This window comes from Mycobacterium venezuelense (genome assembly GCF_054919535.1).
The window spans coordinates 224,024-281,046 of record NZ_JBONDW010000009.1 but is presented as its reverse complement, the minus strand read 5'-3'; the positions used below and the strand labels follow the sequence as shown (position 1 = coordinate 281,046).

Genomic DNA, 57,023 nt, shown 5'->3' with positions numbered 1-57,023 from the left:
GACCCCCGAGCTCTACCGCCTGGCCACGATGGGCGAGGGCAGGCCGGGCAGCGATGTCGATGTGACACTCAACAGCTCGGCGTTCGTTCACATGCGCACGTCGGTGGAAGCGCTGATCTCCGAAGGCATCTACCCGCCCGGCGACCCCACGTCGCTGGCGCTCGAACTGTGGACGGCGGCACACGGGGTCGCGGCGATGCTGATCGCCAAGCCGTACCTGCCCTGGGGTGACGCCGAGGAATTCACCGACCGAGTGCTGCGGGCGGTATGTACCGGCCACATCGTTTCGGGAATGATCGGAACCGACCTCTCACCCCAGGAGGCCGTCGCCCGGCTGAAGGGATTCGCCCATGAGTAACGCCGACAAGCTGGTGGACAACCCGTTCTTCGCGCGCGTCTGGAAGACCCTGTCCAACTACGAACCCGAATCGGTGCGCCGCCTGCGGATCGAGAATCTCGCAGGCCTGTCGGGCCGCGTGCTCGAGGTCGGTGCGGGCACCGGGACGAACTTCGAGTTCTATCCACCGACGGTCGACGAGGTGGTCGCGATCGAGCCAGAACGCCGGCTCGCCGAGGTGGCCCGCCAAGCCGCCGCCAAGGCGCCCGTGCCGATCACGGTCACCGGTGACACCGCTGAACAGTTCGCCAGCTCGCAACCGTTCGACGCGGTGGTGTGCTCACTGGTGTTGTGCTCCATCGAGGAGCCGAATACCGTTCTGCAGCAGCTCTTTTCGCTACTGCGTCCGGGTGGCGAATTGCGTTACCTCGAGCACGTCGCGGGCACCGGATATCGGGCACGGCTGCAGCGGATCGCCGACGCCACCATCTGGCCGCGGCTGCTCGGCAACTGCCACACTCACCGGGACACCGAACACACCATCGCCGCGACCGGGTTCCAGGTACGCGACAACCGCCGCGAATGGGCCATGCCGGCGTGGGTGCCGATGCCGGTATCGGAGTTCGCCATCGGCCGAGCGGTGCGGCCCGCCTAACCCAGCAGGACCGGCAGGCGTTGCAGCAGGCCCGGCAGCGCCGTCGCGGCGGTCTCGCGCAGCGACACCGTCGCACTGTCCGACAGCGGCGTGCGCTCCGGGTTGACCTCGATGACCGGCTTGCCCGCCGACAGCGCGGCCTCGGGCAGACCGGCGGCCGGATAGACGATCGAACTGGTGCCGACCACGATCACCACATCAGAACCGCTGACCGCCAGTACCGATCGCTGCCATGCCGCATCGGGCAGCGCCTCGCCGAACCAGACCACATTCGGCCGGATCAGCCCGCCGCACGGGCACACCGGCGGCTCGACAGTCTCGACCGGTTCGGGCATGTCCGGCAGATCGCCTTCGAACCGTGATCCACAAGCGTCGCAACGAAACTCGAAAAGGCTGCCGTGCAGGTGGTAGACGTTGGTGCTGCCGGCCCGCTCGTGCAGGTTGTCGACGTTCTGGGTGACGACGTGCACGTCGGCGTAGTCCTGCCAGGCAGCCACCGCGCGGTGACCGTCGTTCGGTTGTACACCGGCCATCATGTAATGGCGCCACAGATACCACGCCCACACCTTCTCCGGGTGACGCTGCCAACCCTCCGTGCTGGAGATCTCGTACGGGTCGACCCTGGCCCACAGGCCCGTCTCGACGTCGCGAAAAGTGGGCACACCGCTCTCCGCCGAGATCCCGGCACCGCTGAGCACAGTCACTTGCACAGCACCAACGTAGCGGCTTTGGGTGATACTGGGCACGTGGCCGAATTGGGGGATTGGGTTCATGTCGATCCGGATGCCGAGAAACCGTTGTTTGACCAACTCCGGGTTCAGATCATCGACGGAATAAGGAACGGGCGATTGTCGCCGGGCACCAGGTTGCCGACGGTCCGCGAATTGGCAGGTCAGATTGGTCTGGCGGTCAACACGGTGGCTCGGTCCTACCGGGAGCTGGAGTCGGCAGGCGTGCTGGAGACCCGCGGCCGGTACGGCACGTTCGTCGCGCGCGCCGACCCGGCCGACGCGGCGATGGCGGCCGCCGCGAACTCGTTCGCCGAAGCGGCGCGCGCGCTGGGGATCGGGAAAACCGACGCCATGCGTTACCTGGACGGCGCGTTCGACTGACCGCGGGTGTCGGACTGACCGTGCCAGCGCAGCACGTCAAGCGCGATGGCCGCGTTGACGCCGCACTCCGCCAGTGGGCGCGGTAGCAGTTCGTCCGCGCGGGCCAGCCGCCGCAGCAGTGTGTTGCGGTGTAGGTAGAGCCGTGCGGCGGCACGCGAGGCGTTGCACTGCTCGTCGACGAATACCCTTACGGTTTCCCGCAATTCAGTGCCGGCCGTCTCGAGATCGCCGAGTGTGTGCTTGACGAACCCGACCGCACGGTCAGGGTCGGCGGTGATCAACGCGACCAGCTCGATCTCGGCGAACCGGGCGATCTGCTGCGGCGAATGCAGTCGAGCCATCATCTGCTGCGTGGTGATCGCGTCGAAGTGGCTGCGCCGGAAGCCGTCCACGCCGTCATCGGCCGGCCCGATGGCTACGCGGATATCGTCGGTCTCTCTGATCGCGTGCGCCAGCACCTCCGCATCGACCGATCCCGGTGCCCATACCCACCGGGTCGCGGTGCTCGCCAGCACGGTCAACGGCCTGGCCCCGCCGCAGGCCTGGCCGAACGCTTCGGCGGCGCGGTCCAGCTGTGACAGATCGCCGTCGGGCCGCTCGCTCCAGATGACCGCGGCGGTGTGGGGCCCGGTGAGGGCGTAGCCGAGTCGCGCCTCGGCGCGCTGACGGGGGATCGGGGCACCGTCGAGGAGCAGCGCCACGGTCTCGCGTCGTTCGGCGTGTGAACCGCGTGTGAGTTCGTCGCGTTCCAGGTCGATCTGGGCGGTGATGCCGGCGAGGGTCGCGTCGATGAACGCGCTGATGGAGCGCGAGCACACGTCCAGCATTTCGTGCAGTTCTGTTGGGTCGGAGGTCAGTTCGAACGCGATCTCCATGAGCCGCCGCCATGCGACGCCCTCACCGACTCGATACGCGTCGAGCGGAAACGCGTTGACCCCGCGGCGCACCAGCTCGCGGGCGATGTTCAGGGGCTCGGGCCCGGTGTTGGGTGGCACCGGCGCGCCCGGGTCCCGCACGTTGGCGGTGCCCCAGAAATACAGATTGGCCCGGTTGCTGCGGCTGACGGCCGCGGCGAGTTCCGGATCTGCCGCGATCATGGGGTTCGCGGCAGCCAGCACCGCGCGGTCAAGTTCGTCGAGCCATTCCGGACGGGCGTTGACCACGATCTGCGCACACTGCCGGATCAACTCCTTCGCCCGGTGCGAAGGTGGGTTCCAGACCATGCGGCCACCGTAGACCGGTGGTGCAAAGTGCACCATCACTGCGCTGCAAATGGGACATTTCGACCTTGGGCCGCGGGATCGTCGCAGCGAGGATCGATACAACAACTTCGCGGCCACCGACAGGAGTCACGGACATGGCTGACACCGAACACGTCGACGTTCTGATCATCGGCGCAGGCATCTCGGGCATCGGCGCTGCCTACTATCTTCAGCGCGAACATCCGGGACGCAGCTACGCCATCCTTGAGGCGCGCGGCGCGACGGGCGGCACCTGGGACCTGTTCCGCTACCCGGGAATTCGTTCGGATTCCGATCTGCACACGTTCGGCTACGAGTTCAAGCCGTGGCGCGACGAGCATGCCATCGCGTCCGCCGACAAGATCCTGGCCTATCTACGGGAAACCGTGTCGGAGAACGGCATCGACGACAACATCCGCTTCCACCACCGCGTGCTCGGCGCGGACTGGGACAGCGCCACGGCCCGTTGGATCGTCGACGTCGAGCGCACGGGCAGCGGCGATGCCGAACTCCTTCAGCTCAGCGCCAACTGGCTGTTCTGCGGCGGCGGTTACTACCGCTACGACGAAGGCTACTCGCCGCGCTTCGAGGGCAGCGAGCGCTTCGCCGGCCGCATCGTGCACCCGCAACACTGGCCCGAGGATCTCGACTACCGCGGTAAGAAGGTCGTCGTGATCGGCAGCGGCGCGACGGCCGTGACGCTCGTGCCCGCGATGGCGCCGACCGCCGGGCACGTCACGATGCTGCAGCGGTCACCGACGTACGTGATGCCGGTCCCCGCCAAGGATTCGTTCGCCAACCTGGCCAAGCGGCTGCTCGGCGACGAACGTGGATACGCATTGACCCGGCGCAAGAACATTCTCAAACAGCGTGCGGTCTATACCTTCTGCCAGAAGTACCCGACCGCCGCGCGCAGGTTGATCCGCCGCATCAACGCGAGCCGGCTACCCGAGGGGTATCCGGTCGACGAGCACTTCAGTCCCCGCTACAACCCATGGGACCAGCGGCTGTGCGCCGTTCCGGACGGCGATCTGTTCGAGGCTCTGAGCGACGGCAGCGCGTCGGTGGTCACCGATCGCATCGCCGCGTTCACCGAGACGGGCATCCAGCTGGAATCGGGGCGCGAGCTTGAGGCCGACATCATCGTCACCGCGACCGGCCTGAACATCCAGCTGTTCGGCGGCATGTCGCTGACGGTCGACGGTGAGGCGGTGAACTTCGCCGAGACCGTGGCTTACAAGGGCATGATGCTGTCGGGCGTGCCGAACTTCGTCTTCGCCTTCGGGTACACGAACTCGTCGTGGACGCTCAAAGTCGGCCTGCTGTGCGAACATTTCTGCCGGTTGCTGGCGCACCTCGAGGAGCACGGGTACGACATGGCCCGCCCCGTGCTCGCCGAGCCCGACATGAAAACCCTTCCGCTACTGGACTTCGCGGCCGGCTATGTTCAGCGGTCGGTCGACGAACTGCCGCGCCAAGGCGTCGACGGACCGTGGGTGATGTCGATGAACTACACCTACGACGCGGCGATGCTGCGCGACGGCCCGGTCGAGGACGCTGACCTCGTGTTCGACAAGGCGCTCAGCCGAACTCGAGCAGCGTCATCACCGGGCGGACCGGATCCAGCAGCGGAAGCCGCTGGGCTGCCCATATCAGCGCATTGAGCACCTTGCCCCGGCCTGCAGGCAACGGCAGGTCACGCGCAACCCGCACCCCGGGAACGGTGTTGACCAGATCTGCCACCTGCTCCGGAGTCAGGCTGAACGGCATCGGCGGCACCCGGTAGCGCCTCGACGTCCGCATGCCCCTGCGGGCCCACGCGGCGAACCAGGCCGGTGGCAGGTCGAAGATCATCTGGCCACCGGGAAAGCGCTGTGCGCATTCACGGATCAGGCCCATGGCCTCATCGGGCTGCAGATACATCAGCAGTCCTTCTGCGGTGATGAACACGCCTTCGCCGGTATCGACCTCATCCATCCAGCTGAAGTCGAGCGCGGACTGGGCGCGCGCCCGCACCCGCTCCGACGGCGGCAGCAGCTTTGCGCGCAGCTCCACCATCGGCGGCAGATCGACGGTCAGCCAACGGAAATCGTGCCCGACCCCGGAGCTGTCGAGCCGGTAGAAGCTCGTCTGAAACCCCTCGGCCAGGGCCACTACGGTGGCCTTGGGGTGGTCGTGCAGGTAATGGCGTGTCGCCCGGTCGAAGATCTTCGCGCGCAGCGCCATGTCCTGGCGGCGGGTGTAACCGAACTTCGCGAAGTCGAAGTCGATCGAATCGACGAGCTGCACCGCCATCGGGTCGTCGATGATACCGTCCGGACGACGCGCCTCGTGTGCGCGGACCTGCAGCGTCAGTAGGGCGGTCTCAGAAACCCCCGACAATGAGACTTTGGTGCGCGGCGCCCCTGGCGGATTCGTCGGCGAGTTCGTCGTCATTGGCCCGAATGTACCGAACACCCGTCAACGCAAGACTTTCTCCAGCGTGCGCAGGTTCCTCGTGGTCGTCGACGATTTATACCGCTTCTTGCCCATGGTCTTGCCGATCGTGCTGCCCAGCGTGGCGCTTCGCGCGATCTGCCAGTAGAGGACGCCGTCACCCCGCTCGATCTTCTCGTCCGGCGCCGCGGGGAGTGCCGCCAGCTCATCGAGGACGTCGGGGTCACTCACGAACGTCACGTACGAGTGGTGGCCCTCGACCTCACGCTCGAACGGATAGCCCGTGGAGATTGCCGCCAGGGTCTTGAGGTCGTAGACGAGAACCCACGCCTCGTACCCGAAGGCCTCGCGCAGCGCCTTCTCCGCGGTGCTGCGAACCTTCTTCGCTGCAGATGTGCTGTCCAGCAGGACATTTCCACTCGCCAGAATCGTGCGGACCTCGGTGAAGCCGGCGTCCTCGAGCGCTTTGGCCACCTCGGCCATCTTGAGGTTGACCCCGCCGACATTGACACCCCGGAGGAATGCGGCGTAGCGCGTCATGACAGATCAGCGTAGTTCCGCTGAACCGGACTCGGCCAGCACTACCCGAATTCCAGGACCGTGATGCTGGGCCGCAGGCGCCGAAGCGTGCCGATCCGGTCCAAGGAGCGGGACGACGCGAGCTTCCAGGCGCCTCGTCCCGGAGGCAACACCACGTCGCGGGCCGCCCGGACGCCGGGTATGCGGTCGGCGAGGGCGAGCGCGTCGTCGGCGGTCAATCCGAACGGCATGGCCGGGGCGATGTAGCGGTCGGACAGCTTCAAACCCTTGATGGTGCGTCGGCTCAACCACGGCGGGATGGAGTCGAACATGAATGCCCCGCCAGGGAAGCGCGCCGCGCAGTCGGCGATCAGGCTGTACACGTCGTCGGGTTCCAAGTACATCAGCAGGCCCTCGGCGGTGATGAACACGCCATCCGACGCGTCGATCCGGTCCATCCAGCTGCGGTCAAGCGCCGACTGCGCGAGTGCGACGATGCGGTCGTCGGCGGGCAGCAGACGTTCGCGCAATGCCATCACCGGTGGTAAATCGATTGAATACCAGGTCGATTCGCTGGCCGCGCCCGATGCCTGCAAGCGCCAGAAGCTGGTCTGCATGCCCTCGGCCAACGCCACGACGGCAGCCTGAGGATGCGCCGACAGGTATGCACGCGTTTCGGTGTCGAAGACGCGGGCCCGCAACGCGTGCGACTGATTCGGTCTGCCGAACTTGCGGTAGTCGTAGTCGATCGCGTCGAACAGCGCGACCGCCCACGGATCGCGGATGACGCCGTCGGAGCGCTTGGCCTCCGTGGCGCGGTTGTGCAGTGTCCACAACGTGGTGGCCGAGACGCCTTCGAGGGTGTTGCCGTCAATCACAGTCATCGAGTCGATGGTAAAGACGTACGCTCGAAATATGGGGCGCCAGGTTTTCGACGACAAGTTATTGGCCTTGATCAGCGGCAACTCGATGGGGGTACTCGCGACGATCAAGCAGGACGGCAGGCCGCAGCTGTCGAACGTGTCGTACTACTTCGATCCACGCGCGGTCACCATCCAGGTGTCGATCACCGAGCCGCGCGCGAAGACCCGCAATCTGCGCCGCGACCCGCGAGCGTCGATCCACGTCAGTTCCGACGACGGCTGGGCTTACGCGGTTGCCGAGGGCGACGCGATCCTGACCCCACCGGCGGCCAACCCGCACGACGACACTGTCGAGGGGTTGATCGCGTTGTACCGCAACATCGCCGGTGAGCATCCGGACTGGGACGACTACCGGCGCGCCATGGTCGACGACCGTCGCGTGTTGCTCACACTTCCGATCTCACATCTGTACGGGATGCCGCCGGGCCTGAGATAAACCCAGTGACGCTGATGCCGGAACCGCGCTACGCTGCGGCTTATGGCTGAGACACCGGAAGACGACAACAAACGTAAGTTCCGGGAGGCGCTGGAGCGCAAGAAGGCGAAATCGGCAGGCGGAGCCGACCACAAGGACGGTGGGCGCGCACAACCACGCGCCCACGGCCCGGTCGAAAACCGTCGGGAGTTCCGCCGCAAGAGCGGCTAGATCGCTGTTAGCTGGCCAACGCCGGGGCCGGCGTCCGCACCGAGGTGCCCGCGGCGCTCCACCGAGCCGTGATCAACGCGGCCACCATTACGGCCACGCAGTACACGCCCTGGTCTTTGAGTCCCCATGTGACCGAGGCCAGCGTCGCCGCACCCGCCACACACAGCAGCAAACCGACTGCGGCACTGCGGGTTCCGTTGGCGGTTACCGCTCCGCCGTCCCACAGCGGCAGCGGTGCGTTCTCCAGCGGACGCAGCGCGACGAACGCGATGCTCACCAAACCGGCCATCAGCGCGAGCTGCAGGATCGACAGGGCAACGAAGCCCGGGGTGGAGGGGTCGTAGCGATCGAGCCCCAGGTAGTCGAACACCAGGTGCATGGCGAGCAGCAGCGGCATGTGCCACAGGTAGAGCGTCATCGCGCCGGAGTTGCCGATCGCGGCCAGCCACCACACGCGCGGGCGCTGTGCCCACCGGGAGATCGCGGGAGCCGCGGCAATCGCGAACGCGCACATCATGATCGCGTGCCCGGCGAGCAGTAGGGACGGCGGTGTCATGTTCTTGAGCTGCTGGGTTTCGATGCCGACCAGGCTGAGCTCGTATGGACCGAAGTACAGCAGTGCCAGGTTCACGCCGAGCATGCCGAGGCCGACCTTGAGCGCGGCCGGGGCGGGCAGCAGGTTGCGCCGGTAGGCGACACCGAACATGCCGGGAATCAGCCACACGACGGTGTTGAGATAGCCGAGGGAAGCGTAGCCGTCGAGGTTGATGCGGACTATGTCGATCATCGCGATGAACACATAGGTGCCCACGACGGCGCCGGCCAGCTGCGCAGTGGTCGTGATGCGTGCCAGCAGCGGCACGGCCGCCAGCACCAGCACATAGGCGCCGAGGAACCACAACAGCTGGATGGAAATGCCCGCGATCGGTTCGTACACGTGCTCGGGGAGCAGGAATCGCAGGACTGCCAGCGCCGCGGTCCAGAACGCCAGGTAATAGAACACCGGGCGGTACAGCCGCGTGCAGCGGCGCAACAGCCAACCGCCCCATGGCGTCCCGGACCGCCACGACTGCACCGACGCCGCGACCCCGGCGAAGAAGAACAGCGGCATGATCTGGAAAACCCAGGTCAGCGCCTGGAACACGGTCGATGCGGTGAGCAGGTTGCTCCAGATGAACACGTCGTCGCGGATCGTGCTCGTGGCCATGATGGTGTGACCGAACACCACCCCCACAAGAGACACGATGCGGATGACGTCGATGGCCCGGTCACGGTCGGCCGGGGTATGCGCCTCGACCTCGGCCGGGCTGGGGAACAACGGTGCTGTCATGGCTGAAACGGTATGGCCGCCGCGCTGCGTAGTCCCTAGGTAGAAGCACTCAAATCCGCGCTCACGGCCCGTTTCTGCCGGGCTTCCCGTACCAGGATCGCGGCCAGGCAGATTGCGGCAAGGGCCGCGACGGCCAGTGCGAAGGTGACTCCCGCGGTTCGCAGGCCCCAGTGCTGGGCGGTGAGTCCCTGGCCGACCACGGGCAGCGAGATCGCGATGTAGGCCACGACGAAATAGGTGGAGCTGACCTCGGCCCGGCGGTCCGGCGGGGTCAGGTCGGAGACGGCGGCCAGGCCGCGGCTGAAACTCATGCCCTGGCCGATGCCGGATACGACGGCGGCCGCGATCAACGCCGTCAGCGACGAAAAGTGCAGTGCCGCAGTGAGAATCAGCATGCCGACGATGAGGATCGCGCAGCCGGCGGCGACCGCCCGGTTCGGCGGGACCCGGTTGACGGCAACCTGGGTGATTGCCGATGCGGCGAAAATCGAACACGCGATTGCGCCGGCGACCGCGTGGTTGTCGATGCCGATCACGCTCGACAGGAACGACGGCGCCACGGCGGTGTACATCCCCGTGACGGTGAAGCCGGCGAACGCCGCGAGCGCCGCGATGACGAAGACCGTGCGCACCTGGGGCGGCACCGACAAGCGCTGCAAGCCGATGCCGCCGCTTTTCTCGGAGGTCTCGGGGACGACGAGCCCCGCCACGCCTGCCAGCACGGCCAACACGATATGCACGACGAACGGCAGATGCAGCGGTTGCGGGGCGTACTGCACCAACAGCCCGGCGAGCAGTGGGCCACCGCCCAGGCCGCCGATGTTGGCGACCGTTGCTACCGCGGCGGCCCGATCACGCCAGGCCGGCGGCGCGGCCTCGATGACGGCAGCGGTCGCGGTGCCGGCGAAGATGCCGGCCGACACACCCGAGAACACGCGGGCCACCAGCAGCACGGGCACCGAATCGGCCACCAGGAAGACGACCGCGCTGGCCAACGCGCTCACCACGCCCGCCAACAACATCGGTCGCCGGCCCACCGCGTCCGACCATCGGCCGAAGACGAGCAGCGCAAAAAGGACGCCACCGGCGTAGGTGGCGTAGACGATTGTCGTGGTCAGAACCGAGAAATGCATGCGTTCGGCGTAGAGCGCATACATGGGCGTCGGCAACGTGGTGCCGACCATGATCGCGGCGAACGCGTAGGCCAGCAGGGCGAATGCGAAGCGCCGAGTGTGGGGCATGTGGCGTTCAACGTCGTGACGACGTGTCCGCAATCCCCACACTCGGCGCCAATTTGTCAGTGCGCGCTGGCCTTCTCGGCGCCGACGCCGGTGAGGGAGCGGACCTCCATCTCCGCGGCGATCTCGGCGTTACCGCGATCCGCCGGTGAGGTCAGCGTGCCGATGATGCCGAGGACGAACGCCAGCGGAATCGACACGATGCCCGGGTTGGCCAACGGGAACCACGCGAAGTCGACGTTCGGCAGCATCGCGCCCTTCGCGCCGGACACGGCGGGGGAGAACACGATCAGCACGATCGTCGAGATCAGGCCGCCGTACATGCTCCACAGCGCCCCGCGGGTGTTGAACCGCGGCCAGTACAGCGAGTAGAGGATGGTCGGCAGGTTGGCCGCGGCGGCGACCGCGAAGGCCAGCGCCACGAGGAACGCGATGTTCTGCTCGGCGGCCAGGATGCCGAGGCCGATCGCGAGGATGCCGAGCACCACCACGGTGATGCGCGAGACCCGCACCTGCTCGTCCTCGGTCACCTTGTGGCTCTTCATCACGCTCGCGTAGATGTCGTGCGCGAATGATGTTGCGGCCGTGATGGTCAGGCCGGCAACGACCGCGAGGATCGTGGCGAATGCGACCGCCGAGATGACGCCGAGCAAGATCACGCCGCCGAGTTCGAACGCCAGCAGCGGCGCGGCGGAGTTCTGCGCGCCGGGTGCGGCCAGGATCGTGTCGGGCCCGACGAGCGCCGCGGCACCGTAACCGAGCGCCAGCGTGAACAGGTAGAAGGCGCCGATCAGCACGATCGCCCAGACCACCGAGCGGCGGGCTTCCTTGGCGGTGGGCACCGTGTAGAAGCGCATCAGCACGTGCGGCAGACCCGCGGTACCCAACACCAGCGCGATCGCCAGCGAGATGAAGTTGATCTGCGACGTCAACGATGCGCCGTACTGAGCACCGGGGGCCAGCACGTCGCGGCTCGCCACTGCCTCGCTTGCCGATCCGGACACCGCGGTCTGGGCCGAGCCGAGAATCTCGGAGAAGTTCAGCCCGAATTTGGCCAGCACCATCACGGTCATCAGTGCGGCGCCGCCGATCAGCAGGACCGCCTTGATGATCTGCACCCAGGTGGTGCCCTTCATCCCACCGATCAGCACGTAAACGATCATCAGCAAGCCGACGACGGCGATGACGATGGCCTGGCCCACATCGCCCGTGATGTTGAGCAGCAGAGCGACGAGCCCGCCAGCGCCTGCCATCTGCGCCAGGAGGTAGAACAGGCAGACGGCGAGCGTGGTGGTGGCGGCCGCCATCCGCACCGGGCGTTGCTTGAGCCGGAAGCTCAGCACGTCGGCCATCGTGAATTTGCCGGTGTTCCTGAGCAATTCGGCTACGAGCAGCAGGGCCACCAGCCAAGCCACGAGGAAGCCGATGGAGTAGAGGAACCCGTCGTAGCCGTAAACCGCGATGGCTCCGGCGATGCCGAGGAAGCTCGCGGCCGACAGGTAGTCACCGGATATCGCGATGCCGTTCTGCGGACCGGTGAACGCGCGGCCGGCCGTGAAGAACTCGGCCGCGCTGGCGTTGCGCTTGCTGGCGCGGATCACGATGAACAACGTGACCGCGACGAACAGCGCGAAGATGCCGATGTTGGCGATGGGGTTACCCACCCCGCCCTCGGCGGCAAGGATGCTCAGCTGGCTGGTCACTTGGCCATACCTTCCAGTTCATGCCGAAACGCTTCGGCGCGCGGGTCGAGCTCGCGGTTGGCGAACCGGACGTAGATGGCGGTGATGGCGAAGGTGGACACGAACTGGCCGAGCCCGATCAGCAGGCCGACGTTGATGTTGCCCCACACCTTGGTGGCCATGAAGTCCGTCGCGAACACGCTCAGCAGCACGTAGGCGAAGTACCAGACGAGAAACAGTGCGCTCATCGGGAACACGAAGCGGCGCAACCTGCTTCGCAGATCTTGAAACTCCGGGCTGGCCTGCACGGCCAGGTATTGCTCGCCGCTCAATTGCGGCATCTCGTGGGGTGGCAGATGGGTCTCGGGCACCGTGTCTCCTGACCTCGAATGTGAACCGGCTCCTACGGGGACCGTAGTTGAGACATGAGTCACATACCCACTGCTCTGGCGGTCGACACGCTGAAGCCCGGGGCGGCTGCGCTGAACGGTCGGTCGGTGACGACGAACGGCGGTCTGTCCTCGGAGAAACTAACCCCGCGGCACGCGTTCGATACCCATGCCGAGCCGCTCCGGCACATGCATGCGCGCGAAGATCTGGGCCACGCCGGGCGTGGGCCGGGTGAATCGGCTGACGAGAATCATCGTCAGAAACGCCAGCGGCACACTGACCGCGGCGGGATAGCCCACCATGACGGCGGGCCAGCCGCCTGCGACGTTCTCGTCCACGCCGCCTGCGATCGCGGCGATCACCGCGCTGCCGCACACCAGGCCGCCGACGACGAGCCCGCACGCGGCCCCGCCGGCGGTCAGCCCTCGCCACCAGATCCCGAGCACCAGCAGCGGGCACAGCGTGGATGCCGCGACGGCGAACGCGAGGCCGACGCTGCGGGAGAGTTCGAGCCCGGATACGACCAGCGACAACGGAATCGGGATCAATCCGCCGACGAGAGCGGCGAGCCGGAAGTCGCGCACGCGCCCACGCATCACGTCGGTGGCAAGCGCGCCGGCGATGCTGACCAGCAAACCGGATGAGGTGGCAAGGAACGCCGCGATAGCGCCCGCCGCCACGAGCGCGGCCAGCAGCTGGCCGAGGGCCCCGCCGATGGCGGCGCCAGGGGCCAGCAGCACTGCGGCGTCGGCGGTTCCGGTGATCAGTAGCTGCGGGACATACAACCGCGAGAACACCCCGAGCAGCGTCGGGAACAGGTAGAACAGCGACAACAGCGCGATCACCGCCAGCGCGGTCCGGCGGGCCGCGCGCCCGTCGGGGTTGGTGTAGAAGCGCACGAGCACGTGCGGCAGGCCCATCGTGCCGAGGAAGGTCGCGACGATGATCGACAGCACCTGATAGAGCGGGTGTCCGCCACCGAGACCGCCACCGGAGTCGATCCATTCCGAGCCCGTGCTCGGGGTGCCGGCCACGACCGGTGTCGCGGCGCCGGCGTCCAGCGTGAGGGTCGTGCCCGCGCCGAGGGTGTGCTCGCCGGGCGCGCCGATTGTCGCGCCCTCGACCTCGCGGCCGTCGAGCAGTCCCGACACGGCGATGCCGCGCGGTTCGGCGACCTGGACGACGACGTCGGTCTCGATCGCGACCGTGGTCTGCTGCTGCACACTCGGCGGCAGCGGGCCGCCGAGTTCGCCGCGGTCACTGATGAACAGCCCGAGCAGCGCCAGGGCCGGGATGGCGATCGCCGTGAGCTTCAACCAGTACTGGAAGGCCTGCACGAACGTGATCGACCGCATGCCACCGGCCACGACATTGGCGATCACGATCGCGCCCACCAACACCGGCCCGATCCAAACCGGAACGCCCAGCAGGGTTTTCAGCGCCAGCCCGGCACCCTGATACTGCGGGGCCAGGTAGAACACGCAAATCACCACGACGACGAGCATCGCCACTTTGCGCAGACGCGCTGAGCCGAGCCGGAATTCGGCGAAGTCGGGAACGGTGTATGCGCCGGACCGCCGCAGCGGCGCCGCCACGAACAACAACAGGCCCAGGTAACCCGCGGTGAATCCGACCGGGTACCACAACGCGTCGGCACCGTATTTCGCGATCAGGCCTGCCACGCCGAGAAACGAGGCAGCCGAGAGGTATTCACCCGAGATCGCGGCGGCGTTCCACCGCGGGCCGACGCTGCGGGACGCGACGAGGAAGTCGGAGGTCGTGCGGGAGAACTTGACCCCGTAGGCCCCGATGGCGACGGTCGCGACGGCGGCGGTCAGGAGCGCCGCGGCGGTCAGCGGTGAACCGGTCATGGCTCGCTGTCGACGACGCGGACGAAGTCGCGCTCACCTTGCTCGGCCAGCCGCACGTAGAGCCGGCCGACTCCGTACAACAAGGGATAGATGAGACCCGCCAGGATCAGCCAGTTGAGCCTGATCCCGAACACGCTGAGCCCGGCGACCTCCGGCAGTGCGGTGGTCAACAGCAGTACCGCCACCACGATCGAGACCACGACCGCAGCCAGCCGCAGCGCCAGGCCGAGCTGGGCCCGGACCAGGCCACGAACCAGCGCGTCGCCCACCTGCGTCTGTTCCTGGACCTCGATGCGCGTGCGCACCATCCGCGCGCCGCGCCGGTGCGCGAGCACGACCCGCTGTCGCGCAGCGGCGGGCCGCGCATTGATCCCCGGTGGCCGTTCCCCGCTAGTCATCGGCGCCTGTCGGTTTGAGGTTGCGCATCGGATCGCGCACCAGCCGGTCACGCAGCTCACGCGCTTGGCGTCGGCTCACCGGAAGTTCGACCGCAGGGGACGCGCCGTTGGCGCGCAGCCGCACGAGCACCGCGCCCTCGGCCGTGCGCAGCCCGGTCACCTGCCGCAACGACACGAGATACGAGCGGTGGATGCGCTGGAAACCATGGTCGCGCCACCGGGTTTCCAACGTACTCAAGGGGATTCGGACCAAATGGGCGCCCGTGGCCGAGTGCAGCCGCGCGTAGTCGCCTTCGGCTTCTACCCAGCCGATGCTGTCGCGCTGTACAAGGTGGGTGATGCCGCCGACCTCGGCGGGTATCACGGCGGAGTCTTGTTCGTCCGGCTCGTCCGGTTGCGCCGGTGTCGCGGGCTCGCCTGCGGTGGCGACGCGGCGCACCGCCTCGTCGAGCCGGTTCTGCCGGATCGGCTTGAGCAGGTAGTCGATGGCGCCGACGTCGAACGCCGCGACGGCCTTGTCGTCGTGCGCGGTCACGAACACGACCGCGGGCCGGTGAGCGAAGTTCGTGAGCACACCGGCGAGTTCGATGCCCGACAACCCGGGCATGTTGATGTCGAGAAAGACCGCGTCGATCGGGTGGCGGTTGAGTTCGCGCAATGCCGAGGTGGCGTCGGCGGCGGTGTGTACCTCCGCGACGTCGGGGTGACGTCCCAGTAGATAGGCCAGCTCGTCGAGCGCGGGGGCCTCGTCGTCGACGGCAAGGACAGTCAACTTCCTGCTCACCCGAACGCACCTCCGCTGGCCCGCACGCCCGAGCGGAACTTCGGCACTCTCATCACGACCTTGGTACCCGCTCCGATCGCCGTCTCGACCACAAGACCGTAGTCGTTGCCGAATGCCGCGCGCAGCCGATGGTCGACATTCGTCAGTCCGACGTGCGCGGACTCGTCGGTGCGGTCGGCCAGCGCGTCGCCGTGGCCGGCCCGCAGTGTCTCGGGATCCATTCCGGCTCCGTCGTCCTCGACGGTGATGACGCAGTCCGCGCCCTCGTCGCGGGCGACGATCTCGACTGAACCGCCGCCCTGCCCGGCCAGGCCGTGGCGCACCGCGTTCTCCACGAGCGGCTGCAGTGCCAGAAACGGCACCACCACATTGAGCACCTCGGGCGCGACCTGCAGCCGAACCTTGAGCGCCGCGCCGAACCGGGCGCGCTCCAGCGTGAGATAGCGGTCGATGTTGCGCAGTTCCTCGGCCAACGTCGTGTATTGCCCGGCCGCCCGGAACGAATACCGCGTGAAATCGGCAAATTCGAGGATCAGTTCGCGGGCGCGGTCGGGATCGGTACGCACGAACGACGCGATGGTGTTGAGCGCGTTATAGATGAAGTGCGGGCTGATCTGGGCCCGCAGCGCCAGCACCTCGGCGCGGTCGAGCCGCGCGCGCGACGCGTCGAGTTCGGCGAGCTCGATCTGGCTCGCGGCATAGCGCGCGACTTCGCCGATGGCGCCGAGCATGCCGGGACCCGGCGTACCTGCCGTCACGACCACGAGCGCGCCGAGTACGTCGCCGCTTTCGGTGAGCAGCGGTTGGGCGACGACGGCGGCGAGCCGCCAATCGGACACCGCGGTGGCCCGAACGCTTTTCAGCACGCGGCGTTGGCCGGCGATGCAATCGCGGGCCGTGGTCGCACACGCGTCGACGACATCGGACTGCCACAGCGGCCCGTCACCCGGGTCCTGTGCGAGCAGTTCCCCGTCGCCGTCGAACAGCGCAAGCCCGTCGGTCACGGTCAGGCCACGCAGGAAAGGGGCTGCGGTGCGTGCGGACTCGGTGTCGAGGCCACGACGCAACGCGCGGGCCGCGAGCGACGCGGTGTGCAGCGCGGCATGCACGGCTCGTTCGGTCGGCGTGGCGACGACGCGGCGGGTGCGCACCACGAAGACCGCGGCCACGGCCGTCAACATCAGCGCCGAAGCCAGCGCTATCGCTACCTCACCCGACATGTGCTCGCCGGTTCGCCTACTGAACGGGGCAGGCGTACTTCCTGGCCACGTCCATCACCCGCTCCTGTGCTCCCGGGCCGATGACCCCTTGAGCTGCCAACTCCAAACCGATGTATCCAGGGATGCCGCCGATGCAGGCCTGGTGGGCGACCCGCCACGCGGTGTCCGGGTTGAGGTTGTACCCATTGCGTTGCAGGCCTTGCAGGTATTCGTCGAATGCGGGTGTGCCCTGATCCGGGATCGCACTGGCCGTGCCGGCCAACGCGACAGCGGCAACTATCGCTGCAAAAAGAGCCGTAACCACACGTCTCATGTCGTCTCCTACGGGCGTATCCACCGGTTATCGCGTACACGTTCGCACACTTCGCCGACACAGACGGCTGAACCGAACCGCTTAGACTGGCGACGTGGGAAAACTGCAGCTTGTCCAAGATCCGGAGGCCGACGCCCTGTTGGAGGCCAATCCGTTCGCGCTGCTTGTCGGCATGCTGCTCGACCAGCAGATCCCGATGGAGACGGCGTTCGCCGGGCCCAAGAAGATCGCTGACCGCATCGGCGGCGTCGACGCCCGCCAGATCGCCGACTACAACCCCGACGAGTTCGTCGCACTGTGCTCGGAAACCCCTGCGATTCACCGGTTTCCGGGTTCGATGAGCAAACGCGTTCAGGATCTCGCGCGCGCCATCGTCGACGACTATGACGGCGACGTCACCGCGCTGTGGACCGAGGGTGACCCCGACGGCAAAGAGGTGCTGCGCCGGCTCAAAGGTCTGCCCGGTTTCGGTGACCAGAAGGCGCGGATCTTCTTGGCGCTGCTGGGCAAGCAGTACGGCGTTACGCCTAAGGGCTGGCAGTCGGCCGCAGGCGATTATGGCAAGGCGGGCACCTACATGTCGGTGGCCGACGTGGTGGATGCCGGGTCGCTGCAGAAGGTTCGCGCGTACAAGAAGGACATGAAGGCCAAGGCGAAGGCCGCCAAGGCGTAGGTCGTCGACTGTGCGCTGAGGGTGGAGTTCGGCCCTGAAGCTCGCCCTGTGCGCACACTCAACGGCGTGGGTGCACAGTCGACGCTAGAACGCGGGCCCGTCGAAGCGCTCCCGTGTGGCGATCTCGGAAACCGGTTTGCGCGTGAGCTTGGTCAGCTGACGCACCGGCTTTCCGAGCGGCAGCACAGCGGCGACCGCGAAGTCGTCGGGGATGCCGAGCAGCGCCTTCACCTTTGGTTCCTCGGCGATCATCATCGTGGTCAGCACACCGCCGAAGCCCTCGTTGCGGGCGGCCAACAGGATGTTCCACACGAACGGGTACACCGAGGCGCCGGACACCACGCCGATGCGGTCGAGGTCCTGGTCGAACGCGGCCACCACACCGAGGTCGATGCACACCACGAGCACCACCGCGGCGTCGAGCAGTTGCGTGGCCCGCGGCACCTGCACCGCGGCCAGGTCGTCGGCCGTTACGCCCATGGGATGCACCGGATTCCACGGGTTCTCGCCGTTGCGCTTCTGTGCGATGTAGCGTCGGGCGCCGGTGACGCTGAGGTCGGCAAGCGACTCGCGGGTGTCGCGGTCGCGGACGACCACGATGCGCGTGCCCTGCCGGTTGCCGCCGCTCGGCGCGAAGCGCGCGTGGTCGAGGATCCGTTCGAGCACCTCGTCGGGCAGTGGATCGTCGGTGAACTGCCGGGTGGCCCCGGTGGTGCGCATGACGTCGTAGAGCTCCACGCTTACATCCTTTTGTCGGTAGACGACCTATGCAATTCTGAAGATATGGCGAAGACACATCTCAACTGCCCCTGCGGTGAAGCGATCACCGGTTCCGACGAGGACGATCTCGTCGAGAAGGCACAAACCCATCTGGCCGAGGCGCACCCCGGCCGCGAGTACGACCGGGAAATGATCCTGTTCATGGCCTACTGATCGGCCCGATCCACTAACAGTCCCAACAAAATTCCCGGTCGCCAGCCGAGGCCGGCGACCGGGAATTCCGTTTCCCCATTTTCTACTGTGGTCAGGGCACCACCGTCGAACCGATGGTTGGCATGAACTGGCACTGCTTCTCAGTGGTCGTGACCTGGCCGAAGATCGTCGACATGATGCTGCCCGAGCCGGTGTCGGCGATCGCGGTCAACGTGGTCGGACCCTGAGGGTTGATGTCCGAGCGCGGCTTGAGTGTCGCGCTGCCCGACTTGCCGGTGGTCAGGTTCACCCACGTGACGTTGAGCGGCAGCTTCTGCTCGGCGGCAGGGCCGGGGGTTCCGACAGCCGTGAACACGTAGGCGGTCTGGCCGGGTCCGGGGCCGGGCGCCGGGATCTTCGCGGGGCCGGCGACCGAAATAGCCGTCGCCAGAACGTTTCCGCCGTCCTTGAGGCAGCCGTTGCTGATCGACGGGTACATGAAGTCCTGCGTCGGCGGCGTGTCCGGGCCGAATCCCGGCGGGGGAGTCGGCCCAGGTGCCGGTGCGGCGGCACCATCGGGTGCGGGAGCAGGCGCAGGGGCGGCTTCCGGCGCAGGAGCCGGAGCGGGCGCAGCCTCCGGGGCCGGAGCCGGTGCGGGAGCCGCCGCCGCGGGCGCGGGTGCCGGTGGCGCTGCTTCGGGCACGTGCAGCGCAGGCCCGACCGCGTGGGCCGGGTCGACGCCCGCGGGCAGGTGCGCGTCGAGCCCCGCACCGGCAGCCGGGACATGCTCGGGTGCCAAGGCCACCGGCGCGGCCGTGGCGGGCTCGGTGACGAACTGGTTGACCGCCGTCGCGACATTGCGAGAGTCAGCCGGTGCCTCCTTGTTGGCGGCGAAGGCCTGCGCAGCTGCCATCAGAAGCTGCGCAGCCCCAGCCGGATCGGCTGCCGCCTGCTGGATGATCGGGCTCAGGCCCTCCACCGCCGACAGGCCCGGCGCTTGCAGCCCGTCGATCGGCAGCGGCGCCGGCTCGGCGTTGGCCACTCCGCTGCCGAACAGCAGCGCAACAGATGAACCGATCGCGGCGGCGGTGGCGAACAGCTTTTTCGATGACATGGCTCTCCCAGTGCGTTTCGGGCGGTCAGATCAGTTGGGCGATCAGGGCAGCCCGGCAGTCAGCAGCGGCGCGAGGGCCAACGCTCCCGGTGCGCCCGCGGCCGAGGCGGTCGGCACGCTTGCCGCGGGTGCGACCGCGCTTGCCACCGGAGCCGTCGCGCTGGTCGCCGTCGGGGCGAGGTTGGCCAGCTGGCTGCCGACCGGCGCGAGCGATGCCAGGTCGCCCGGGATGTTGATCTGCTGCGGAAGCGGGACCGGCATGCCCGGCACCTGCGGGATCTTCACTTCGGCCGACGGAATGAGGTTGGTGATGCCGTTGGCGGCCGGTGCACCCGCGGTGGTTGCGGCGGGAGCGGTCGGAAGCGCGGGCTGGGCGACGGTCGCCGGAGCCTGCGGGAGGGTCACCGACGCGGTTGCCGACGGGGCCGGGGCCGGGGCGGCCGCGGGCGTGCCGGTCAGCGCCGACGCGACGCCCTGGAGCAACTGCGGGGCCGCGCCCGGCACGCCGGCGAGTTGGTTGACGATCGGCACGTTGGGCACGCCCGGTGCCGGCGGCGCCGGCACCGGCTCGGCGTTTGCCGTTGCGCTCAGTGCCAACGCGACCGGGAGAGCGCCCGCCGCCGCGATCATGCTGGTGGAAAATGCTTTCCAGGTGAGTTTCATGGTTCTCCAAATCGGTTGACTGCACGTCTGTGCCCGAAACTATCGAGTTACTGGTGTTACTCAAGTGACACGTGTGGCGGTTATTCAACCGTTACGGCAGTGACTGGAATCGGTTATCCGGCCGCGCCGCATGGTCCCGGCGCCGATTGTCACGCCAGTGGCTGCGGGTGCCCAGAGTCACGCTGGCGTGACACAGGAGAGGTGGCCGCTAAAGTCGGGCCGGTAAACACCACACCGGCTACCACTGTCACAGCATCGGCGCGGCTGCAACGCCTTGCGCCGATGTTGCTGATCGCCAGCATCGCGGCACGGCTCGCGTGGACGTATCTGGTGCCCAACGGGGCGAATTTCGTCGACCTGCACGTCTATGTCGGCGGCGCCGACGCGCTCGACGGGCCGGGTGCGCTCTACGACTACGTCTACGCCGACCAGACGCCGGACTTCCCGTTGCCGTTCACCTATCCGCCGTTCGCCGCGGTGGTGTTCTATCCACTGCATCTGCTGCCGTTCGGCGTGGTGGCACTGGTGTGGCAGATCGGCACCATCGCCGCGCTGTACGGCGTGGTGCGAATCAGTCAACTGCTGATCGACCAACGGGCCGACCGGCGTGTCGGGATGTTGTGGACGGCCGTCGGAATCTGGACCGAACCGCTGCGCAGCACATTCGACTACGGCCAGGTCAACGTCATTCTCGTGCTCGCGGTGCTCTACGCCGTGTACTCGACGCGATGGTGGGTGTCGGGGCTGCTGGTGGGCCTTGCCGCCGGGGTGAAACTCACACCGGCCGTGTCGGGCCTGTACTTCCTCGGCGCGCGCCGCTGGGCCACCGTGGCGTTCTCGGCGGCGGTGTTCTTCGCGACGGTCGGGGTGTCATGGGTGATCGTCGGTGAGCAGGCCCGCCGCTACTTCACCCAGTTGCTCGGCGATGCCGACCGGATCGGGCCGATCGCCACGTCGTTCAATCAGTCCTGGCGCGGCGGCATCTCGCGCATCCTCGGCCATGACGCCGGGTTCGGTCCGCTGGTGCTGCTCGGCATCGTCGTCACGGCGGTCTTGGCGGTGCTGGCCTGGCGCGCCATCGGGGGCAGTGCCGACCGGCTCGGCGCGATCGTGGTGGTGAGCCTGTTCGGGCTGCTGTTCTCCCCGATCTCGTGGACGCACCATTGGGTGTGGCTGATCCCGTTGATGATCTGGCTGCTGCATGGACCACTGGCCGATCGGCTGGGCGCCCGGATCCTGGGCTGGGGCTGGCTGGCGTTGACGTTGATCGGGGTGCCGTGGCTGCTCAGTTTCGCCCAGCCGACCATCTGGGAAATCAGCAGGCCGTGGTATCTGGCCTGGGCCGGCCTGGTCTACATCGTCGCCACGTTGGCGACGCTGGCGTGGATCGCCGCGGACGCGAGGACCACGACAGCTGCGGCTAGCTCGGACCGTCAGCGAGTATCCGGCTGATCTCTTCGGCCATCTGAACGTCCTTTTCGGTGATGCCGCCCGCGGAATGCGTCACCAAGGCGAAAGTGACTGTCCGCCAACGGATATCGATATCCGGGTGATGGTCCTTCTCCTCGGCGAACTCGGCGACGCGGCGGACCGCGTCGATACCGTCGAGGAACGTCGGGAACTTGACGGATCGCCGCAGCGCTCCGGCCGCGCGCTCCCAGCCGGGCAGGTTGGGCAGCGCGGCGTCAACCTGATCATTCGATAACACAGCCATGCGTTCGACCGTATACCGTCGGGCGCGATGGATGAGCAGATCGTCGTTGCGGGGGCACTCATTTCGGGCGCTGCCCTGCTCGTGGCCCAGCGGGACCGGCCAGCGGCGCTCGCCGGGCTGTGGGAACTACCGGGCGGCAAGGTGGCCGCGGGGGAGAGCGATGCCGCCGCGCTGGTCCGAGAACTGCGTGAGGAGCTCGGCGTCGAGGTCACGGTCGGCGCCCGGCTCGGAGCCGACGTCGCGCTGAGCCCAACCATGACCCTACGGGCCTACCGGGTGTCGCTCACCGCGGGCAGCCCGCAACCACATGATCACCGCGCCCTGCGGTGGGTGGGCGCCGATGAACTCGATGGGCTGGCGTGGGTCCCGGCCGATCGGGCGTGGCTGGCCGACCTCGCCTCCGCATTGCGCTCGCATTGACCCCGCGTCAGCCGGTACACCGTTAACGTTGCGGTCCATGCGGGTGCTGCAGTTCATCTGGCGCGGTGTGCTGGCGTTCGACCGCATCGGGTCGCGCATCCCGCAACTGATCCAGATCTGGCTTGCCGAGTTCTTCTTTGCGCTGCCGCTCACGTTCTTCATCGCGAAGGTCATCGACATCCGGGGCGCGTTCGGCGTGCCAGGCACCGGCGGCTCGGTGCCGGGCGTGTTCTGGGGTGCGCTGGCGATATCGGTGGTGTGCGGATTCTTCTTCGTGCGCAGCCTCATTCGTCCGCGGGTGGTACAGGGGTCGTGGACGCCGATGGTGCGCGCCGACGTCGGTGACTACACCGTGATGGCGGGCAATCGGGCGTGGACAACCCATTACGTGTACCTGACGAGCCATCCGTCCTACGCACTGTTGCTGCTTCTGACCGCGCCGATCCCGGCCGTGATGGTGCTCGCCACTGTCAACCACGGGGACAGCACGTTCTACTGGCGCATGGCCGGCATCACCGGGCTCGGGATTTTGGCGCTCATGGCGCTGGCCCGGGTATTGGCCTGGTACGTCTTCCGATTCGGCCGTGCCAGGCTCGACACCGAGGTCGCGGGTATGTCGCAGCGTCGGCTCGGCTGGGAGATCGCCTGGAAGCCGGTGCTGATGTTGATGGTGCTGATCTATGCGATCGCCGGGATACCGCTGGGCTGGATGTGGTGGCAGGAGCAGCGGACGATCGCCGGGCTGCCGGTGGTTTCGGTGTCGGACGGCATCGACGCGGTCGGGCAATACCGGCGGGTGTCGGGTGCCGTGGTCGGCGAGCCCGTGTACTGGGCGCCGCGCGGTACCGGCCGCGGTGGCAACAACTATTCGGGGGCCGGTGTGATGGTGGAACTGGAATCGGGCGGGCAGGCCCTGCTGCTGGCCGAATCGTTGTCGGTGCCCGACTTCGTCGGGGTGCTCAAGAAATCCGGGGACGGCCACCTGACGGCGCAGGGCAAGGTTGTCGATCACATCACCGACGATCAGGTCACCTACTACGGCTTCGACGAGAACGACTTCCCCGCGGCCCCTGGCGACGGCCGTGTCCTCGTCCTCCTCTCGTATCCATAAGTCCTTTGCTGCTGTCGCTCGCAGTTAACTGTTGCAGCGCAACGGGATCAATTCCGAAACGGCCATGTTGCGAATTACGGTTCCGTGAAAGTGCACGTAATGTTTGGGCCAAAATGACGCGGTTGCTGGTGAGCAGTGTTTTCCTGGACTGGTGAGCACGGCCACCACGCCGTACACCGGTCGGCGCCAGAGCCTCAATCTTGTGCTGGCGACTTGGGTATCGGCGATCAACTTCTGGGCCTGGAACATGATCGGGCCGCTGTCCACCACCTACGCCGGCGACATGAGGCTCAGCAGCACGCAAGCTTCCATGCTGGTCGCCACCCCGATCTTGGTCGGATCGCTCGGCCGGATCGTGATCGGTTCGCTGACCGACCGGTTCGGCGGGCGAACGATGTTCATCGCGGTCTCGCTCGCGTCGATCCCACCCGTCGTGGCGGTCGGGCTGGCCGCCGAGGCGGGCTCGTACCCGCTGCTGCTGGTTTTCGGGTTCTTCCTCGGTATCGCGGGCACGATCTTCGCCGTCGGTATCCCGTTCTCCAACAACTGGTATGAGCCGTCGCGCCGGGGCTTTGCGACCGGTGTGTTCGGGATGGGCATGGTCGGCACGGCGCTTTCGGCGTTCTTCACGCCCCGGTTCGTGAACTGGTTCGGCCTCATGGCCACCCACATCATCGTGGCCGTGGCGCTGGGTCTCACCGCCGTGCTGTGCATCGTCGTGATGCGAGACGCCCCGGCCTTCGTGCCGAACACCGATCCGGTGCTGCCCAAGCTCAGGGCCGCCGCCAAACTGGCTGTCACCTGGGAGATGTCGTTCCTCTACGCGGTGGTGTTCGGCGGGTTCGTCGCGTTCAGCAACTATCTGCCGACCTATATCAAGACCGTCTACGACTTCCCGGCGGTCGAGGCCGGTGCCCGTACCGCCGCATTCGCCCTCGCCGCCGTGCTGGCCCGTCCGATCGGTGGTGCCCTCTCGGACCGGATCCCGCCCAAATACGTGGTGCTGGTGTCGTTCGCCGGTACCGCGTTGATGGCCTTTGTCGCGGTGTTCGAGCCGCCGCCGGATGTGTGGTCGGCGGCGACGTTCATCACGCTGGCGATATTCCTCGGCATCGGCACCGGCGGCGTGTTCGCCTGGGTGGCCCGTCGCGCGCCCGCCAAGTCGGTCGGCTCGGTCACCGGAATCGTCGCGGCCGCAGGCGGTTTGGGAGGCTACTTCCCGCCGCTCGTCATGGGCGCGACGTACGACCGGATCGGCAACGACTACACCGTCGGCCTGCTGTTGTTGGTGGCGACCGCGCTGGTGGCGTTGGCCTACACCGCACTCCGGCTGCACGCGCACGAACCCGTCAAGGAGCCCAGGCCGTGACCAGACCGCACGTCGGCGGACCCGTGGAGGAGCTGCTGGAACGCAGTGGCAGGTTTTTCACGCCTGGCGAGTTCTCGCCGGATCTGCGAAGCGTCACCCGCCGGGGCGGCCGTGAGGGTGACGTGTTCTACCGCGACCGGTGGAGCCACGACAAGGTCGTGCGATCGACGCACGGCGTCAACTGCACCGGATCGTGCTCGTGGAAGATCTACGTCAAGGACGGGATCATCACGTGGGAGACCCAGGAGACCGACTATCCGTCGGTCGGGCCGGACCGGCCGGAATACGAACCGCGCGGTTGCCCGCGCGGCGCGGCGTTCTCCTGGTACACCTACTCGCCGACGCGCGTGCGTTATCCCTACGCGCGCGGTGTGCTCGTCGAGATGTACCGGGAGGCCAGGGCACGGCTGGGCGATCCGGTTCTGGCCTGGGCCGACATCCAGGCCGATCCGCAGCGGCGGCGCCGGTACCAAAATGCGCGCGGCAAGGGCGGTTTGGTGCGGGTCAGCTGGGCCGAGGCCACCGAGATGATCGCCGCCGCGCACGTGCACACGATCAAGACCTATGGGCCGGACCGGGTCGCGGGATTCTCGCCGATCCCGGCGATGTCGATGGTCAGCCATGCCGCCGGCTCACGGTTCGTCGAGCTGCTCGGCGGTGTGATGACGTCCTTCTACGACTGGTACGCCGACCTGCCGGTGGCCTCCCCGCAGGTGTTCGGGGATCAGACGGACGTCCCGGAGTCGGGCGACTGGTGGGACGCCGCGTACCTGATGATGTGGGGGTCCAACGTCCCGGTGACCCGCACCCCGGATGCGCACTGGATGGCCGAGGTTCGCTACCGCGGTACCAAAGTCGTTTCGGTGAGCCCGGATTACGCCGACAACACCAAGTTCGCCGACGAGTGGATACCGTGTGCCGCCGGCACCGACGGTGCACTGGCGATGGCGATGGGCCACGTCATCCTCTCCGAATGCTTTGTGCAGAAACGTGTTCCGTACTTCGTCGACTACGTCCGCAAGTTCACCGACCTGCCGTTCCTGGTCAAGCTCGAGGAGCGCGACGGTGCACTCGTGCCGGGCAAGAACCTCACCGCCGCCGACCTCGGCCAGGACACCGAGAATGCGGCGTTCAAACCCGCGCTGCTGGACGGTGCCAGCGACAGCGTCGCGATACCGCAGGGATCACTGGGATTCCGGTTCGGCGACAGCGGGATCGGCAATTGGAATCTCGACCTCGAAGACCTCGTGCCCGCGCTCACGGTCGCAGCCGACGGTGGCGAGACCGCCGCGGTTCGGCTGCCCCGGTTCGACACCACCGACGGCCACGGCGAGACGATGGAACGCGGTGTACCGGTCCGGCGCGTCGGCGAGCATCTGGTGTGCACGGTGTTCGATCTGATGCTTGCCCAGTACGGCGTCGCCAGGCAGGGACTCCCTGGCGACTGGCCCACCGGTTACGACGATGGCAGCCGGCCCTACACGCCGGCCTGGCAAGAGGAGATCACCGGGGTTCCGGCGGCCCAGGCGATCCGCGTGGCTAGGGAGTTCGCCCGCAGCGCACAGGAATCCAACGGCCGGTCGATGATCATCATGGGTGCGGGCATCTGCCAGTGGTTCCACGGTGACGCCACCTACCGCGCGGTGCTCGCGCTGCTGCTGCTCACCGGATCGATGGGGCGCAACGGCGGCGGCTGGGCCCACTATGTGGGGCAGGAGAAATGCCGCCCCGTCACCGGATGGGCGACGATGGCGATGGCCACCGACTGGACGCGCCCGCCCCGGCAGATGGCCGGGACGTCGTACTGGTACGCCCACACCGGCCAGTGGCGCTACGACGGCTACCGCGCCGATGCGCTGGCCAGTCCGCTGGGTCGCGGCCGGTTCCGCGGCAAGCACACCATGGACGTGCTGGCGTCGGCCGCGGCGATGGGCTGGAGCCCGTTCTTCCCTCAATTCGATCGGTCCAGTTTGGATGTCGCAGACGAGGCGCGTGCAGCCGGGCAGGAGATTCCCGCATACGTCGCGAGCAAGCTCGCCGACGGCACACTCAAGCTCGCGGTGACCGATCCCGACAATCCCGCCAATTGGCCACGGGTCCTGAATGTCTGGCGGGCAAACCTGTTGGGTTCGTCGAGCAAGGGCAACGAGTACTTCCTGCGGCATCTGCTCGGCACGACGTCCAACCTGCAGGCGCAGCCGACGCCGGAGGATCTGCGGCCCGCGGGCATCACCTGGACCGACGACATCCCGGAGGGCAAGCTCGATCTGCTGATGTCGATCGACTTCCGGATGACGTCGACGACGCTGCTCTCCGACGTCGTGTTGCCCGCCGCGACCTGGTACGAGAAGGCCGATCTGTCGAGCACCGACATGCACCCGTACGTGCACGCATTCAGCCCGGCCGTCGATCCGCCGTGGGAAACCCGGTCGGATTACGAGGCGTTCGGCGCCGTCGCCCGCGCGTTCAGTACGCTCGCCGCCGAACATCTCGGTGTGCGGACCGACGTGGTGCTGGGCACACTGCAGCACGACACCCCCGGTGCTATGGCTTATCCCGCTGGTACCGAACAGGATTGGCGCACCACCGGGGAGACTCCGGTGCCGGGGAAGACCATGGGCCCGCTGGCGGTGGTCGAGCGCGATTACGGGGCGATCGCGCAGAAGTGGTCCACACTCGGCCCCCTCGTCGACACCCTCGGGGTGACCACCAAGGGCGTGACCACGCATCCGACCGAGGAGGTCGGCGAGCTCGCCGCGAAGTTCGGGGTGATGGATTCCGGTCCCGCGCAGGGCCGTCCGGCAATGACGACGGCCGAGCGCATGGCCGATGTGATCCTCGCGCTTTCGGGCACCTCCAACGGCAGGTTGGCCGTGGAGGGCTTCCGTGAGCTCGAGCGGCGCACCGGCCGCAGACTGGTGCACCTGGCGGCGGGAAGCGAGGAACGTCGCATCACCTACGCCGACACGCAGGCCCGCCCGGTGCCCGTGATCACCAGCCCGGAATGGTCGGGCAGCGAGACCGGCGGCCGGCGCTATGCACCGTTCACCGTGAACATCGAAGAGCTCAAACCGTTCCACACGCTGACCGGGCGCATGCACTTCTATGTCGACCATGACTGGCTGGAGGAACTCGGCGAGCAACTGCCCGTGTACCGTCCGCCGCTCGACATGGCGCGGCTGTTCGGCGAACCGGAACTCGGCCGCGACGGGGTGGGGCTCACGGTTCGCTACCTCACGCCGCACTCGAAGTGGTCGATCCACTCGGAGTACCAGGACAACCTGTTCATGCTGTCGCTGTCGCGAGGTGGTCCGACGATGTGGATGAGCCCGGCCGATGCGACGAAAATACAAGTGCGAGACAACGATTGGGTCGAAGCGGTCAACCGCAACGGCGTCTTGGTATGCCGCGCGATCGTCAGCCACCGGATGCCCGATGGCGTCGTGTACGTCTATCACGCGCAGGAACGCACGATCGACGTGCCGCTGACGGAAACCACCGGTACCCGCGGCGGGATCCACAACTCGCTGACCCGGCTGCTGATCAAGCCGAGCCATCTGGCGGGCGGGTATGCGCAGCACTCCTACGCCTTCAACTATCTCGGCCCGACCGGAAACCAACGTGACGAGGTGACGGTGGTGCGCCGCCGCAGCCAGGAGGTGACCTACTGACATGAAGGTCATGGCCCAGATGGCGATGGTGATGAACCTGGACAAGTGCATCGGGTGTCACACGTGCTCGGTGACCTGTAAGCAGGCCTGGACCAATCGTTCGGGTACCGAGTACGTATGGTTCAACAACGTCGAGACCCGGCCGGGACAGGGTTATCCGCGTACGTACGAGGATCAGGAGAAGTGGCGCGGCGGTTGGCGTTTGGACGGGCGGGGCCGGTTGCGCCTGCGTGACGGCGGCCGATTCTCCAAACTCGCACGGATTTTCGCCAACCCGAAACTGCCGTCGATCGACGACTACTACGAACCGTGGACCTACGACTACGAGAATCTCACCTCGGCACCCCTGGGTGAGCACATGCCGGTGGCGCCACCGCGCAGCCTCATCAGCGGTGAGCCGATGAAGGTGTCGTGGTCGGCGGCTTGGGACGACGATCTGGGCGGGTCGCCCGAGATCGTGCCCGGCGACCCGGTGCTGCAGAAAGTCAGTGAACAGGTCAGGCTCGAACTCGAGCAGACGTTCATGTTCTACCTCCCGCGCATCTGCGAGCACTGTCTCAACCCGTCGTGCGTCGCGTCGTGCCCGTCGGGCGCGATGTACAAGCGTTCCGAGGACGGCATCGTGCTCGTCGACCAGGACCGCTGCCGGGGTTGGCGGATGTGCGTCTCCGGATGTCCGTACAAGAAGGTGTATTTCAACCACAAGACCGGCAAGGCCGAGAAGTGCACGCTGTGTTACCCGCGCATCGAGGTGGGCCTGCCGACGGTGTGCTCGGAGACGTGTGTGGGCCGGTTGCGTTATCTGGGCCTGGTGCTCTACGACGTCGACCGCGTCCTGGAGGCCGCATCGGTCCCCGACGACAAGGACCTCTACGAGGCGCAGCGTCAGATCCTGCTCGATCCGACCGATCCCGAGGTGATCGCCGGCGCGCGGGCCGAGGGTATCTCCGACGAGTGGATCGAGGCCGCGCAACGTTCGCCGGTGTACAAGCTCATCCACACGTACGGTGTTGCGCTGCCCCTGCATCCGGAGTTCCGGACCGTACCGATGGTCTGGTATATCCCGCCGCTGTCGCCGGTGGTCGACGCGGTCAGCCGCGACGGGCATGACGGCGAAGACGCCGGCAATCTGTTCGGCGCGCTCGAGGCGCTGCGGATCCCGATGGAGTATCTGGCAGGGCTGTTCACCGCGGGGGACACCGCGGTGGTCGAAGGTGTACTGCGCCGGCTCGCCGCGATGCGCTCCTACATGCGCGACATCAACCTTGGCCGCGAAACCCAGCCCCACATCCCGCAGGCGGTCGGCATGACCGAGCAACAGATCTACGACATGTACCGGCTGCTGGCGCTCGCGAAATACGAAGAACGCTACGTCATTCCGACGGCCTACAGCACCGATGGGCACGCGGTGGAGGAGCCCGGCTGCTCGTTGTCGTTCGACGGCGGCCCTGGCATGTACGAGTCGGGCCCGTTCGGTGAGGCCAGCGGTGGGCCGGTTCCGGTGGCCATCGAGACCTTCCACGCCCTGCAACACCGCCAGACCACCGACGGTATGGCCGCCAACGCCGACAACCCGTCCCGCGTGAATCTGCTCAACTGGGACGGCAGGGGAGTGCCCGCGGGAATGTTCCCGGAGGATCAGCGGTGAAGCTCCGGCGCAGAACAGACCACACACTGCAGGATCGCGTGGTGTGGCAAGCGGCCTCGCTGCTGCTGGCCTATCCCGACGACCAGCACCAGGCCCGGCTCGACACCGTCGAGAGCCTGCTCGGACACCTCACCGGCGAGCCGGCGCATCTTCTCGCGGAAACCGTTGCCGCGCTGCGGGGCACACCCTCGATGGCGCTGGCCGCGCAGTACGTCGACACATTCGATCTGAAGAAATCCACCACCATGTTGTTGACGTACTGGACCGGAGGCGACACCCGCAACCGCGGCGCGCAGATGGTGGAGTTCACACAGGCCTACCGGGACGCCGGGGTGAACCCTCCGAAACATGAAGCACCCGACCATCTTCCGGTGGTGCTGGAATTCGCCGCCACGGTCGATCCGGCGGCGGGCCTCCGGCTGCTTGCGGCCCACCGCGTGCCGATCGACGTGCTCAGGCAGGCGTTGTCCGACGTGCGATCGCCGTACGCGCCCGCGGTCACCGCGGTGTGCTCGACGCTGCCCGCCGTGACCGACGGGGATGCCCAGCGCCTGCTGCGGGCGGGCCCGCCGACGGAATCGGTTGGTCTGCAGCCGTTTCAACTGACGGTGCCGCCCCGGCGGGTTCAGGAAGGGGTCTGATGTCTGGTTGGGAGATCTTCTGGGACGTCGTGCCGTACGTGACGCTGGCCATCGTCGTGGTCGGCTTGTGGTGGCGCTACCGCTATGACAAGTTCGGCTGGACCACCCGCTCATCGCAGCTCTACGAGTCGCGGCTGTTGAGAATCGGCAGCCCGATGTTCCACTTCGGCATCCTCGTCGTCATCGTGGGCCACATCATCGGGCTGGTGATCCCGGAGTCGTGGACCCGGGCCGTCATGAGCGATCACGTCTATCACATCCAGGCGGTGACTCTCGGCGGGCTCGCGGGCATCACGACACTGGCAGGCATCGCGCTGCTGGTGTACCGCAGGCGCACCACCGGACCGGTGTTCATGGCCACGACGCTCAACGACAAGGTGATGTACGTCGTTCTGGTGCTGGCCATCGTCGCGGGCGTGTCGTGCACGTTCATCGGCGCGAGCCCGGCAGGTGCCGAACACGATTACCGCGAGACCGTGGCGCCGTGGTTCCGCTCGATCTGGATTCTGCAGCCCCGCGGCGACCTCATGGTGCAGGCACCGCTGTACTTCCACATCCACGTGATGATCGCGCTGGTCCTGTTCTGCCTGTGGCCGTTCACGCGGCTCGTGCATGTGTTCAGCGCGCCGATCGGCTACCTGTTCCGGCCCTACATCGTCTACCGCAGCCGCGACGTCGCGGGCCGCGGCGAACTGGTCGGGTCGCAGCCGCACCGCCGCGGATGGTGACTGAGGACTTTCGGCTCTGTCGTATCCGCACCCCCGCGGGGCATGCTTGGTGTGTCGAAGGAGGTTGACCTCATGCCAAAGGGACAGGAACTCGACGTGCTCAGCCGCAGGCAGTGCCTGGATCTGTTGCAGCAGGTCAGGGTGGGCCGCCTGGTGTTCACCGAGGACGCGCTACCGGCCGTGCAACCGGTCAATTTCCGGCTGACGCATGACGACGTGGTGATCCGGGTTGCGGGCGGAGCCAAATTGACGGCCGCCACGGAGAATCATGTGGTGGCGTTCCAGGCCGACGAACTGGATCCCGATCTGCGCACCGGCTGGAGTGTGACCGTCGTCGGGCATGCCCAGCCGATCACCGACGTGGACGAGTTGGTGGAAGTGGCCGGGACGTTTGTGCAGCCGTGGGTCGACGGCCGTCGTGATCACTTCGTCCGGATCCGGGCCGAGAAGGTGACCGGACGCCAGATCCGCGAACGGGGCGTCCCGCACTACCAGGGTGAGGCTCAGTAACGCAGCCGGTCCCCGACCACCCGAACCGCGTTGCCGTGATGCTGCGCCGTGTAGAGCGGATGCAGCAGCATCGGATGACGGCAGTGCGCGCACGACTCCTGCGGACGGTTGACCGATGCGAACGTCAGGTGATGGCACTCGCTGCACCGGACGACGTAGCAAGCGCCGATCCAGTTCGCCAACCCGACGTAGATCGCCACCGTGGTCGCCGTGGCCAGCACCATGATCAGCGCGACGGTAAGCACTTCGTAGACCGTCATCTTCGGACCTCCAAGCACGTAAGACGCACCCTGACGGATACCTCAAACGGTACTCGCGAACCTTAGGATTTCCTGGCCCGTTTGAAGACTTTGTCGAGCTCGCTGCCGCGCACACCGCTCAGTTCGGCCTTGCGGACCTTGTGCAGCACGACCGGGCACCGTTTGCACCGTGGCTTGCTGCGGCAGCACTTCTTTTTGGGCTTCAGGCCGGCGAGCTTGGCGGACTTCAACGTGACGGGGCTCTCTCGTTTTCGTGATCGGGTCGACTGCCTGCGAGAATTGCGGCGTGGATTCGCACCCAGACTTTCGCAACGTCGCCATCGTGGCTCACGTTGACCACGGCAAAACGACCCTAGTCGACGCGATGCTGCGGCAATCGGGTGCGTTGACGCACCGCGGCGACGACGCTACCGAACGCATCATGGATTCCGGTGACCTCGAGAAGGAAAAGGGCATCACGATCCTCGCGAAGAACACCGCGGTGCACCGCGTCCACAAGGACGGGACGGTGACCGTCATCAACGTCATCGACACCCCGGGCCACGCCGACTTCGGCGGCGAGGTTGAGCGCGGGCTGTCCATGGTCGACGGCGTGGTGCTGCTGGTCGACGCGTCCGAGGGCCCGCTGCCGCAGACCCGGTTCGTGTTGCGCAAAGCACTTCAGGCGCACCTGCCCGTGATCGTGGTGGTCAACAAGACCGACCGGCCCGACGCACGCATCAGCGAGGTGGTCGAGGCCAGCCACGACCTCCTGCTCGACGTGGCGTCCGACCTGGACGACGAGGCCGCTGCGGCCGCCGAGCGGGCGCTGGACCTGCCGACGCTCTACGCGTCGGGCCGCGCAGGCATCGCGAGCACCGTCCAGCCCGCCGACGGAGAGGTGCCCGAGGGCGACAACCTCGACCCGCTGTTCGACGTGCTGATGAAGCACATACCGCCGCCATCGGGCGACCCCGAGGCACCCCTGCAGGCCCTGGTCACCAACCTGGACGCCTCGGCGTTCCTGGGCCGGCTCGCGCTGATCCGCATCTACAACGGCCGGCTCAAGAAGGGCCAGCAGGTGGCGTGGATGCGTGAGGTCGACGGGTCGCCCGTCATCACCTCGGCGAAGATCACCGAACTGCTGGCCACCGTCGGCGTCGAGCGCAGCCCCACCGACGAGGCCGTCGCGGGAGACATCGTCGCGGTCGCGGGCCTGCCCGAGATCATGATCGGCGACACGCTGGCCGATCCGGATCACGCCCACGCGCTGCCGCGTATCACCGTCGACGAGCCGGCGATCTCGGTGACCATCGGCACCAACACGTCGCCGCTTGCGGGCAAGGTGTCCGGGCACAAGCTGACTGCGCGAATGGTCCGCAACCGGCTGGACCAGGAGCTCGTGGGCAACGTGTCGATCCGGGTGGTCGACATCGGCCGGCCGGACGCTTGGGAGGTCCAGGGACGTGGCGAGCTGGCGCTGGCCGTGCTGGTCGAGCAGATGCGCCGAGAGGGCTTCGAGTTGACCGTCGGCAAGCCGCAGGTGGTCACCAAGAACATCGACGGCAAGCTGCACGAGCCGTTCGAGGCATTGACCATCGACTGCCCGGACGAGTTCGTCGGCGCCATCACGCAGTTGATGGCCGCGCGCAAGGGCCGCATGGAAGAGATGACCAACCACGCCGCCGGTTGGGTGCGGATGGACTTCATCGTGCCGAGCCGCGGGCTGATCGGTTTCCGCACCGACTTCCTGACCGAGACCCGCGGCACCGGCATCGCCAACGCGGTGTTCGAGGGTTACCGGCCGTGGGCGGGGGAGATCCGGGCCCGCCACACCGGATCACTGGTGTCCGACCGGTCCGGCACGATCACCCCGTTCGCGATGATCCAGCTGGCCGACCGCGGGCAGTTCTTCGTCGAACCCGGCCAGGACACCTACGAAGGCCAGGTGGTGGGCATCAATCCGCGCGCGGAGGACCTCGACATCAACATCACGCGCGAGAAGAAGCTGACCAACATGCGGTCCTCCACCGCGGATGTCATCGAGACGCTGGCCCGGCCTCTGGAGCTGGACCTCGAGAAGGCCATGGAGTTCTGCGCGGCCGACGAGTGCGTAGAGGTGACGCCCGAGATCGTGCGCGTGCGCAAGGTCGAGCTCACCGCGAGCCTGCGGGCCAGGGCCAAGGCGCGCGCCAAAGCCAGGGGGTAGCTCTCTGCACGTCGAGTCTGCGTCCCGGGCGGGAACGTGCGAGTAACCCACGCCCTGAACGCAGACTCGATTGCCGAACCGGCCCCCTCCCTGGCTGAGAGGGGGCCGGCCGAGCGGAGTCGGGTTATCCGCTCGCCCCCGACCCATCGGAGTCGTTGTCGCCCTTGTCGTCGTCGTTGTCGGCGCCGGCCTTTTCGTCGCTCTTCTTGGGCTTGTTCTTGTTGCCGCCGAGGGCCTTCTTGACTCCGTCGCTCACCTTCGCGACCGTCTTGTCGACGTCCTCGCTGATGTTCTTGAGCGTCGTACTCAGCTTGGTGGGCTTGCGGTGCTTGGGCGTTCCGGTGTTCTCGCCCGGTGTCGCCTTGTGGTCGTCGACTCCCGTGCCGTCAGCGGGATCTGACTCTGACTCCCCGGACCCCGCCTCAGCCGCAGGCTCGGTCGGTTCGGCCTGGGGTTCGGCTTGCGGTTCGACGGTAATGGTGACCGTATTCGTCTCTGGCACTTGAGTCGCCGTCTCGGGTTCGACCTTCGACAGCGAAGCCACCTCAGGCGTGATCGCGTCCGCCAGCATGCGCGGTACATCCACCACGAGCCGCGCGATGATGCCGTTATCGCTCAGCAGACCACCACCGAACTGGCCACCGTTGAGTACCGCGTCGGTGATGTTCCCGGGAGCGGCGATGAGTGCGCTGAGCGCGGCAGCGGTGTCGCCCTCATTTATCGCATCCGAAATCGCCTGCGCCGATGTGCCGGTTGTCTGGAAAGCCAGGCCCACGGTGGAAATGGCGGCGAAGCCCAACGAAATCGGCAGTGACGCAGCGGTTTTCAAGACATTGTTGAGATTCGCCGACATCTGGACCGGAATCTGCAGCAGATTGGCCATCGGGAACAGGCCGAACGCGGTACCGATGAGGCCGCTGAAGAGCGCATTCGACGCACCGGTGAAATCGTTGGCCTGAGCCAGCTCGAACGCCTTGACCATGCCGCTGGCCAACCCGTTCGGATACGACGGGTCGAAGAGTGCGCTCAGCGTCGTCGGGATGACGCTGCCCATGGTGTCGGCGACCATGGTCGCGTATCCGATCTGATTCGTCAGGGCCTGCCGCAAGAGCGGTGCCGGGTTGGCGAGCCATTGCTCTCCGATCCAGGCGACGTTCCCGAACGCCGTCGTGAAGATGTCGGCCCACTGCGCGATGGGATCGAACACGATGCCGAGGTCCGGCGGCGCCAGCGCTTGCGCTCCGGCGTCTGCCGAAGCAGCTTGCAGCTCGGGACTTTCCGCGCCCAGTGCTTCGGCGATCGCCTCGCGGGCGCGTATCAGATTCTTGAGTACTCCGTTGATCAGTCCGGGGTTGGTCCCACCTTCGGGGATGTCGCCGATCAGCAAGCCGCTCAAGATGTTGGCGGGTGCGACGGCAATTGCGTTCATCAATGCCATCGGGTCGCCGGAACCCGCCGCTTCGACGATGCTCTGGACGGATGCCGCCAACCCGGCGACGGCATTGTTGGCTGCCGAGAGTGCGTCAAAACCGAGTTCCATCGCCGTGGTCATGACGGTTGCGACGACGTTCGCGAGGTTCTGGGCGATCGCGACGGGGATCTGAAGGGACGGAATCAAGGGAAGGGCGATATCCGTGACGAGTTCCACCGGAATGCGCTGCCAGAGCGTCATGATCGCCGCTGCCGGATCGCCTGCCATCCATTGCGCTGCTGCAGTACTGACGTACTCGGGCACGTTCGACAGGGTCCACACGACATTCGTCGCCCCGGTGACGATGCCCATCGTCAGCAGGTTCGCGTACCAGAACTGGTTGGCCAGAACCTGATTGAGGATCGGTGTCGGATTACTGACGATCGGGGCGATGGCGTCGAACACGTATGCCGTGGTCAGTTGGAAGAGATACTGGTACGCCTCGGCGGGGGTGAGCTCTGGCGGGATGACGCCGGCCGAGAGGTCGGGCCTTTCCAGATTCTGAACGGCGGCCGACAGTTCGACCGAGCGGATCTGGGCATCGCGTGGCGGTGCGGTGATGGGCGTGACGGCTATGACGCTCGCGCCGGCGATGGCAATGCCTGCCGTCGCGTATGGCCGCAATGCTGATCGCAACTGTGTCTCCTTGTTCCGAGGGCTGTGACGGCGGTCATGGCGACCGACGGGCCAGACGGTATCTGAGATTCAGCTGAGATAGATGCAAATTAATGAAACACGTTCTAGTTACGCATCCCTATGTGCCGCCGTCCGGCTGAGTGGGCAGCTCGCCGGGCGGCGGGCACGCAAACGTCCTGTGGCCGCCGAAGGACGTGGACTTGGAGGCAAATGTGCAGGCAAAGCCGATAACCCGCTCGGGAACGAGCGGCGGCTGAAGTGTTGCTGCTTGGCGGTGACGACGCATAGGCGCAACGGTCCTTGAATGTTGCATAAATCAATTCAAATGGAAAACACGTCTAGTGATTTGCGCCGGGACGGGCAGGGATCGGTGCGCTTTTTCGTCCGATCGGTACGGGTCGATACCCTGATTGGCGTGCCGACAACCTGCCGCCGTGCCCGCATGACGATCGGCGCGCTCGTTTCGGTACCGGCGCTCCTGCTGAGCGGATGTACGGTCAGTCCGCCTCCTGCGCCGCAGAGCACCGAAACCTCGGAGACCACGCCGCCGCCACCGCCCAAGGCGACGCAGATCATCATGGCCATCGACTCGATCGGCCCCGGCTTCAACCCGCATCTGTTGTCCGACCAGTCTCCGGTGAACGCCGCGATCGCATCGCTGGTGTTGCCGAGTTCATTCCGTCCGGTGGCCGATCCCAAGTCGCCGACCGGATCACGCTGGGAGCTCGACCCGACGCTGCTGGAATCGGCGGAAGTGACCAGCGAGCAACCGTTCACCGTCACCTACAAGATTCGCCCGGAGGCGCAATGGACGGACAACGCACCCATCGCCGCCGACGACTACTGGTACCTGTGGCGCCAAATGGTCAGTCAGCCAGGAGTTGTCGACCCGGCCGGGTACGACCTGATCACCGGGGTGCAATCGGTTGAGGGCGGCAAGACGGCGGTCGTAACGTTCTCGCAGCCGTATCCGGCGTGGCGCGAGCTGTTCAACGACATCCTGCCCGCCCACATCGTCAAGGACATCCCCGGCGGTTTCGGTGCGGGGTTGGCCCGTGCGATGCCGGTCACCGGCGGGCAGTTCCGCGTGGAGAACATCGACCCGCAACGCGACGAGATCCTGCTGGCGCGCAATGACCGGTACTGGAGTGTGCCGGCCAAACCTGACCTTGTGCTGTTCCGGCGCGGCGGTGCGCCTGCCGCACTGGCCGACTCGATCCGCAACGGTGACACTCAGGTGGCTCAGGTACACGGAGGCGCAGCAACTTTCGCGCAACTGAGCGCCATTCCGGATGTACGCACCGCCCGCATCGTCACGCCGCGGGTCATGCAGTTGACACTGCGTGCGCAACAGCCGAAGCTGGCGGATGTTCAAGTGCGCAAAGCGCTTCTGGGGTTGGTGGACGTAGATCTGCTGGCCTCCGTCGGCGCCGGTGACGACAACACCGTCACGCTCGCGCAGGCGCAGGTGCGCTCGCCCTCGGATCCGGGGTATGTACCCACCGCCCCGCCGGCGATGGGACGCGATGCCGCACTGGACCTGTTGCGTGCTGCGGGCTATCAGATCGAGCCGCCTGCCACTGCGGAGCCGCCGACGTCGGAGGCGCCGCCGCCACCGGGAAACGACCGGCAGCGCATCACCAAAGATGGTGCCCCGCTATCGCTGGTACTCGGCGTCGCATCCAACGATCCGACATCGGTGGCGGTGGCCAACACCGCGGCAGATCAACTTCGTAGCGTCGGGATCGACGCGTCGGTGCTGGCGCTCGACCCGGTCGCGCTCTACGGCGATGCGCTGACCAACAACCGTGTCGACGCGGTCGTCGGTTGGCATCAGGCCGGGGGAGACTTGGCGACCGCGCTCGCATCCCGATATGGCTGTCGCGCTCTGGAAGCCACGGCCGTGGCGACTGCGGAACCGGGTACCCCCGCGTCGGCGCCGCCGAAGCCCACCACACCTGCCTCGGCACCGGCGACCACGACGCCGGCGACCACCGCGCCCGTCCCGGAGCCGGATTCGGGTGAACTGGTGCAGGCGCCGAGCAACATCACGGGCATCTGCGATCGCAGCATTCAGCCGAAAATCGATGGGGCCCTTGACGGTACGGAGGACATCGCCGAGGTGATCGAGGCCGTCGAACCACGGCTGTGGAACATGTCGACGGTCCTGCCGATCTTGCAGGACACCACGATCGTCGCGGCAGGCCCGAGCGTACAGAACGTGAGCCTGTCGGGTGCCGTGCCGGTCGGGATCGTCGGCGATGCCGCGAATTGGACGAAGACGCGATAGACGAACAGTGGACCCCCTCGAAGAGGAGGCCCACTGGTTCGTCGGTGAATCAGGCCGCGTCGCTCGAACCTGAACTTTCACCCGAATTGGATGAGCTGCTTGAGCTTTCGTCCTTGTTCTTCGCACTCTTGCCCGACAATCCCTCAGCGGCCTTCTTGAACCCGTCGCTGACGTTCTTGACGGTGCTTCGGATGTTGTCGCGGACCTGCTTGAGCGGGTTGGCCCGATCCGGCTTGCTGGTCGTCCCGATCTTGCCGGGTACGGCCACCGGGCTGTCCTTCACGACGTCGGTGGCGACCGGCGAGGTGGTTTCTGCGGCGGGCGCTTCGACCTCTGCGACGGGCGCTGTCACATCGCTTCCCGATGCCGGCGCTGACGTCCCCTCGGTTCCCCCGGTTACCGCGGTTTCGGTCGAAGTGGCTGCCGCACCGGAATTTTCGGCTGGAGCGACGTCGAGTGTGACCACCTTGGCCGCCGAATCCAACGTGGCATCCGCGGCTGCACTCGGCGCTTCCTCCGGTGGCCTGATCGCCGCCGCGAGGGCCTCGCGAGCTTGTCGCAGACTCGACAGGAGGCCCAGATTGGGACCGAACACTCCACCGCCCAGCTCGTTGCCGTTGAGGAAGGCATCGGTGATGACGGCGGGCGCGCTGAGTAACGCGTTGACGACGCCGAGGGCGTCGCCATCCCTGATCGAGTCGACGATGTCTTGGCCGACATTGCCTGCGACGGTGATCGTGGTGTAGGCGACGTTGAGCGCGCCGAGTAACGGCATGACCACGATGAGCGGGTTGTTCAGAATGTTCAGCGTGTTCTGAACCGGTTGTTTGACGGCATTGATGATCGGCTCCAGCAGGGGAAGGCCGACGTTCAAGACCGGAGTCAGGAACGCGCTCCATGCATTGGCCACCGCGCCGTTGATGTCACCCTCGAGGAGGTCGGACAACGCCAACCGCAACTGCGCCGGAACGCCATAGGGGTTGGCCGGGTCCAAAACGTTGATGAGTCCCTCGCCGGCCCCCTGCAGGCCCTCGAAGAGAGACTCTGCGGTCGCGAGCTGGTTCGCGATGATCTGCCTCAGAACCGGCGCGGGATTTTCCAGTTCCGCGCTGATCGTGGCCCCGACGTTGGTGACGGTGTTGGTCACCAGGGCGAGATAGGCCTCGAGCGGATTTGCTGACGCCGACAGTTCGACCTGGGCTGACGAAATCGCTGAAACCGTGACGTCCGGTATGGGTGGAGCAACCGGGCTGATCGCGATGGCACTGGCCCCGACCAGTGCTACGCCTGCCGCCAGATAAGAACGTGCAGCGACTTGCATGGGATCTCCTTACCTCGTTGTAAAACCCCCGGCGAAGCAGAAGCTACCTGAGAGTAAGTTAATAGTTCGGCAAATTTCGGAAACTTGCATTCATCACTGCGTTGCCGGTTACCGAGATCGTTAACATAGGAAACTAGCTCGTCAAGCTGCATGTCAGTGGGCATTCTCGGCCGCATTACCGCCGCCGGTCGCGAATCCAGCGAGAGGTTTTGCATTGAAATTTTCAAGACCGGGCAATGTCTTGTCGGTGCAGTTCTCATTTGCTATGTGGCGCAGATCACACCAGAGTTGCTGGTTGATCCCGCGAACTGAACGGGATGTGTTGTTTGCGCCGAGCCGCGCGCTGAGCGGGCCGTCCGGGACCGCCAGAAACAGGAGGTTGAAGGCTCGCCAAAATGCGGTCGAGCCGTTGCTGTGAAGACATCTATTCAGCGTCGGTGGGGTTCGCCGGACTGTTGCGGCGGCAAGCGCCTGTCAGCGGCCGCCACTTTTGCGTTCTGGCGGTGCGGCGGTCGCAAGGTGCCGTCGATCGGGGGTTGTCCTGAGTAGCGCCTGAGAGTTGTCAGCACCGGGTTGGTCCCGAAAACGCGAAGCGGCCCCGTTTCCTGTGGGATCAGGGGCCACAGGAAACGGGGCCGGGTACCGGGATGCGTTCAAGCAGGGGAGCCCGGGACTACCACCTACTCGCCACCGTTGTCGGAACCTCCGTCCTCCCCGCCACCGTTGTGCTCGGCGCGCTGTGCTTTGCGCTCTGCTTTGTCGGCTGCGCGCTGTTGCTTGCGCTCTGCCGCCTGGGCCTTGCGCTCGGCCGTGCGCTCGGCCCGGGTCGACTGCTGGTTGTCAGCCCGGTCCGCCTTCTGCTCGGTGCGGGTTTCCTTTCGGTCCTCGGTCTGCTCGTTGCGGAGCTGCTTGCGCTCGTCCCGCTCCGACGGTGCCGGCGTGTCATCGCCAGCGTCCTCGTCGCCGTCGACGGTGCCGCCGGACGGTGTCTCGCCGCCGCCTGCGGTGCCGTCATCTGTGCCTTCTTCACCGGTGCCGGTACCCGTTTCACCGGATGCCGTATCGGTGCCGCTGCCCGCGTCCACCGACCCGCCTTCAGCGGTACCGGCCGAGGTGTTGTCGCCGGTTGTGGCCGAGCCGGAGTCACCGCCCACCGTGGCGTCGTTGGAAACGACCTTGACGTCGGCGTCGGCTGCGTCGGTAGCCACCGAGACGTTGACGAGTGTCCGCGACTGCGGAACTGCCGACGGCCCAACGGGTGCCGGCTCAGCGTCGGGAACCTCGAATCCGATGGCGGCGAGGAAGCCTGCGGTCAGTGCCGTTGCCGCGGTCTGGCCGGTGGCGGCCAGGGATGCGGCGATGTCGCTGAACGCCATGGCGCCGATGTCGGCGACGTCGGCCAGTCCGGCCAGGCTGGCGTTGAAGGCTGTCAGGCCACCCAGGGTGAGGTTGCCGATGGCGTCGCGGACATTCGCCGGGCTGACGAGTGTCGCGGCGGTCGCGGTCGCCTCTTCGACTGGCGGTTGGAAGCCGATGGCGGCGAGGAAGCCCGCGGTCAGTGCCGTTGCCGCGGTCTGGCCGGTGGCGGCCAGGGATGCGGCGATGTCGCTGAACGCCACGGCGCCGATGTCGGCGACGTCGGCCAGTCCGGCCAGGCTGGCGTTGAAGGCTGTCAGGCCGCCCAGGGTGAGGTTGCCGATGGCATCACGGATGCTGTTGGGGCTCACCAGGGTTGCGGCGGCCAGCGTGCTGGTCTGCTCCTCGGTCGGGATCTCGAAGCCGATGGCGGCGAGGAAGCCTGCGGTCAGTGCCGTTGCCGCGGTCTGGCCGGTGGCGGCCAGGGATGCGGCGATGTCGCTGAACGCCACGGCGCCGATGTCGGCGACGTCGGCGAGCCCGGCCAAGCCGGCATTGAACGCGCTCAGGAACCCGAGCGTGAGGTTGCCGACGGCGTCACGCACGCCCGTCGGACTCACCAGCGCTGCCGCGGTGGCGGGCGCCTCGGCATCCGGGACCTCAAAGCCGATGGCAGCGAGGAAGCCCGCCGTCAGCGCGGTGGCGGCCGTCTGGCCCGTTACGGCCAGGGACGTCACGATGTCCGAGAACGCAACGGCGCCAATGTCGGCGACGTCGGCCAAGCCACCAAGCGTCGCATTGACGGCGGTCAGGAAGCCCAGTGTCAGGTTGCCGACAGCGTCGCGCAGGTCATTGGTGCTGACCAGCGTCGTGGCCGCGGCCGCCGCGGCGGGTGCCCCGGCATCGGGGACCTCGAAGCCGATGGCGGCCAGGAACCCGGCCGTCAGCGCGGTGGCGACGGTCTGGCCCGTCAGCGCCAGCGAGGCCGCGATGTCCGAAAAGGCAATGGCGCCAATGTCGGCCACATCAGCCAACCCGCCCAAACCGGCGTTGACGGCGGTCAGGAACCCCAGGGTCAGGTTGCCGATCGCGTCGCGGATGTCGGCGGTGCTGACAAGGGTGGTCACCGCTGCTGCAGAGGCATCTTCACCGTTCGGGATCTCGAAGCCGATGGCCGCGAGGAAGCCTGCCACGAGAGCGGTGTTGATCGTCTGCCCGGTCGTGGCCAACGACGATGCGATGTCCGAGAACGCCACCGCTCCGATGTCTGCGACGTCGGCCATGCCGGCCAGCGTGGCGTTGAACGCCCCGAGCCCGCCCAGTGTCAGGTTGCCGATCGCATCGCGGATATCGGCTGTGCTCGGCAGACCCAACAGCGCTGAGCTGAGCGCTGTCGGTGTGTAGTCGGCGTACACCGACGACATCTCGTCCGCCTTGATCGTGATGTCAGGCGGCGTGGGAGCGATCGGGCTGGCAATCAATGCCGTCGCTCCAACAGCCGCGATGCCTGCGGTCAGATATGACCTAGCAGCAACTTCCATGGCTTCCCCTCTAGGTGATTTGTACCCCGACGAGCAAAACGTACCTGAGAGCAACCTGAGTAACCAATAAATTTCGAGAAATTATTTCGAGCAGATTTCGCGTCCTTTTCCGACCTTTGCTCAAGATCAAATTTGATCTGTAGCGACACAAAGTTTTGACGACGCGAATTGTCAATATATGGCAAACATGGTGATGGTTTCGATGCGAGACGGCTTCCGCAGCGACGGCCTAGTGGGGCGATTTCGCTGAATTCGTTCGTCGCTGCGGATGCTCGACGTTGTCGCGGGTGTCGTTGTGCGAGTGCCCTGTTGCGAGAATCGCGTGCGTTCGCAAGTATTTCGGACAGCTCATCAGCGCTGCGACGGCAACCTTGGGGATCAGCTATCCGCCGCCTGGCCGCGTCCACGCCCGCCGGGTGTTAGCTAAAAATGCAGGTAATGGAACTGCTGAGGCACCGGTGAGTGGGCGCCGCCGGCGTGCCGCAGGCCTGTGCTCGGCCCGCCCGGCGTATGGGGGCAGGGTTGGAGGCGTTCTTCGCGGCCGTGGTTGCCGGGTTTTGTCGTGCACGCCGAGGGCGGTGACTACTCGTTTCGGCATGGCTCATGCCGGGGTTCGCGGCACCGGCTCGAGCCGGACGCGGACACTGCTGGTGGGCAGGCCATTTACTTACTAATCCGTCAATTCGGCTAATGCGTGCGCGGCCTCCGGCGGCGGGTGTACGTTTGCAACGCTGGCCGCTGCAATGTAATTGCTATAAGCGTCAGTAGGGTCTGGTTCTGCATCTGTAAGGGGCCTTGTCGCCCCGAGGTACCCCCAGATTCTGATTGCAAGCTGAGTGCCCAGCAAAATTCTCTCAGTCTAAGTTGGCTAATTCGTCCTGGACCGTTGACCCACGCGGCCGCATCGGCCTTTCCGCAAATGAAGTGACGACCGTCAAGGGGTGAAGGCCCGTGCTCTGCGCTCGGCAAGCAGTCGCAATCCGTGGGCCGCTGCCGCCGCGACGGCGAAAGGCAACAGCACCCACCATGGCGGCCGTGCCAGCTCCCAGACGAACAGGGCCGCCCACAGCGGTGCACGTTGCGTGATCGCCAATACGCCGGCTGCGCATGTCAGCGATACCGCAGCGACGCTCACATGGTGTTCGGTCAAGCCGTTGATGCTCAGGGCCACGATCGAGCCCAGCGCTGCGCCGGTGGCCAAAGCCGGAGTGAGCAGTCCGCCGACCGCGCCCGCGCGGAGATAGACCGCAGTGAGAACGGGTTTGAGGAACAGGATCACCAACGCGGCGCCGATCGTCATGCCGCTGTCGAGACTTACTGTGAGAATGCTCTTTCCGTTGCCCGGCAGCTCCGGCCACCACACCGAGCAGATCCCGATCAGTAAGCCCGCGGCGGCGATACCCGGAATGATCAACCAGGACTTCGTCGCCGTGGCGGGTCGGGCCAGCGTCATGATCCGGTTGAACGCCAGGCCGATCCCGAGCGCGAACGGCGCCAGCAGCAGTGCGAAACCTGTTAAGAGATAGGACAAATGGGGGTCGGGCCAGTCGAGTGGCACCTCAGCGTGGGTCACCGGCGAGGCGATCGCGACGGCCAAGCTCGAGGTGATCAAAGCGGCCCCGAACGCACGAGGATGCCAGGTCTTGAGCATGATTCGCGTCGCGAACAACGCGCCGCCCACCGGCACGCTGTAGACAGCGGCCAGTCCAGCGCCCGCAGCGCACGCGAGCAGAATCTCCCGGTCGCGCGCCGTCAGCGACCAGCGGGAGGTCCCGAGGTCGCCGAATGCGGCAGACAGTTGCCGGGGAGCACCTTCCCGTCCGAGTGACGCACCAGATCCGACGACGAGCACCTGCAGCCCCGCGTCGATCGACAGCGCCGTTCGAGGGACCCGCCCGTGCGCGGAGATGACGTCAGACAGTGCGGGCACGGTGGTGTGCCGGCGCAGCAGCCACCAGCCGAATCCGGCCAGCGCGCCGCCGATCATCGGTCCGACCGCACGCCGCACCGGGCTGCTGCCGGTGACTCCTTCGAGCAGTGAACCGAAGGTGTAGTGATAGGTGAGGTGTTCGACCGCGTGTAGGAGCAGCGTCGTCGCCACGCCGGCCAGACCGGCAAGCAACCCGATCACGACAATGCTGCAACCGAACTCGAGCTCACGTCGATTCACCCGCTGAATCTATGCCGACTCGAGAGCTCACGACGCTCGCGACGTTTCGCGTGGTGAGGCGTAGCGTCACAGGCGATGCCAACGCACGCGAAACCCCGTCTGCTGTTCGTCCATGCCCACCCCGACGACGAAACTCTCACCACCGGTGGAACCATCGCGCATTACGCCGCGCTGGGGGCCGAGGTGCGGGTCGTCACTTGCACTCTCGGGGAAGAAGGTGAGGTGATCGGCGATCAATATGCCCAACTGACCGTCGACAACGCCGACCAGCTCGGCGGTTACCGCATTGCCGAGCTCACTGCGGCCCTGCAGGCGCTTGGGGTGGACGGTCCGCACTACCTTGGCGGAGCGGGTCACTGGCGCGACTCGGGCATGGCCGGCACACCATCGCGGGACGGCCGCCGGCGGTGGGTCGACGCCGACATGACCGAGGCGGTCGATGAGCTCGTCGCCATCATCGGTGCGTTGCGGCCGCACGTCGTCGTGACGTACGACCCCAACGGGGGTTACGGGCACCCCGATCACATCCAGACCCACCGGGTCACGACCGAAGCCGTCGCTGCGTCGGCCGACGCAGTTGGCTGGGCCGTGCCGAAGTTCTACTGGACCGTCATGGCAACGAGCGCAATGGGTGCCGGGCTGCAGGCCGTCAAGGACCTGCCCGATGGCTGGATTCGGGTCAATGCCGACGACGTTCCCTTCGGCTTCTCCGACGACCAGATCGACGCCGTCGTCGACGTATCGGCACATCTGCCGGCCAAGGCAGCCGCCATGCGGGCGCACGCCACCCAGGTGACCGTGTCGCCCAACGGCGATGCCCTCGCCCTGTCCAACAACATCGCGCTACCCCTCATAGGCGAGGAGCATTACGTGCTTGTCACCGGCGAGCCGGGGGAGCGCGACGCGCGGGGATGGGAAAGCGACCTACTCGCCGGATTGAATCTGGAATAGGCGAAACCACACGCGGTAAGCTCCGGGCAGTCGTCGAAGGGATATCCATGGACCCCGATCTGGATCCGAACCTCCAGCACTGGCAGGACCGGGCAGACAACTTCCAGTGGGTGGTGGGCTCGCTGGTGTCGCTGCTCGACAGCATCCCGACCTGACCTCGACCAAGGCCCGCGTCGTCGAGACCGATGACGCGCATCCGGTGCTGGCCGGAATCGTTCTGACACTGCTCGCCGTCGACGGCGTCATCTCGGCCGTCGTCGGCGCATTGTTGTTGCCGTCGTATATCGGCGAAGTGCCATTCCCCATCAGCGCAGCCATCAGCGGGGCGGTCAACGCTGCGCTCGTATGGGCTGCGATGGAGTACTCGGATTCGCTGCTGCGCGGCGGGCTGCCGCTGTGGACGTGGCTGGCCGCCGTCGTCGCGATGACGTTCGGCGGACCAGGCAACGACTTCATCTTCGCCGGATCGGGAATCTTTGCCTACGGCGTGCTCATCTTCATCGCCGTGGGCGCCCTACCGGCAGCGTGGCTGTTGCGGCGGCGGTACCGCCGCTAGCCCGCTAGTCGGACTTCTCCGACTTTTCCTTCTTGTCGGCCTTGTCGGCGCCGGCCGGCTTGTCCTTCTTGGCCGGCTTCGTGGATTCGGACTTCTTGTCCGTGGTCTTGTCGGATGCCGTCTCAGAGCCCTTGTCGGACGTCTTGGTGCTGGCGGCGCCCTTGGTCGCATCCTTCACCGCGTCGCGGATGTTCTCCGACACCTTCTTCACGTCAGCCGTCGTCTTGGCGACCGTCTTGTCGACAGCATCCTGCACGTTCTTGGCCAACGTCCGCGCGGGCGTCGTCGCAGAGGACCCCTTGGTTTCCGTCGCGTCGGTGTCCGGGGCGGTCACGGTGTCGGCGATGGACTCGGTCGCGGTCTCGTCGGCCGACTTCACCAAGGTGCGCACCGACTCGGGGACACCGGTGATGCCTGCCGTTTCGGTGTCGGCGGCCAGGTCGGGCGTGAAGAAATCGATCTGCTCGCGGACGTAATTGCCGAGTGCGTCGACCGATGCGGACCCATGGTCCACCGCGCTGTCCACCACGAACCGGGCCTGGGTGCCGAGCGCCCGCAACGGACCTTCACCGTTGCGCAGAACGTCGGTCAGGAAGCCCTCGGGGACGCCGATCAGATCGTTGACGAATCCGACTTCCTGGATGGACAGGGAGTTGAGGAGGTCGTAGTTGATGTTGATCTGCTGGTTGATGACGTCGAGCCCCAGGCCCGCGAACACGGGCTCGATGGCGTTGATGACGCCCTCGGTGACGGCCTGCGATGTGGCGAGGGTCAGATTGTTCGCGGCGATGGCGGCGTCGGTGGCGGCTTCGACCGGCGGCAGAATGAGGTCACCGATCAGGGATGGCAGCGACGCGACCGTCGGTGTGGCGGCGAGCGTGGCCGTCTCGGCGAGGTCCGCCGCGAGGAACGGACCCTGCAGTGGCGGCCGCGGGGGGTAGGGCAGCGGCGGGAGTGGGATGAAGGTGCCCACCACGTCGATGCCGAGCCAGACGAATGACAACGCGACGTCCACGCCGAAGTCGACGAGGTTCGCCACGATGCCGCCGTCGCCGCGCAACCAGTCGGTGAAATTGAAGACCGCACTTGCGACGAGGGACTGCCCGAAGTTGTAGCCGTCCATGAGCAGGCCACCGGCCCAGCCGCCGACCCAGGGAATCCAGCCGAGCGCGTAGGCGCCGAGTTCGAACCCGTACTCCACCCACGGCTCGAAGGTGACGTAGATGTTGTCGATCGTGTTGGCGAGGTTGGGGGCGATCGCGAGCGCGGTCGGCGCTGCGGTCACCGCCGCGGCCGGGGCTGCCCCCGTCGCGCCGGAAGCGTCACCCGATGGCGGCGCAGGCAGTACCGCCGTCATCCGGCTTGCCGCGGCCAGCAGGTCGACCATGGCCTGCGACAGCTGCGGCTCGGCAGAAACCGAGTGTGCAGGCACGGCGATGTCGTCCGGGGTTACCTGAATCGGAGTCAGGGCAAGGGTCGTCGCAGTGGCCGCGGCGGCGCCTGCCATCAGGTATGAGCGGACAGAAACGTTCATGACAGCACCCCTGAAATCCCTCCCCGACCCACAACAAACCTAACGGTGATCTTGACCTTACTTGCAGAAATCGCCAAGTCCGCGTGCTGGTGGCAGCGCGTCATATAACGGCTTGAGAACAAGCGCCGAACACATCAGGACCGGCAGGACGCCACGGCGTCCGAGGCTGGGACTACTGTGGCTCCCATGTCCGGCCTATGGCAGGCTCCGTTGGTTTCAGAATGTGAGACGCGTGGATGAATGTGGACAACGGCGGGGTTACACGGAAGTGGCTCTAGACCCCCAGCACGGCGCAGATCTACCCAGCCCCGTGGTTCCACCGAAAGCCGGAGTGTCCAGTCCTGCCGCGTTGCGGCGTGTGCTGCGGCGAGCGCGTGACGGTGTTGCTCTCAACGTCGACGAGGCCGCGATCGCGATGACGGCCCGTGGCGAGGACCTTGCCGACCTGTGTGCGAGTGCCGCCCGGGTGCGTGATGCCGGATTGACGTCGGCGGGCCGACTCGGCGCGAACGGCAGGCTGCCGGTCAGTTACTCACGCAAGGTGTTCATCCCGGTCACGCATCTTTGCCGCGACACCTGTCATTACTGCACGTTCGTCACGGTGCCCGGCCGGCTGCGCAGCCAGGGCATGGGCATGTACATGGAGCCCGACGAGATTCTCGACGTCGCACGTCGCGGCGCTGAACTGGGCTGCAAGGAAGCGCTTTTCACCCTCGGTGATCGCCCGGAGGCGCGCTGGGACGAGGCGCGGCAGTGGCTTGACGAGCGTGGATATGACTCGACGCTGGACTACGTGCGGGCGATGGCTATCCGGGTGCTTGAGGAGACGGGGCTGCTGCCGCACCTCAATCCCGGCGTGATGAGCTGGTCGGAGCTCTCGCGGCTCAAGCCGGTCGCGCCGTCGATGGGCATGATGTTGGAGACGACGTCGCGGCGGCTGTTCGAGACGAAGGGGCTGGCCCATTACGGCAGCCCCGACAAGGATCCGGCCGTGCGCCTGCGCACCCTCGATGACGCGGGGCGGCTGTCGATCCCGTTCACCACCGGCCTGCTGGTGGGTATCGGTGAGACGTTGGCCGAGCGCGCCGAGACCATGCACGCAATCCGCAAGTCGCACAAGGAGTTCGGTCACGTCCAGGAAGTGATCGTGCAGAATTTCCGGGCCAAGGATCACACCGCGATGGCGTCGGCTCCCGATGCGGGCATCGAGGATTTCCTGGCGACGATCGCCGTGACGCGGCTGGTGCTCGGACCCAAGATGCGCATCCAGGCACCGCCCAACCTCGTTTCGCGCGAGGAGTGCCTGGCCCTGATCGGTGCCGGTGTCGACGACTGGGGTGGCGTGTCGCCGCTGACCCCCGATCACGTCAACCCCGAGCGCCCGTGGCCCGCGCTCGACGATCTCGCCGACGTGACGGCCGAGGCCGGCTACGACCTGGTGCAGCGGTTGACCGCTCAGCCCCAGTACGTGCAGGCGGGTGCGGCCTGGATCGACCCGCGAGTGCGTGGACACGTCGATGCGCTGGCCGATCCCGACACCGGTTTCGCACTCGACGTGAATCCGGTGGGCCGGCCGTGGCAGGAGCCCGACGAGGCCTCCGAATCGTTGGGTCGTATCGATCTGCACGAAGCGATCGACTCCGAGGGGCGGCTCACCGAGGCCCGCAGCGACCTCGACAGCGCGTTCGGTGACTGGGAGTCGATCCGGGCCAAGGTGTCGGAGCTGGCGGCCCGGGCACCGGAACGTATCGACACCGATGTGCTCGCGGCGTTGCGTTCGGCGGAGCGTGACCCGGGCGGCTGCAGCGACGACGAATATCTCGCGCTGGCCACTGCCGACGGTCCGGCGCTGGAAGCCGTTACCGCGCTTGCCGATTCACTGCGCCGCGATGTCGTCGGCGATGACGTGACGTTCGTGGTCAACCGCAACATCAACTTCACCAACATCTGCTACACGGGCTGCCGGTTCTGCGCGTTCGCGCAGCGCAAGGGCGATGCCGACGCATACTCGCTGTCCACTGACGAGGTCGCCGACCGGGCGTGGGAGGCGCACGTCGCCGGGGCGACCGAGGTGTGCATGCAGGGTGGTATCGACCCCGAGCTGCCGGTCACCGGGTACGCCGATCTCGTCCGGGCCGTCAAGGCGCGCGTGCCGTCGATGCACGTGCACGCGTTTTCTCCGATGGAGATCGCCAATGGTGTCACCCGCAGCGGGCTGTCGATCCGCGAGTGGCTGACGTCGCTGCGCGAGGCCGGGTTGGACACCATTCCCGGCACGGCGGCCGAGATCCTCGACGATGAGGTCCGCTGGGTGCTGACCAAGGGCAAGTTGCCGACGTCGATGTGGATCGAGGTGGTGACCACTGCACACGAGGTGGGGCTGCGTTCGTCGTCGACGATGATGTACGGCCATGTCGATCAGCCCCGGCATTGGGTTGGGCACCTCAACGTGCTCAAGTCCATCCAGGATCAGACCGGTGGGTTCACCGAGTTCGTGCCGCTGCCGTTCGTGCATCAGTCCTCGCCGCTGTATCTGGCGGGTGGTGCCCGGCCGGGGCCCACGCACCGCGACAACCGAGCCGTGCATGCGTTGGCCCGGATCATGTTGCACGGCAGGATCTCTCACATCCAGACCAGCTGGGTCAAGCTCGGCATCGAGCGCACTCAGGTGATGCTGCGCGGTGGTGCCAACGATCTCGGTGGCACGTTGATGGAAGAGACCATCTCACGCATGGCCGGATCGGAGAACGGCTCGGCCAAGACCGTCGAGGAACTCGTCGCGATTGCCGAGGGCATCGGCCGCCCCGCCCGTCAACGCACCACCACCTACTCGCCCCAGGCCGCTTAACTAGCACCGCGAGCGTGCGCGTCTGCCGCTGGACACGCCGTGATGAGTCGGCAGTTGGCGCACGCTCGTGGGCTACGAGAGTGCGCTCGCACGCGTCAGGCAATTGACATCATGCCCGTCGCCGGCGGTGCCCGAGTCCACGAGTCGGCCATCGAGAATCTCGCACGCGAGGGTTCCCGCGTCGCCCATCACCGGGTCGGCGCCGACCATCTGCTCGCCGCTGCCGCTGCTGGTCAGCCTCGCCTGCCCGCCGCAGTATGAAGCGGTCTGCAGGGTTCCGGCGTCTCCGGCCGGTGCGGTGATGTCGATGCAGTCGGTGCCGGTCCAGTTGACGACGGTCGTGAAGCCGCCGCCGGCGATCGGAGGCGCAGCGGGCACCTGATTGGTCGGGGCTGTGGCGACCGGCGCCCCGCCGTACAGCGGCAGTCCACCACCTGCATATCCACCACCGCCGCCACCACCGCTTTCGCATGCGACGCCATCGCCGTCGCGATCTAGTTTCGAGCTGTAGCCGGGCTGGCCTGCGTATACGGGGGCGGCTCCTGCCGCGCGGGCCGCCGCGCAGTTGGGGTATGCCCCCGCCGTCGGCGCGGTGAACACAGCGAACAGAGGTGCGACGACTGCGCTGCACGCCAGTCCCACGATGAAGGTGCGCATCGATGTTCCGATCTTGAAATTGACCTTGACGACAATTGTCGTCGTCGGCACATCATGCACGAAGTGGGATCGAGTGGGTGCTGGTTTCGGCTGGACCGAGTGACCGCAAAATGCCCGGCTATCGCGGCGTGTCGGCGTACAGACACGGTCGCTCGCGGTGCAAGGGGAGGGCTAACTCAATCCGAGGTTGCCGCGCAGTGTGGTGGCCTCGTATTCGCGGCGGAAGAGGCCGCGGCGCTGGAGCTCGGGAACGAGGTGCTCGACGATCGACCGCAAGCCGTCGGGGAAGAAGTCGGTGTTGAGGTTGAACCCGTCGGCCGCGCCTGCCGTGAACCACTCTTCGATCGAGTCGGCGACGTGTTCGGGTGTGCCGACGATGTTGCGGTGGCCGTTCGGATTGCGTTGCAGCAGTTGGCGGACCGTGAGCTCCTCGGCGCGGGCGAGTTCGAGCACAGCAGAAGCGAATCCGATGCCGGCACGACTGGAACCGATCGAGTCGATCTTGTCCCACGGCAACTGGGCGTCGAGCCGCAGGTCGCCGACGTCGAGACCCAATATGGCGCTGAGTGATTGGAGCTCGCTGTCGAAGCCGACGACTTCGTCGAGCCACTGTTTGCGGTCCTGCGCCTCCTGCTCGGTGCTGCCGAGAACCGGAAACAAGCCGGGCAGGATCACGATGTCGTCCGGTTTACGGCCATACCCGGCGGCTTTCGACTTCAGCGTCTGATAGAACTCGCGCGCCGCACCCACGGTGTGATGCACCGTGAACACCGCGTCGGCGTGCCGAGCGGCGAGCTCGACTCCTTGTGGCGAGCCGCCGGCCTGCAACAACACCGGACGGCCCTGTGGTGACCGCGGCACGTTGAGCGCACCGTCCACACGAAAGTACTTGCCGCGGAAGTCCACCGGACGTATCCGCGTGGCATCGGCGAACTTGCCCGACGCCTGATCGGCGACCAACGCGTCGGCATCCCAGGATTCCCACAGTGCGATCGCAACGCGCACGGATTCCTCGGCACGGCCGTAGCGTTCGTCGTGTCCAGGTTGTTCGTCGTAGCCGAACAGCCGGGCCGATTCCGGCGCGCGGGTCGTCACGACGTTCCACGCCGCCCGGCCGCCGGAGACATAGTCGAGTGAGGCGATCTTGCGGGCGATCGTGTACGGGTGCTCGAAACTCGACGACACCGTCGCCACCAGCCCGACGTGCTCGGTCACCCGGGCCACCGCTGTCAGCGGGACGATCGGGTCGAGCGCCTGCCACGGCCGCGAGACCGACGGCGCCCCGTAGTCGAATTCGTCGGAGAAGAAGACCGCGTCGAGCCGTCCGGCCTCGGCCAGCCGACCGATCTCCTCGTAGAAGCCCAGGTCGAGGAACCCCAGCGGATCGTTGGCCACCCGCCACGAAGCCGGGTGGCGCCCACTGCTGTTGACGTTGATGTTGAGATGCAACTGCCGTGTCATCGTTCCTCCGGGCTCAGTCGTCGGCGAGAGCCGCGAGTGGACGCAACGGATGGGCCAACGTCCACGGATCGGCCACCGACTCGTCGATCAACCACTTGCCGACCGCATACGGCTTCCAGCGCACCGCGTCGTGCAAGGTGTGGGTTCGGGCGTCGCGCCAGTACCGGTCGAGGCCGAGCGCGGGTTTGGTGGAGCTGGCGCCGCCGATGTCGAACAACGCCGACGTCACGGCCAGCGCGGCCCTGGTTGCGACGACTTTCGCCTGCGCGACTTCGTAGAACCCCTGGAGTACGGCCGAAAGTCCGGACGTGTCAGTGAGTTTCGCCAACTGTCTCGCCGCTGACTCCACGGCACGGCGTGCGGTCCAGGTGGTGATCCGGAGTTCGCCGAGGGCTGCGACACCGATCGTGTCGTCGCGGAACTCGCGGTGCTCGGCACCCCGCCCGGCGTGTACCTTTCTCGCGAGGGCGACGGCCTCCTGCAGCGCGCCCTCCGCCAGACCGACGTCGATCGCGGCGTGTACCACATGGTTCAGGCCGGAGTGCCGGTACTGGGCGCGAGTGCCCGGCAGCGGTGCCAGGATCTGTGTGGCCTCGACTGTGACATCGTGGAACTCCACTGTGCCCGAGCCGGTGGTGCGCTGCCCGAAACTGGCCCAGTCGTCATGGATCTCGACACCTGGTGTGGTTCGGGGTATCACCACGGTCTGCGGCCGGCCGTCGTCCCCGCGGGCGATCACGGTGATCAGGTCGGCAAGCAGGGCGCCGGTCGAATACACTTTGCGCCCGGATAGCGTCCAGGCTCCGTTGCGTTGCAGCACAGTCGTTTCCGCCTCACCGGGTGGGCGCTCACCGGGTTCGGCGGCCGCGTTGCCGAAGAAGGCGCCGGAGCCGACGGCGGTCAGAAACTGCGTCCGCTGCGATGACGGCGCCAACCGTAGCCGCTCGACGGTGCTGAAGTGGTTCTGCGGGATCTGCCCGAGGCTGCCGTCGGCCGAGGCGAGCATCATGATCGCCTGGGCCAACACCTCCTGGTCGAACCCGAGGCCACCGAACTCCACGGGGGTGGTCAGCGCCCAGAAACCGATGCCTCGCAAGCGTTCGATCTCGTCGACGGCGTATTGGCGATTCCGGTCCCTAATCGGGGCGCCCGCGCGAATCTCGTCGACGGCACTGCTGAGCTCGTCCAGAAATGCCTCGGGCGTGCGGGTCTTGGTGGGCGTGCGCGTGGGGACCATACCTACTTCACCGGTGCCGCGGCTTGTGGACCCTGGGCCTTCTGCGCGTCGTTGTAGCGCGGGTCGTATTCGATCGCCACGTCTACCGGCTTCTTGAGCACTCCGCCGGCGTGCAGTTCATCGGCCACGGCCTGTTCCTCGGCGACCAGCGCGCTGTCAAGCTTGCGGAACGGGCCGCTGCGCACCTGGTACTCGAATTCGGTTCGTGCATCGCTGAGTTTGAGCGTGGATTTAAGGGTCTGCTTGACCGTGTCCGGATTGTCGTCGTACCAGGTCCAGAACCCCGACAGTCGGGTGAAGAAGTCACGCAGTGCCTCATCCTTGGCAGGATCGGACAGCACATCCGTGCGCGCGGTCCACACGTTCAGAGCGGGGATCTTGGTGTCCCGCTCGGACAGCAGGATCTTGGCGTCGCCCTTGGTGATCGAGTCGAGAATCGCGGCCTGCCCGCCGGAGTACACGTCGACCTGACCGGAGTTGAACGCGGCGGCCGAGGCGTTGCCGTCGTTGAATTTGACTGGCTTGATGTCGGACTCGGTGAGTTTTGCCCGCGACAGCGACACCAGGTACTGGGCGTGGTTGTAGCCGCCGAAGTTGTAGGCCCATGTGTGGCCGCGGAGGTCGGCCAGGCTGTTGATGCCTGAGTTTGCGCGCACGGCTGTCACCAGCGGCGTGTAGCGGGGGTCGAAGCCGTTGCGCCAGCCTGCGACGATCTTGAGCGGCACGGTCTGCTCGGTCCAGTCCTGCGGCGCGTTGGCCTGCTCAATGGTCAGCGACGTATCGCCCATGTGGCCGACGTCGATGGTTTTGCCGTAGAGCGCCGACAGGTTGGCGGCGGGCCCGGCGAGGATCGCCCACTCGACGTCGTAGGGCGCGCCGTCGAGCACACCCGATTCCTTCACCAGGGCGGGTATGCCGTTGTCCTGGTAGGCGATCACCAGTTTGGTCCGGCCGCTGTCGTCGCCGGACGAGCAGCCGGTGAGCAACGCGATCACAAGCGCGAGAGCGGTCAACGGGGCCAGTATTCGGGTCATATGGGTTCTTTCACGTTCGTGCCGAGGCCGTCGAGCACCTGGCGTTTGATGGCGTTGAAGGCGGGGGAGGTGACGTCGCGCGGGCGGGGCAGGTCAACCGCCAGGTCGGCCTGGACGAGCCCCTTCCCGAGCACGACGATCCGGTCTGCCAGGAGTACGGCTTCCTCGATGTCATGGGTCACCAACAGCACGCCGACCTGATGCTCCTGCCACAGCGTGGTGACGAGATCCTGGGCGGTCCGCCGCGTGAATGCGTCGAGCGCCCCGAAAGGTTCGTCCAGCAGCAGTAATTCGGGTGAGCGAACCAGTGCCCGCGCAAGACCGACCCGCTGGGCTTCGCCGCCGGAGAGGTTCTTGGGCCAGGACTGTGCCTTGCCGGCAAGCCCGACCTCGTCGAGCGCTGCGAGTGCGCGCCGGTAGTTGTCGCCGCGTATCGACGTGCTGAGCGCGACGTTCTTCCACACGCGCTGCGCCTGGATGAGCCGAGGTTCCTGAAAGACCACCGAGGTACGCGACGTGATGCTCACATGCCCGGCCGTGGCGGCCTCCAGTCCGGCGAGGATGCGCAACAACGTCGTCTTACCGGTGCCGGACCGGCCCAGCAGCGCCACGAATTCGCCCTTGCGCACGGTCAATTGGAAGTCGTCGAGGATGACCTGGTCGCCGTAGGTCTTCGACAGACCGGTCAGGTCGATGACATCACTTGCCGTCATGGGTGGACCTCCACGGCAACAGCAGATGCTCGAGCAACCGCATGATGACGTCGACGACGATGCCGAGCGCCGCGTACACCAGGATTCCGGCCAGAATGATGTCGGTGCGCTGAAACTGGTTGGCGGTGTTGAGGATGTAGCCGATGCCCGACGTCGTGTTGATCTGCTCGGCGGCGACCAACGCCAGCAGCGCGGTGCCTGCCGCATACCGCCATCCGACCAGGATCCCCGGCATGGCGAGCGGGACGACGATGAGGCGGATGGCCTCGGTACGGCTGAGTTCGAAGGTCTGGGCGACCTCCAGCAGGCGCCGGTCGATGCCCCGGATGCCGTGATAGGTGTTCAGGTACACCGGAAAGATCGACGCCCCGACGATCAGGGCTACTTTCGATTCCTCGCCGATGCCGAACCAGACGACGAACAACGGCACCATCGCGATGAACGGGATGGTGCGTAGCATCTGCAGCGGCGCGTCATACACACGCTCGGCGACCGACCACAACCCGGCCGCGACACCCAGGATCAGCCCG

The 57,023-nt window shown here is 66.6% G+C and carries 53 protein-coding genes (2 of these 53 running past the window's edge); 23 read left to right on the top strand and 30 right to left on the bottom strand.

The genetic code is table 11. From position 1 onward, the window contains the following. Positions 1-358, top strand: partial view of a TetR/AcrR family transcriptional regulator gene (locus ACRCUN_RS17560; protein ID WP_462142890.1) — the 3' portion only. 335 nt of this gene lie to the left of the window's left edge; only the last 358 of its 693 coding nucleotides appear in the window; its start codon lies off the left edge, out of view; it ends in the stop codon at positions 356-358. Further along, positions 351-992 carry a class I SAM-dependent methyltransferase gene (locus tag ACRCUN_RS17555; RefSeq protein ID WP_462142889.1) on the top strand — a complete coding sequence of 214 codons (642 nt, stop codon included), beginning with the start codon at positions 351-353 and terminating at the stop codon, positions 990-992. Before ACRCUN_RS17560 ends, ACRCUN_RS17555 begins: the two co-directional genes overlap by 8 nt. Here the strand turns inward: ACRCUN_RS17555 and ACRCUN_RS17550 are convergent. Further along, a complete protein-coding gene (locus ACRCUN_RS17550) occupies positions 989-1,702 on the bottom strand; it encodes an NAD-dependent deacylase (protein WP_462142888.1) in 714 nt (237 codons plus the stop codon). The genes ACRCUN_RS17555 and ACRCUN_RS17550 overlap by 4 nt on opposite strands. Positions 1,703-1,738: 36 nt before the next feature. On the opposite strand from ACRCUN_RS17550, the gene ACRCUN_RS17545 reads away from it, so the two are divergent. Further along, the gene (locus tag ACRCUN_RS17545; RefSeq protein WP_462142887.1) at positions 1,739-2,104 is read left to right on the top strand and encodes an Rv1152 family transcriptional regulator; all 366 of its coding nucleotides are present in this window, start codon (positions 1,739-1,741) and stop codon (positions 2,102-2,104) included. Here the strand turns inward: ACRCUN_RS17545 and ACRCUN_RS17540 are convergent. Further along, positions 2,080-3,327 carry an Rv1453 family transcriptional regulator gene (locus ACRCUN_RS17540; RefSeq protein WP_462142886.1) on the bottom strand — a complete coding sequence of 416 codons (1,248 nt, stop codon included), beginning with the start codon at positions 3,325-3,327 and terminating at the stop codon, positions 2,080-2,082. The two genes, ACRCUN_RS17545 and ACRCUN_RS17540, sit on opposite strands and share 25 nt — an antisense overlap. A 134-nt stretch (positions 3,328-3,461) precedes the next feature. Between ACRCUN_RS17540 and ACRCUN_RS17535 the strand changes: the two genes are divergently transcribed. Next, positions 3,462-5,009 (top strand): flavin-containing monooxygenase, encoded by a 1,548-nt coding sequence (locus ACRCUN_RS17535; RefSeq protein WP_462142885.1) that lies wholly within the window; start codon positions 3,462-3,464, stop codon positions 5,007-5,009. Here ACRCUN_RS17535 and ACRCUN_RS17530 read toward each other — a convergent pair. From ACRCUN_RS17530 to ACRCUN_RS17520, 3 genes are read right to left on the bottom strand one after another with little or no spacing between them, the layout of a single operon-like run. Beyond that, positions 4,927-5,781 (bottom strand): class I SAM-dependent methyltransferase, encoded by an 855-nt coding sequence (locus ACRCUN_RS17530; protein WP_462142884.1) that lies wholly within the window; start codon positions 5,779-5,781, stop codon positions 4,927-4,929. The two genes, ACRCUN_RS17535 and ACRCUN_RS17530, sit on opposite strands and share 83 nt — an antisense overlap. Positions 5,782-5,805: 24 nt before the next feature. Further along, positions 5,806-6,321, bottom strand: coding sequence for a DUF1697 domain-containing protein (locus ACRCUN_RS17525; RefSeq protein ID WP_462142883.1), 516 nt, complete (start codon positions 6,319-6,321; stop codon positions 5,806-5,808). Between the two features lie 41 nt (positions 6,322-6,362). Next, entirely contained in the window at positions 6,363-7,184 is an 822-nt protein-coding gene (locus ACRCUN_RS17520) for a class I SAM-dependent methyltransferase (RefSeq protein ID WP_462142882.1), read from the bottom strand. 31 nt (positions 7,185-7,215) lie between these two features. Here ACRCUN_RS17520 and ACRCUN_RS17515 point away from each other — a divergent pair, with 31 nt between their 5' ends. Continuing rightward, positions 7,216-7,659: a PPOX class F420-dependent oxidoreductase gene (locus ACRCUN_RS17515; RefSeq protein ID WP_067851001.1), complete on the top strand. Its 444-nt coding sequence runs from the start codon at positions 7,216-7,218 to the stop codon at positions 7,657-7,659. Between the two features lie 42 nt (positions 7,660-7,701). Beyond that, positions 7,702-7,869, top strand: a complete 168-nt coding sequence (locus tag ACRCUN_RS17510; protein WP_110774989.1) for a DUF5302 domain-containing protein — start codon at positions 7,702-7,704, stop codon at positions 7,867-7,869. Between the two features lie 7 nt (positions 7,870-7,876). Here ACRCUN_RS17510 and ACRCUN_RS17505 read toward each other — a convergent pair whose 3' ends face one another. The 9 genes from ACRCUN_RS17505 to ACRCUN_RS17465 form a co-directional block, all read right to left on the bottom strand. Continuing rightward, positions 7,877-9,199, bottom strand: coding sequence for an acyltransferase family protein (locus tag ACRCUN_RS17505; RefSeq protein WP_462142881.1), 1,323 nt, complete (start codon positions 9,197-9,199; stop codon positions 7,877-7,879). A gap of 35 nt (positions 9,200-9,234) precedes the next feature. After that, entirely contained in the window at positions 9,235-10,440 is a 1,206-nt protein-coding gene (locus ACRCUN_RS17500) for an MFS transporter (RefSeq protein WP_462142880.1), read from the bottom strand. Between the two features lie 56 nt (positions 10,441-10,496). After that, entirely contained in the window at positions 10,497-12,128 is a 1,632-nt protein-coding gene (locus tag ACRCUN_RS17495) for a monocarboxylic acid transporter (protein ID WP_462142924.1), read from the bottom strand. An 8-nt stretch (positions 12,129-12,136) separates the two neighbouring features. Beyond that, complete coding sequence (locus tag ACRCUN_RS17490) at positions 12,137-12,490, bottom strand: DUF485 domain-containing protein (protein WP_374214019.1); 354 nt, start codon at positions 12,488-12,490, stop codon at positions 12,137-12,139. Between the two features lie 159 nt (positions 12,491-12,649). Beyond that, complete coding sequence (locus ACRCUN_RS17485) at positions 12,650-14,380, bottom strand: sodium/solute symporter (RefSeq protein WP_462142879.1); 1,731 nt, start codon at positions 14,378-14,380, stop codon at positions 12,650-12,652. Continuing rightward, positions 14,377-14,778 carry a hypothetical protein gene (locus ACRCUN_RS17480; RefSeq protein ID WP_462142878.1) on the bottom strand — a complete coding sequence of 134 codons (402 nt, stop codon included), beginning with the start codon at positions 14,776-14,778 and terminating at the stop codon, positions 14,377-14,379. The genes ACRCUN_RS17485 and ACRCUN_RS17480 overlap by 4 nt, the downstream gene beginning before the upstream one ends. Then, the gene (locus tag ACRCUN_RS17475; protein WP_462142877.1) at positions 14,771-15,562 is read right to left on the bottom strand and encodes a LytR/AlgR family response regulator transcription factor; all 792 of its coding nucleotides are present in this window, start codon (positions 15,560-15,562) and stop codon (positions 14,771-14,773) included. The genes ACRCUN_RS17480 and ACRCUN_RS17475 overlap by 8 nt, the downstream gene beginning before the upstream one ends. Next, on the bottom strand, positions 15,559-16,782 hold the full coding sequence (locus ACRCUN_RS17470) for a sensor histidine kinase (protein ID WP_462142876.1): 1,224 nt from the start codon (positions 16,780-16,782) through the stop codon (positions 15,559-15,561). The genes ACRCUN_RS17475 and ACRCUN_RS17470 overlap by 4 nt, the downstream gene beginning before the upstream one ends. A 16-nt stretch (positions 16,783-16,798) precedes the next feature. Continuing rightward, positions 16,799-17,095: a DUF732 domain-containing protein gene (locus tag ACRCUN_RS17465; RefSeq protein WP_462142875.1), complete on the bottom strand. Its 297-nt coding sequence runs from the start codon at positions 17,093-17,095 to the stop codon at positions 16,799-16,801. A gap of 94 nt (positions 17,096-17,189) precedes the next feature. Here ACRCUN_RS17465 and ACRCUN_RS17460 point away from each other — a divergent pair, with 94 nt between their 5' ends. Further along, positions 17,190-17,768, top strand: coding sequence for an HhH-GPD-type base excision DNA repair protein (locus ACRCUN_RS17460; RefSeq protein ID WP_409503196.1), 579 nt, complete (start codon positions 17,190-17,192; stop codon positions 17,766-17,768). Between the two features lie 84 nt (positions 17,769-17,852). On the opposite strand, the gene ACRCUN_RS17455 is transcribed toward ACRCUN_RS17460, so the two are convergent. Beyond that, on the bottom strand, positions 17,853-18,506 hold the full coding sequence (locus ACRCUN_RS17455; protein ID WP_462142874.1) for a nitroreductase family protein: 654 nt from the start codon (positions 18,504-18,506) through the stop codon (positions 17,853-17,855). 45 nt (positions 18,507-18,551) lie between these two features. Here ACRCUN_RS17455 and ACRCUN_RS17450 point away from each other — a divergent pair, with 45 nt between their 5' ends. Beyond that, entirely contained in the window at positions 18,552-18,701 is a 150-nt protein-coding gene (locus ACRCUN_RS17450; protein ID WP_462142873.1) for a DUF1059 domain-containing protein, read from the top strand. Positions 18,702-18,792: 91 nt separating this feature from the next. Here the strand turns inward: ACRCUN_RS17450 and ACRCUN_RS17445 are convergent, their stop codons facing one another. Then, positions 18,793-19,794 carry an Rv1157c family protein gene (locus ACRCUN_RS17445; RefSeq protein ID WP_462142872.1) on the bottom strand — a complete coding sequence of 334 codons (1,002 nt, stop codon included), beginning with the start codon at positions 19,792-19,794 and terminating at the stop codon, positions 18,793-18,795. A gap of 42 nt (positions 19,795-19,836) precedes the next feature. After that, on the bottom strand, positions 19,837-20,457 hold the full coding sequence (locus tag ACRCUN_RS17440; RefSeq protein ID WP_462142871.1) for a hypothetical protein: 621 nt from the start codon (positions 20,455-20,457) through the stop codon (positions 19,837-19,839). A gap of 282 nt (positions 20,458-20,739) precedes the next feature. On the opposite strand from ACRCUN_RS17440, the gene ACRCUN_RS17435 reads away from it, so the two are divergent. Then, positions 20,740-21,909, top strand: a complete 1,170-nt coding sequence (locus tag ACRCUN_RS17435) for a mannosyltransferase (RefSeq protein ID WP_462142923.1) — start codon at positions 20,740-20,742, stop codon at positions 21,907-21,909. Here ACRCUN_RS17435 and ACRCUN_RS17430 read toward each other — a convergent pair. Further along, on the bottom strand, positions 21,878-22,171 hold the full coding sequence (locus ACRCUN_RS17430) for a 4a-hydroxytetrahydrobiopterin dehydratase (protein ID WP_462142870.1): 294 nt from the start codon (positions 22,169-22,171) through the stop codon (positions 21,878-21,880). The two genes, ACRCUN_RS17435 and ACRCUN_RS17430, sit on opposite strands and share 32 nt — an antisense overlap. Before the next feature lie 27 nt (positions 22,172-22,198). Between ACRCUN_RS17430 and ACRCUN_RS17425 the strand changes: the two genes are divergently transcribed. The 8 genes from ACRCUN_RS17425 (at position 22,199) to ACRCUN_RS17390 (ending at position 32,269) form a co-directional block, all read left to right on the top strand. Further along, positions 22,199-22,591, top strand: a complete 393-nt coding sequence (locus ACRCUN_RS17425; protein ID WP_462142869.1) for a (deoxy)nucleoside triphosphate pyrophosphohydrolase — start codon at positions 22,199-22,201, stop codon at positions 22,589-22,591. A 37-nt stretch (positions 22,592-22,628) separates the two neighbouring features. After that, complete coding sequence (locus ACRCUN_RS17420) at positions 22,629-23,702, top strand: hypothetical protein (protein WP_462142868.1); 1,074 nt, start codon at positions 22,629-22,631, stop codon at positions 23,700-23,702. A 151-nt stretch (positions 23,703-23,853) separates the two neighbouring features. Next, on the top strand, positions 23,854-25,071 hold the full coding sequence (locus ACRCUN_RS17415; RefSeq protein ID WP_462142867.1) for a nitrate/nitrite transporter: 1,218 nt from the start codon (positions 23,854-23,856) through the stop codon (positions 25,069-25,071). After that, positions 25,068-28,742 (top strand): nitrate reductase subunit alpha, encoded by a 3,675-nt coding sequence (locus ACRCUN_RS17410; protein WP_462142866.1) that lies wholly within the window; start codon positions 25,068-25,070, stop codon positions 28,740-28,742. The genes ACRCUN_RS17415 and ACRCUN_RS17410 overlap by 4 nt, the downstream gene beginning before the upstream one ends. Position 28,743: 1 nt before the next feature. After that, positions 28,744-30,390, top strand: coding sequence for a nitrate reductase subunit beta (gene narH / locus ACRCUN_RS17405; RefSeq protein WP_462142865.1), 1,647 nt, complete (start codon positions 28,744-28,746; stop codon positions 30,388-30,390). Further along, positions 30,387-31,031 carry a nitrate reductase molybdenum cofactor assembly chaperone gene (gene narJ, locus ACRCUN_RS17400; protein WP_462142864.1) on the top strand — a complete coding sequence of 215 codons (645 nt, stop codon included), beginning with the start codon at positions 30,387-30,389 and terminating at the stop codon, positions 31,029-31,031. Before narH ends, narJ begins: the two co-directional genes overlap by 4 nt. After that, complete coding sequence (narI, locus tag ACRCUN_RS17395) at positions 31,031-31,759, top strand: respiratory nitrate reductase subunit gamma (RefSeq protein ID WP_462142863.1); 729 nt, start codon at positions 31,031-31,033, stop codon at positions 31,757-31,759. The genes narJ and narI overlap by 1 nt, the downstream gene beginning before the upstream one ends. A gap of 72 nt (positions 31,760-31,831) precedes the next feature. Next, the gene (locus ACRCUN_RS17390; RefSeq protein WP_462142862.1) at positions 31,832-32,269 is read left to right on the top strand and encodes a pyridoxamine 5'-phosphate oxidase family protein; all 438 of its coding nucleotides are present in this window, start codon (positions 31,832-31,834) and stop codon (positions 32,267-32,269) included. Here the strand turns inward: ACRCUN_RS17390 and ACRCUN_RS17385 are convergent. Further along, the gene (locus tag ACRCUN_RS17385) at positions 32,263-32,529 is read right to left on the bottom strand and encodes a hypothetical protein (protein ID WP_462142861.1); all 267 of its coding nucleotides are present in this window, start codon (positions 32,527-32,529) and stop codon (positions 32,263-32,265) included. The two genes, ACRCUN_RS17390 and ACRCUN_RS17385, sit on opposite strands and share 7 nt — an antisense overlap. A gap of 286 nt (positions 32,530-32,815) precedes the next feature. On the opposite strand from ACRCUN_RS17385, the gene typA reads away from it, so the two are divergent. Then, positions 32,816-34,717 (top strand): translational GTPase TypA, encoded by a 1,902-nt coding sequence (typA, locus tag ACRCUN_RS17380; RefSeq protein WP_462142860.1) that lies wholly within the window; start codon positions 32,816-32,818, stop codon positions 34,715-34,717. A 124-nt stretch (positions 34,718-34,841) separates the two neighbouring features. Here the strand turns inward: typA and ACRCUN_RS17375 are convergent, their stop codons facing one another. Further along, positions 34,842-36,824 carry a hypothetical protein gene (locus tag ACRCUN_RS17375; RefSeq protein WP_462142859.1) on the bottom strand — a complete coding sequence of 661 codons (1,983 nt, stop codon included), beginning with the start codon at positions 36,822-36,824 and terminating at the stop codon, positions 34,842-34,844. A gap of 409 nt (positions 36,825-37,233) precedes the next feature. On the opposite strand from ACRCUN_RS17375, the gene ACRCUN_RS17370 reads away from it, so the two are divergent. Beyond that, positions 37,234-39,114 carry an ABC transporter family substrate-binding protein gene (locus ACRCUN_RS17370; RefSeq protein ID WP_462142922.1) on the top strand — a complete coding sequence of 627 codons (1,881 nt, stop codon included), beginning with the start codon at positions 37,234-37,236 and terminating at the stop codon, positions 39,112-39,114. A 49-nt stretch (positions 39,115-39,163) separates the two neighbouring features. Here the strand turns inward: ACRCUN_RS17370 and ACRCUN_RS17365 are convergent, their stop codons facing one another. Continuing rightward, positions 39,164-40,435, bottom strand: a complete 1,272-nt coding sequence (locus ACRCUN_RS17365) for a hypothetical protein (protein WP_462142858.1) — start codon at positions 40,433-40,435, stop codon at positions 39,164-39,166. Between the two features lie 156 nt (positions 40,436-40,591). Here ACRCUN_RS17365 and ACRCUN_RS17360 point away from each other — a divergent pair, with 156 nt between their 5' ends. After that, positions 40,592-40,747, top strand: a complete 156-nt coding sequence (locus tag ACRCUN_RS17360; RefSeq protein ID WP_462142857.1) for a hypothetical protein — start codon at positions 40,592-40,594, stop codon at positions 40,745-40,747. Positions 40,748-41,115: 368 nt separating this feature from the next. On the opposite strand, the gene ACRCUN_RS17355 is transcribed toward ACRCUN_RS17360, so the two are convergent. Together ACRCUN_RS17355 and ACRCUN_RS17350 are read right to left on the bottom strand one after the other, a co-directional pair. Beyond that, entirely contained in the window at positions 41,116-43,332 is a 2,217-nt protein-coding gene (locus ACRCUN_RS17355) for a hypothetical protein (RefSeq protein ID WP_462142856.1), read from the bottom strand. A gap of 934 nt (positions 43,333-44,266) precedes the next feature. After that, positions 44,267-45,502, bottom strand: a complete 1,236-nt coding sequence (locus ACRCUN_RS17350; protein WP_462142855.1) for a chloride channel protein — start codon at positions 45,500-45,502, stop codon at positions 44,267-44,269. Between the two features lie 75 nt (positions 45,503-45,577). On the opposite strand from ACRCUN_RS17350, the gene mshB reads away from it, so the two are divergent. Continuing rightward, a complete protein-coding gene (gene mshB, locus ACRCUN_RS17345) occupies positions 45,578-46,453 on the top strand; it encodes an N-acetyl-1-D-myo-inositol-2-amino-2-deoxy-alpha-D-glucopyranoside deacetylase (RefSeq protein WP_462142854.1) in 876 nt (291 codons plus the stop codon). Positions 46,454-46,559: 106 nt separating this feature from the next. After that, positions 46,560-47,009 (top strand): hypothetical protein, encoded by a 450-nt coding sequence (locus ACRCUN_RS17340; protein ID WP_462142853.1) that lies wholly within the window; start codon positions 46,560-46,562, stop codon positions 47,007-47,009. A gap of 4 nt (positions 47,010-47,013) precedes the next feature. Here ACRCUN_RS17340 and ACRCUN_RS17335 read toward each other — a convergent pair whose 3' ends face one another. Next, positions 47,014-48,543 (bottom strand): hypothetical protein, encoded by a 1,530-nt coding sequence (locus ACRCUN_RS17335; protein ID WP_462142852.1) that lies wholly within the window; start codon positions 48,541-48,543, stop codon positions 47,014-47,016. 268 nt (positions 48,544-48,811) lie between these two features. Here ACRCUN_RS17335 and ACRCUN_RS17330 point away from each other — a divergent pair, with 268 nt between their 5' ends. Beyond that, positions 48,812-51,391 carry a bifunctional FO biosynthesis protein CofGH gene (locus ACRCUN_RS17330; protein ID WP_462142851.1) on the top strand — a complete coding sequence of 860 codons (2,580 nt, stop codon included), beginning with the start codon at positions 48,812-48,814 and terminating at the stop codon, positions 51,389-51,391. Positions 51,392-51,463: 72 nt separating this feature from the next. Here ACRCUN_RS17330 and ACRCUN_RS17325 read toward each other — a convergent pair whose 3' ends face one another. The 6 genes from ACRCUN_RS17325 to ACRCUN_RS17300 all read right to left on the bottom strand — a co-directional run. Then, on the bottom strand, positions 51,464-52,099 hold the full coding sequence (locus tag ACRCUN_RS17325; protein ID WP_462142850.1) for an excalibur calcium-binding domain-containing protein: 636 nt from the start codon (positions 52,097-52,099) through the stop codon (positions 51,464-51,466). A 120-nt stretch (positions 52,100-52,219) separates the two neighbouring features. Further along, positions 52,220-53,509, bottom strand: a complete 1,290-nt coding sequence (locus ACRCUN_RS17320; RefSeq protein ID WP_462142849.1) for an LLM class flavin-dependent oxidoreductase — start codon at positions 53,507-53,509, stop codon at positions 52,220-52,222. Positions 53,510-53,522: 13 nt separating this feature from the next. Then, positions 53,523-54,746 (bottom strand): acyl-CoA dehydrogenase family protein, encoded by a 1,224-nt coding sequence (locus tag ACRCUN_RS17315; RefSeq protein WP_462142848.1) that lies wholly within the window; start codon positions 54,744-54,746, stop codon positions 53,523-53,525. A gap of 2 nt (positions 54,747-54,748) precedes the next feature. Further along, positions 54,749-55,780: an ABC transporter substrate-binding protein gene (locus ACRCUN_RS17310; protein ID WP_462142847.1), complete on the bottom strand. Its 1,032-nt coding sequence runs from the start codon at positions 55,778-55,780 to the stop codon at positions 54,749-54,751. Further along, positions 55,777-56,493, bottom strand: coding sequence for an ABC transporter ATP-binding protein (locus tag ACRCUN_RS17305; RefSeq protein ID WP_462142846.1), 717 nt, complete (start codon positions 56,491-56,493; stop codon positions 55,777-55,779). The genes ACRCUN_RS17310 and ACRCUN_RS17305 overlap by 4 nt, the downstream gene beginning before the upstream one ends. Next, positions 56,480-57,023: the 3' portion of an ABC transporter permease gene (locus ACRCUN_RS17300; protein ID WP_462142845.1), read on the bottom strand. Its footprint extends 326 nt past the window's final position; only the last 544 of its 870 coding nucleotides appear in the window; its start codon lies beyond the right edge, outside the window; the stop codon is at positions 56,480-56,482. The genes ACRCUN_RS17305 and ACRCUN_RS17300 overlap by 14 nt, the downstream gene beginning before the upstream one ends.

Excerpts from the sequence above, each read along its gene's own strand:
- ACRCUN_RS17505 (WP_462142881.1), bottom strand. The coding sequence starts at position 9,199 with ATGACAGCACCGTTGTTCCCCAGCCCGGCCGAGGTCGAGGCGCATACC.
- ACRCUN_RS17310 (WP_462142847.1), bottom strand. The coding sequence starts at position 55,780 with ATGACCCGAATACTGGCCCCGTTGACCGCTCTCGCGCTTGTGATCGCG.
- ACRCUN_RS17485 (WP_462142879.1), bottom strand. The coding sequence starts at position 14,380 with ATGACCGGTTCACCGCTGACCGCCGCGGCGCTCCTGACCGCCGCCGTC.
- ACRCUN_RS17445 (WP_462142872.1), bottom strand. The coding sequence starts at position 19,794 with ATGTCATCGAAAAAGCTGTTCGCCACCGCCGCCGCGATCGGTTCATCT.
- ACRCUN_RS17390 (WP_462142862.1), top strand. The coding sequence starts at position 31,832 with ATGCCAAAGGGACAGGAACTCGACGTGCTCAGCCGCAGGCAGTGCCTG.
- ACRCUN_RS17470 (WP_462142876.1), bottom strand. The coding sequence starts at position 16,782 with ATGTCGGGTGAGGTAGCGATAGCGCTGGCTTCGGCGCTGATGTTGACG.
- ACRCUN_RS17355 (WP_462142856.1), bottom strand. The coding sequence starts at position 43,332 with ATGGAAGTTGCTGCTAGGTCATATCTGACCGCAGGCATCGCGGCTGTT.
- ACRCUN_RS17535 (WP_462142885.1), top strand. The coding sequence starts at position 3,462 with ATGGCTGACACCGAACACGTCGACGTTCTGATCATCGGCGCAGGCATC.
- narI (WP_462142863.1), top strand. The coding sequence starts at position 31,031 with ATGTCTGGTTGGGAGATCTTCTGGGACGTCGTGCCGTACGTGACGCTG.
- ACRCUN_RS17320 (WP_462142849.1), bottom strand. The coding sequence starts at position 53,509 with ATGACACGGCAGTTGCATCTCAACATCAACGTCAACAGCAGTGGGCGC.
- ACRCUN_RS17385 (WP_462142861.1), bottom strand. The coding sequence starts at position 32,529 with ATGACGGTCTACGAAGTGCTTACCGTCGCGCTGATCATGGTGCTGGCC.
- ACRCUN_RS17510 (WP_110774989.1), top strand. The coding sequence starts at position 7,702 with ATGGCTGAGACACCGGAAGACGACAACAAACGTAAGTTCCGGGAGGCG.
- narH (WP_462142865.1), top strand. The coding sequence starts at position 28,744 with ATGAAGGTCATGGCCCAGATGGCGATGGTGATGAACCTGGACAAGTGC.
- ACRCUN_RS17525 (WP_462142883.1), bottom strand. The coding sequence starts at position 6,321 with ATGACGCGCTACGCCGCATTCCTCCGGGGTGTCAATGTCGGCGGGGTC.
- ACRCUN_RS17465 (WP_462142875.1), bottom strand. The coding sequence starts at position 17,095 with ATGAGACGTGTGGTTACGGCTCTTTTTGCAGCGATAGTTGCCGCTGTC.
- ACRCUN_RS17555 (WP_462142889.1), top strand. The coding sequence starts at position 351 with ATGAGTAACGCCGACAAGCTGGTGGACAACCCGTTCTTCGCGCGCGTC.
- ACRCUN_RS17305 (WP_462142846.1), bottom strand. The coding sequence starts at position 56,493 with ATGACGGCAAGTGATGTCATCGACCTGACCGGTCTGTCGAAGACCTAC.
- ACRCUN_RS17515 (WP_067851001.1), top strand. The coding sequence starts at position 7,216 with ATGGGGCGCCAGGTTTTCGACGACAAGTTATTGGCCTTGATCAGCGGC.
- ACRCUN_RS17480 (WP_462142878.1), bottom strand. The coding sequence starts at position 14,778 with ATGACTAGCGGGGAACGGCCACCGGGGATCAATGCGCGGCCCGCCGCT.
- ACRCUN_RS17450 (WP_462142873.1), top strand. The coding sequence starts at position 18,552 with ATGGCGAAGACACATCTCAACTGCCCCTGCGGTGAAGCGATCACCGGT.
- ACRCUN_RS17435 (WP_462142923.1), top strand. The coding sequence starts at position 20,740 with ATGTTGCTGATCGCCAGCATCGCGGCACGGCTCGCGTGGACGTATCTG.
- ACRCUN_RS17335 (WP_462142852.1), bottom strand. The coding sequence starts at position 48,543 with ATGAACGTTTCTGTCCGCTCATACCTGATGGCAGGCGCCGCCGCGGCC.
- ACRCUN_RS17540 (WP_462142886.1), bottom strand. The coding sequence starts at position 3,327 with ATGGTCTGGAACCCACCTTCGCACCGGGCGAAGGAGTTGATCCGGCAG.
- ACRCUN_RS17425 (WP_462142869.1), top strand. The coding sequence starts at position 22,199 with ATGGATGAGCAGATCGTCGTTGCGGGGGCACTCATTTCGGGCGCTGCC.
- ACRCUN_RS17500 (WP_462142880.1), bottom strand. The coding sequence starts at position 10,440 with ATGCCCCACACTCGGCGCTTCGCATTCGCCCTGCTGGCCTACGCGTTC.
- ACRCUN_RS17430 (WP_462142870.1), bottom strand. The coding sequence starts at position 22,171 with ATGGCTGTGTTATCGAATGATCAGGTTGACGCCGCGCTGCCCAACCTG.
- mshB (WP_462142854.1), top strand. The coding sequence starts at position 45,578 with ATGCCAACGCACGCGAAACCCCGTCTGCTGTTCGTCCATGCCCACCCC.
- ACRCUN_RS17315 (WP_462142848.1), bottom strand. The coding sequence starts at position 54,746 with ATGGTCCCCACGCGCACGCCCACCAAGACCCGCACGCCCGAGGCATTT.
- ACRCUN_RS17440 (WP_462142871.1), bottom strand. The coding sequence starts at position 20,457 with ATGAAACTCACCTGGAAAGCATTTTCCACCAGCATGATCGCGGCGGCG.
- ACRCUN_RS17420 (WP_462142868.1), top strand. The coding sequence starts at position 22,629 with ATGCGGGTGCTGCAGTTCATCTGGCGCGGTGTGCTGGCGTTCGACCGC.
- ACRCUN_RS17520 (WP_462142882.1), bottom strand. The coding sequence starts at position 7,184 with ATGACTGTGATTGACGGCAACACCCTCGAAGGCGTCTCGGCCACCACG.
- ACRCUN_RS17365 (WP_462142858.1), bottom strand. The coding sequence starts at position 40,435 with ATGCAAGTCGCTGCACGTTCTTATCTGGCGGCAGGCGTAGCACTGGTC.
- ACRCUN_RS17530 (WP_462142884.1), bottom strand. The coding sequence starts at position 5,781 with ATGACGACGAACTCGCCGACGAATCCGCCAGGGGCGCCGCGCACCAAA.